The organism is Caballeronia arationis (assembly GCF_001544975.2).
GTDB lineage: Bacteria > Pseudomonadota > Gammaproteobacteria > Burkholderiales > Burkholderiaceae > Caballeronia > Caballeronia arationis.
Genome location: NZ_FCOG02000006.1, coordinates 111,924 through 167,105 on the forward strand (window position 1 = coordinate 111,924; position 55,182 = coordinate 167,105).

A 55,182-nucleotide genomic window follows, 5' to 3' on the forward strand; every position below is an offset into this window, starting at 1 on the left:
CTTCGGATGGCCGTATCAGTCTTGACAAGCAGGTCTTCTTCGATGGTGCGAAGAACATCGATTGCCCCGTCGAGCAACGCTCGCTCGGGCTCGTGTTCCAGTCGTATGCGCTGTGGCCGCACAAGACCGTCGCGGACAACGTCGGCTACGGCCTGAAGCTGCGCAAGGTGTCGGGCGCGGAGCAGAAGCGCCGCGTGCAGAGCGCGCTCGATCAGCTCGGCCTCGGCCATCTCGCCGCGCGCTTTCCGTATCAACTGTCGGGCGGGCAGCAGCAGCGCGTGGCGATTGCGCGCGCGCTCGTCTATAACCCGCCCGTCATCCTGCTCGACGAGCCGCTCTCGAACCTCGATGCCAAGCTGCGCGAAGAAGCGCGTGCATGGCTGCGCGAGCTGATCGTGTCGCTGGGTCTGTCGGCGCTTTGCGTCACGCACGACCAGACCGAAGCGATGGCGATGTCGGACCGCATCCTGCTATTGCGCAACGGACGCATCGAACAGGAAGGCACGCCAGCGGAACTCTACGGTTCGCCGCGTTCGCTTTACACGGCGGAATTCATGGGCAGCAACAACCGCATCGATGCGAAGGTGACGTCGATCGACGGCGAACGGGTGATGCTCGCGGGCGACGGCTTCCAGCTCGAAGCACGTGCACGCGAAGCCTTACAGCCGGGACAGGACGCGCAGGCCGTGATCCGCCTGGAGCGCGTGCAGGTCGCCGACGGCCCCGGCGCGAACCGCGTGCAGGCGATCCTCGTGACATCGATGTATCTCGGCGACCGTTGGGAATACCTGTTCCATTGCGGCGACCTGCGCTTTCGCGCATTCGGCCACACGCCGCGCGACCCGGGCAATCACTGGGTCGAGTTTCCTGCCAACGACTGCTGGGCGTTTGCTCAAGCCAGCTGATGAACCTTCCGGGCCAACCGGCCCGGCTCGCCTGACTCACTGATCCGAAGCGAAGTCCCGCGCGCGCATGCGTGCCGCGCGGGCTTTCGCTCGTGCATCGAAAACAAAAATCACAACGGAGGAAGACGCATGAAACGCAGCACCATCCATCTCGCCACCATCGCATCGTTCGCGGGCATCGCCGCGGCCGAAACGGCGCACGCGCAGTCGAGCGTCACGCTGTACGGCATCGTCGATGCGGGTGTCGAGTATGTGAACCACGCAAGTCCCGACGGCGGCGCCGCGCGTCTCGTGTCGGGCGGCAAGAACACGTCGCGCTTCGGCATGCGGGGCGCCGAGGACCTCGGCGGCGGACTGATAGCTGTGTTCCAGTTGGAAAGCGGCATCAACATCGCGAACGGGCAACTGGATGACGGTCCGAACGCGCTCTTCGACCGCCGCGCCACCGTCGGGCTGAAGCACAAGACCTATGGTCAGGTGATTCTCGGCCGCACTTTCACGACCACCTACGACTTCATGCTGCCGTTCGACCCGATGGCCTACGCGCCGAACTACTCGTGGGCGACCAGTTCGACGGCAACCGGCGGCCGCAAGGACGGTCTCTTTTCGCGCTCGGCCAATGCGGTGCGTTACGACGGCGAGTTCAGCGGCTTCAAGGTCGGCGCGATGTACGGCTTCGGCAATGTGCCGGGCAGCATGAAGACGAGTTCGAAGTACGACTTCGGCCTCGGCTACGAGCGCGGCGCGTTTGCGGTCGTCGCGACCTTCGACCGCCAGAACGGCGCAAGCGACAGCGTCACGCCTGCCGACACGACCAACTACATCCAGGGCGTCCACGCGGGCGCGAGCTACGACTTCGGCGCGGCCAAGGTGATGGCGGGCTATCGCAATTACCGGCGCACGTTCAACACGCTCGCCGAAACGCTGCGCAGCGACATGTACTGGTTCGGCGGCTCGTACGACTTCGCACCGGACTTCACCGTGTACGCGGCCGTCTACCATCAAGACATCAAGGGCGCGACCGACGGCGATCCGACCCTGCTCTCCGTGCGCGCAAACTATTCGCTCTCGAAGCGCACGACGCTCTATCTCTCGGGCGGCTACGCATTCGCGAAGAACGACCAGAACGTGAGTCTCTCGCGCGATCTGGTCGGCGCGGCGGATACGCAGGCCGGCGTGACGGCGGGTATCCAGCATCGTTTCTAGACGTCGAATCTGTATAGACAACCGGCGGGCTCCGCCGCATTAGACGTCAGTGAATTCCCTAATGACCTCTTGTTTATAAGATAAGGGCCGTTTAGACTTGGCTCTAACTTGTATAGACAGGATGAGCCATGATCAAGCTGACGCCCGGTTTTCTGACGCTGCCGCAATTGCGCCGCATCGCACGCGGTTCCGACTCGCTGGAACTCGATCCGGCGAGCTTCGCCGCCATCGACGCGAGCGCGAAGGCCGTCGCCGACATCGCCGCTAAGGGCGAGCCGGCCTACGGCATCAATACGGGCTTCGGGCGGCTCGCGAGCACGCATATTCCCACCGACCAGCTCGAACTGCTGCAACGCAATCTGGTGTTGTCGCACGCGGTGGGTGTCGGCGAGCCGATGTCGCGACCGGTCGTTCGCCTTCTGATCGCACTGAAGCTCTCCAGCCTCGGGCGCGGTCATTCGGGCATCCGCCGCGAGGTCATCGACGCGCTCGTCACGCTCTTCAACGCGGACGTTTTGCCGGTGATCCCGGTCAAGGGTTCGGTCGGTGCGTCGGGCGATCTCGCGCCGCTCGCGCACATGTCGACGGTGCTGCTCGGCATCGGCGAAGTGATGATTCGCGGTGAACGGGCGAGCGCGCTCGACGGGCTGAGCGTCGCGGGTCTCAAGCCGCTGAACCTGCAGGCGAAGGAAGGCCTCGCGCTGCTCAACGGCACGCAGGCCTCGACCGCGCTCGCGCTCTACAACATGTTCGCGATCGAAGACCTGTTTCGCACCGGGCTCGTCGCGGGCGCGCTGTCCGTCGATGCGGCGGCCGGCTCGGTCGTGCCCTTCGACGCGCGCATCCAAGAATTGCGCGGCCATCGCGGACAGATGGACGCAGCCTCCGCCTACCGCACGCTGCTGGAAGGCTCGGGCATCAATCTCTCGCACGCCGATTGCGACAAGGTGCAGGACCCGTACAGCCTGCGCTGCCAGCCGCAGGTGATGGGCGCGTGTCTGGATCAGATGCGCCATGCGGCCGACGTGCTGCTGATCGAATCGAATGCGGTCTCGGATAATCCGCTGATCTTCCCCGATACCGGCGAAGTGCTGTCGGGCGGCAACTTCCACGCGGAGCCCGTCGCGTTCGCCGCCGACAACCTCGCGCTCGCTGCCGCCGAAATCGGTGCGCTGGCGGAACGCCGCATCGCTTTGTTGATCGACGCCACGCTTTCCGGTTTGCCTCCGTTCCTCGTGCGCGATGGCGGCGTCAACTCGGGCTTCATGATCGCGCACGTCACGGCTGCCGCGCTCGCGTCGGAGAACAAGACGCTCGCGCATCCGGCTTCCGTCGATTCGCTGCCGACCTCGGCGAACCAGGAAGACCATGTATCGATGGCGACGTTCGCGGCGCGCAAGCTCGGCGACATCGCCAATAACACAGCCAACATCCTCGCGATCGAATTGCTCGCGGCGGCACAGGGCGTCGACTTGCGCGCGCCGCACGAGACGAGCCCGCTCCTCATCGAAGTGATGAAGACGCTGCGCGCGCAGGTCGCGCACTACGACCTCGACCACTACTTCGCGCCGGACATCGCCGCGATCGCGAGGCTCGTCGAGGGCGGCGAGATCGCGAAGCACAGCCCGTTCGGGTTCGCGTCGGAACAGACTGCATGAATACGCCTGCCTATCAGGAGATCAAGGACTACATCCTGACGCGCATTCATATCGGCGAGTGGCGGGAGGGCGATCAGGTGCCCTCCGAAAACGAACTCGCGCGCGAATTCAAGGTCGCGCGCATGACGGTCAATCGCGCGCTGCGCGAACTGACCGCCGAACAGGTGCTCACGCGCGTGCAGGGCGCGGGCACTTTCGTGGCAACACCGAAGTATGCGTCGACGCTCGTCGAAATCCGCAGCATCTCCGACGAGATCGTCGCGCGCGGCCATACGTATCGCGCGGACGTGCTGCATCTGGGCGCATCGATCGTCGATGAAGTGCTCGCAGATGAAATGCAGCTTTCCGTAGGCAGTCCCGTGTTTCATTCGCGCGTGCTGCACTTCGAGAACGGCGAGCCGGTGCAGATCGAGGAGCGGCACGTGAACCCCGTGCTTGCGCCCGAATACGCGCGGCAGGACTTCACGACGATTACGCCGAACCAGTACCTGATGGCGGCGGCGCCGTTGCAGCGCGTCGAGTACCGCATCGAGGCCGCGATTCCTTCCGACGACACGCGCCGCTCGCTCGCGATGAAAGAGCACGAGCCGTGTCTTTTGCTGCATCGGCGCACGTGGTCGCGCGACGCGGTGGCGTCGGTGGCGAACCTGTGGCATCCCGGCGACCGTTATCAGTTCACCGGACACTTCTGATGAACCTGATCCGCGGCGGATCGCTCGTGCCGGCGCCCTGGAAGAACGGCGGCGGCGTGACGCGCGAAATCGATGCCGAGCCGAGGGGCGCGGCGCTCGACGGGTTCCTCTGGCGCCTGAGCATCGCGAACGTCGATGCAGCGGGCGCGTTCTCGACGTTTGCCGGCATCGACCGCACGCTGGTACTTCTGGAAGGCGCTGGCATGCGGCTGAATGAAGCGAACGGTCGCGTGCATGCGTTGCATGCGCCGCTTGCAATGGCTTCATTCGCGGGCGAAACGCCGATCGACGCGACACTTGTCGACGGCCCGACACGCGACTTCAACGTGATGGTCCGGCGGGATCGCGCGCGAGCGACGGTGCAGGCGCATCGTCGTGAGGCGCGCTTCGTTCCCGCTGACGACGTCACGATCATCTTCTGTGTGCAGGGCGAAATCGCGGTCGCGCTGAATGGCGAAGCGCGCTTCACGCTGCAGCCCGACGACACCCTTCGTCTCGATGCATCGACTGCGCGCGAGTGCGTTGTCACTTGCGTTAAGCCTGAAGCGTCGTGGCTGCAGATCGGTATCGTCATAACGGACTCTTCACGATGACTTCACTTTTCGCGGGTCACGCGCGCCTTTCCGATGGCTGGCAGCGCGACGTGCTGCTCGAATGGAACGACGAGGGCACGCTCGTCGCGGTCACGCCGGACAGCGCGATGCCGCCGGATACGCCGCGCGCCGCGGGACCGGTTATCGCGGGCATGCCGAACCTTCATTCGCACGCGTTCCAGCGCGCGATGGCGGGGCTCACCGAATACCGCGCGAGTGTGACCGATACCTTCTGGAGCTGGCGCGACCTGATGTACCGCTTTGCCGCGAAGATCGATCCGGAGACGCTTGCACCCATCGCCCGCTGGCTTTACATCGAGATGCTCAAGGCGGGCTACACCTCGGTGTGCGAGTTCCACTACGTGCATCACACGAGCGACGGCACGCCTTATGCGAATCGCGCGGAACTGGCGCAATGCGTGGTGGATGCGGCCGAGCACGCGGGCATCGGCATGACGATGCTGCCGGTGCTCTATCAATACAGCGGCTTCAGCAAGAGCGCGCCACGCGACGATCAGCGGCGCTTTCTCAACACGCCAGACCAGTTGCTCGACCTGCTCGACGCATTGCAGCGCGCGCGTCCGGAGAACGGCTCGCGCCGTTATGGCGTGGCGCCACATTCGTTGCGGGCGGTATCGGACGATTCGCTTCGCGTGTTGATCGAAGGACTCGACGCACGGTTCGACCGCGCGCCGGTGCACATCCATATCGCGGAACAGACGGCCGAAGTCGACGCATGCATCGCCGCGAGCGGACAACGTCCGGTGCAATGGCTGCTGGATCGCTTCGACGTCGACGATCGCTGGTGCCTCGTCCATGCGACGCACATGGATGTCGACGAAACCGCACGACTGGCGGCGAGCGGCGCGGTCGCGGGCCTGTGCCTCACGACCGAGGCGAATCTCGGCGACGGCCTTTTTCCGGCGCGCGACTATCTCGCGGCGGGCGGCCGGATCGGCGTGGGTTCGGATAGCCATATCGGGGTCGACTGGCGCTCGGAGTTGCGGCTGCTCGAATACGGCCAGCGTCTTTTGCGGCGCGAGCGTAACGTGCTCGCATCGGCGACGCAGAGCCGTCCCGCAGATCGCCTCTTCGACGCGTCGCTCGACGGCGGCGCGCGTGCCAGCGGCCGCGCGACGGGCGCGCTGATGGTGGGCAAGCGCGCAGACTGGATCGTGCTCGACGCCGATCATCCGGGCATCGCGGGGCACGATCGCGAGACGTGGCTGTCGAGCATCGTCTTCGGCGAGCATGGGGACACGCCGGTACGCGATGTCTATGTGGGCGGGCGTAAAGTGGTCGATAAACGCCGTCATGCGGACGAGGAAGACGCGTTTGCGGGATACCGCGCGGCGCTCGCGTCGCTGTTGCGGTGAGCGTGCCACGAACCTGAGAGACCACGACAATGAACGACTCGACGATTTTCACGCTGGAACGCGGCACCGCGCCGCTCCTGATCTCGATTCCGCACCGGGGCACGCGCATTCCCGAAGCGCTTGCCGCCGACATGACGCCGGAAGCGCTGCGCGTCGACGATTGCGACTGGCATCTGGAACGCCTCTATGCGTTTGCGAAGGGCCTGGGCGCATCGATCCTGCTGCCTGAATACGCGCGCTATGTGATCGACCTGAACCGCCCGCCCGACGACGCGAATCTCTATCCCGGCCGCGACACGACCGGCCTGTGTCCCGTCGATACGTTCGACAAGGAGCCGCTTTACCGGCCGGGGTGCGCGCCCGATCGCGCCCAGATCGACGCGCGGCGCGCGACTTACTGGCAGCCGTATCACGACGCGTTGACGCAGGAACTCGCCGACTTGCGCGCGAAACACGGTCGTGTCCTGCTATGGGAAGCGCATTCGATCCGCTCGGTCGTGCCGCGCTTTTTCGACGGACGTCTGCCGGACTTCAACTTCGGCACTGCCGACGGCGCAACCGCCGTCGCGGGCCTGGCGGACATGCTGGCCGATATCGTGCAGCAGGACGGGCGCTACACGACGATAGCGAACGGTCGTTTCAAAGGCGGCTACATTACGCGACGCTACGGTCAGCCGGCCGACGGCGTGCACTCGGTGCAACTCGAACTGACGCAGGTTACCTACATGCAGGAAACGTTGCCCTTCGCCTACGACGAAGCGCGTGCGTCGCAAGTGCAGCCCTTGCTGGAACGGCTTGTCACGGCCGCGCTGGAGCGCGTCAGCCGCTCATAAAGCTCGTCGATCGCCCCGATAGATGCCGTCGCGATTATTGTCAACCAGACAATAATGTTTAGCGAAAATCGGGGTTTCCCCTAGGTGAACCGACGCCTAAACTTGTTTTCAAGCAAAGCGAATCAGAAACTTATTAAAAGGCTTCCGGTTCCTTGCACTTCTCAAAACAAGATACTGGAGGTTCATCATGTTCAAGGCATTCGTTCCCGCACTCGTTATCGCTTCGGCTCTGGCTGCTCCGACGTTCGCGTTCGCTCAGAACAAGGCGCCCGTCACACGCGCCGAAGTTCGCGCCGAACTGGTTCAACTCGAACGCGCTGGCTACAACCCGTCGACGGATCGCGTGAATTACCCGCAGAACATTCAGGCAGCGCAAGCTCGCGTGAACGCCGAACAAGGCAATGCGGCGACCGGCTACGGTCCTTCGACCGCCGGCACGTCTGCCTCGGGCCTACGCGCTGCACCGACGTCCGGTGCTGACTCGATCTACTTCGGTCACTAAGCCAGAGTAGTTCGACGCGAAGCCCTGGTGGCTTCGCGATGCATCAAGAAAATCGCCTGACGCTTCCAAGCGGCAGGCGATTTTTTTATCTGCGCGCCGCTTCGACGTCCGCCGGCGACACCGCACCGCACGCGCGAATCACGAGCCGCACGACTTCTTCCGTCGCCGTATCGAAAGCCTTTAGTGTCAGCGCGCGCTTGCCCTTGAGCGCGCGGATCTGGGCGTCGAAATCGGCGTAATGCTGCGTGGTCGCCCAGATCATGAACATCAGCGTCTGCGCGTCGATTGGTGCAAGCAATCCGCGCGCGACCCAATGTTCGATCACGCTCACGCGCGAATCGAGCCAGGGCTTCACGCGTTCTCCCAGAATGTCCTGCATGTGCTGCGCGCCGTGGATGATTTCGCTCGCCCACACCTTCGAACCGAGCGGCCGTCGCCTCGACAATTCCATCTTCGCGCGCACATAGCCGCCGATCGCCTCGACCGGATCGTCGCTGCATTCGAACGTATCGGCCGCGCGATGCCAGTCTTCGAAGACGTCTTCGAGCACACGCCGATAGAGCGCGAGCTTCGTCGGAAAGTAGTAATGCAGGTTGGCTTTCGGCAATCCTGCGCGCTCCGCGATCATCGCGGTGCTCGCGCCTTCCAGTCCGCGCTCGGCAAACACCGCTTCCGCACACGCCAGCAGATGGGCTTCGTTCGATTCGCGAATGTGCGCCTTGCGCCGCCGCAAAGGCGTCGCTGCGGTGTCGCTTTCTGCAGTCTCGGCTGCTGCTTCGTCGTGTCTCATCGTTTCGCTTCGCGCGGCTTGCAAGCCGTGTCGCGCCTGGTTCACTTCAATCGGTCCGTCCGCAAAAACAGCTTCATTTCAGCCGACGGGGTTGTCCGGAAAAGCCATGCTGCATCGCAATGGCACGCTTCTCGCTCTGTATTGCAGCACACGAAAGACGTTGATTTGCTTATTTTAATCGGCTACAACCTGTCCAACCGGACAGGATTCGCAAAGCAGCAGAACGCAGCATCAGGATCATCCCTTAGAAAGAAAAAACGTGCACCGGCTACGTGCGGCAGCGCCCCACGATGCTACGCGGATGCACCAGTTTCATGTCCCCTCATTCACGATTGAAGGAGCGAATCGAATGAACGCGGTAACGGATGCAACCACGGATGCGATCGGAGAGGCTGGTCTCGATACATCGATCAAGGTGAACGGTCAGCGCCTGTGGGACAGCCTGATGACGATGGCAAAAATCGGCGCGACGCCAAAGGGTGGTGTCTGCCGTCTCGCGCTCACCGATCTTGACCGCGAGGGCCGCGATCTCATCGTGAGCTGGGCGAAGGAGGCGGGCTGCACGATCAGCGTCGATCAGATGGGCAATGTCTTCATGCGCCGCGCGGGGCGCAACCTCGATGCGCTGCCGGTCGTCACGGGCTCGCATGCGGATTCGCAGCCGACGGGCGGCCGCTTCGACGGCATCTATGGCGTGCTGGGCGGACTCGAAGTGATCCGCACGCTCAACGATCACGCGATCGAAACCGAACATCCGATCGAAGTCGTGATCTGGACCAACGAGGAAGGATCGCGCTTCGCACCGGCGATGGTTGCATCGGGCGTCTTCGCCGGCGTCTTTACGCTGGACTACGGTCTCTCGCGCAAGGACGTGGACGGCAAGACGATCGGCGAGGAACTGAAGCGCATCGGCTATGCGGGCGACGTGCCGTGCGGCGGTCGTCAGTTACATGCGGCTTTCGAGCTTCACATCGAACAGGGGCCGATTCTCGAAGCGGAGAACAAGATGATCGGTGTCGTCACCGATGCGCAGGGCCAGCGCTGGTACGAGATCACGCTGACGGGCCAGGAAGCGCATGCAGGCCCGACGCCGATGCCGCGCCGCAAGGACGCATTGCTCGGCGCATCGCGGGTGGTCGATCTCGTCAACCGCATCGGCCTCGATCATGCGCCGCTCGCGTGCTCGACGGTCGGCATGATGCAGGTCCATCCGAACTCGCGCAACGTGATTCCGGGTCGCGTGTTCTTCACGGTTGACTTCCGCCATCCCGAGGATGCCGTGCTCGCGCAGATGGGTGCCGAGTTGCGCGAAGGTGTCGCGCGCATTGCGGACGGCATCGGCCTTCAGACCGAACTCGAACAGATCTTCTATTACGCGCCCGTCGCGTTCGATGCAGCCTGCGTGAAGTCCGTGCGCGCCGCTGCGGAACGCTTTGGGTATTCGCATCGCGACATGGTGTCGGGTGCGGGACACGACGCGTGCTATCTGTCGCAGGTCGCGCCCACGTCGATGGTCTTCGTGCCTTGCGTGGACGGCATCAGTCACAACGAGATCGAGGACGCATCGCAGGAATGGATCGAGGCGGGCGCCAACGTCCTGCTTCACGCGATGCTCGGACGTGCATCCGAACCGGCTTCGTAACGCCTGACGAATTCTGCTGTTGCAACGCCGTCCCGGCTTCGCGTTTGCGCGAAGCCGGCGGGCACGGCTACGTCTTCACCTTGACGAAGGAACGCGTATGACCATGAAGCAAACCGGCGACATTGCGGCGCATCGCCTCTCGCAGGAACAGCTCGCGTGCGAGTTCTCGGACGTCGCGCCCTTGCTCGACGCGACTGCCGCTGCTGCGGCATCGAGCCGTTGTCACTACTGCTACGACGCGCCTTGCGTGCAGGCTTGCCCGACGTCGATCGACATCCCGAGCTTCATCCGCAAGATCGGCAACGGCAACCTGAAGGGCGCGGCGACCGACATTCTCTCGGCGAATCCGCTCGGCGGCATATGCGCCCGCGTCTGCCCGACCGAGATTCTTTGCGAAGGCGCATGCGTGCGCAATCATCCGGGCGACAAGCCGGTCACGATCGGCGCGCTGCAACGTCATGCCACGGACTGGGCGATGGCGCGCGGCGAGCACCTGTTCAAGCGCGCCGCCGATACGGGACGGCATGTCGCAGTCGTCGGCGCTGGACCGGCGGGGCTTGCGTGCGCACATCGCCTTGCGCTTGCCGGCCATCGCGCCACGATCTTCGATTCGCGCGCGAAGCCGGGCGGTCTCAACGAATACGGCATCGCGGCGTACAAGACTGTCGAGGACTTCGCGCAGCGCGAAGTCGAATGGCTGTATTCGGTCGGCGGCATCGACCTGAAGCCGGGCGTGATGCTCGGCCGCGATGTGACGCTCGACGAACTTCGCAAGCAATACGACGCAGTGTTCCTCGCGATCGGCCTCGGCGGCGTGCGTGCGCTCGCGCTGGATGGCGAAGCGCTCGAAGGCGTGATGAACGCAGTCGATTTCATCGAAGCGGTGCGGCAGGCCGACGATCTCGCGACCGTGCCCGTCGGCCGGCGCGTGGTGGTGATCGGCGGCGGCAACACGGCGGTCGATGCGGCGGTGCAAAGCCGCAAGCTCGGGGCGGCCTCGGTGACGATGGTGTGCCGGCGCGGTGTCGAACACATGAGCGCCACCTGGGCCGAGCGCGAGTTCGCGCAGATGAACGGCGTCACGCTCGTCACGCACGCGCGGCCGGTGCGCATGACGGGCGTCGATGGTTGCGTGTCTGCCGTCGAGTTCGAGTGCGAAGGCGAGCGCTTCACGATCGAAGCCGACATGGTGCTGAAGGCGATCGGCCAGACGCTCGTTTCGGTCGGATTGGACCATGAACTGCTGACGCTCGACGGCAACCGCATCGCCACCGATGAGAACCGCCAGACGACGCTCGCGAAGGTCTGGGCCGGCGGCGACTGCGCCACGCACGAAGGACTCGACCTCACGGTGCAGGCGGTGCAGGACGGCAAGCTCGCGGCTGCATCGATCGATGCCTCGTTCGCGCTGACCGCCATCAAGGCCGCCTGACCGGCAAGACCCCACGAACACTATACGGAGCCAATCGACATGGCCGACCTGCGTTGCACGATTGCCGGCATCAATTCGCCGAATCCCTTCTGGCTTGCTTCCGCGCCGCCCACCGACAAGGCCTACAACGTCAACCGCGCCTTCGAGGCAGGTTGGGGCGGCGTCGTGTGGAAGACGCTCGGACTCGATCCGCATGTGGTGAACGTCAGTTCGCGCTATGGCGCGGTGCAGTGGAACGGCCAGCGCATGGCGGGACTGAACAACATCGAACTGATCACCGACCGGCCGCTCGACGTGAACTTGCGCGAGATCGCGCAAGTGAAGCGCGACTGGCCGGACCGTGCGCTGATCGTCTCGCTGATGGTGCCCTGCAACGAGCACGACTGGAAATGGATCCTGCCGCTCGTCGAGGACACCGGCGCTGATGCGGTCGAACTCAACTTCGGCTGCCCGCATGGCATGAGTGAGCGCGGCATGGGCGCGGCGGTGGGTCAGGTGCCCGAGTATATCGAGATGGTCACGCGCTGGGTCAAGGAGGGAACGAAGCTGCCGTGCCTCGTGAAACTCACGCCGAACATCACCGACATTCGCGTCGGTTCGCGCGCCGCGTACAAGGGCGGCGCGGACGGCGTGTCGCTCATCAACACGATCAACTCGATCGTCGCGGTCGATCTCGACGAGATGGCGCCGATGCCGACCGTCGACGGCAAGGGCACGCACGGCGGCTATTGCGGACCGGCCGTCAAGCCGATCGCGCTCAACATGGTCGCGGAAATTGCACGCGACATCGAAACGCCGAATCTGCCGATCTCGGGCATCGGCGGCATCACGAACTGGCGCGACGCTGCCGAGTTCATCGTGCTCGGCGCGGGCAGCGTGCAGGTTTGCACGGCGGCGATGCACTATGGCTTTCGCATCGTCTCCGATCTCGCGGACGGGCTTTCGAACTGGATGGACGAGAAGGGCTACGCGACGCTCGACGACATCCGCGGCCGCGCGGTGCCCAACGTCACGGACTGGAAGTACCTGAACCTCAAGTACGACATCAAGGCGCGTATCGACCAGGACAAGTGCATCAAGTGCGGCCTGTGCCACATCGCTTGCGAAGACACTTCGCACCAGGCGATCACGCGCGAGAAGGATGGCGTGCGTCATTTCGACGTGGTCGATGCCGAATGCGTCGGGTGCAATTTGTGCATGCATGTCTGCCCGGTCGAGCAATGCATCACGATGGAGCGCGTGGACGCGGGCGAATACGCGAACTGGACCACGCATCCGAACAACCCGGCGCGCGTCGATGCCGAAGAGCCCGCCAAGGCGGCCTGAAGTCCACCTGTCACAACGATTCAAGTGGAGATCCACGATGAAGCAGACTGCGCATACCGTCGATCCGGGCTTCGCGGCCAGCGCGCAAGGCAGCAGCCTCTATAACGACGATCTCGCGCCGACCGGTCCCGCGCAACGCACGTGGAAGTGGTATCACTTCGCCGCGCTGTGGGTCGGGATGGTGATGAACATCGCATCGTACATGCTTGCGGCAGGCCTCACGGAAGAGGGCATGTCGCCGTGGCAGGCGGTCGCGACCGTGCTGCTCGGCAACCTGATCGTGCTCGTGCCGATGCTGCTGATCGGCCATGCAGGCGCCAAGCACGGCATTCCGTATGCGGTGCTTGTGCGGTCTTCGTTCGGCACGCAGGGCGCAAAGCTGCCCGCGATGTTGCGTGCGATCGTCGCGTGCGGCTGGTACGGCATCCAGACCTGGCTCGGCGGCAGCGCGATCTATACGCTCGCCAATATCCTCACGGGCAACGCGTTGCACGGCGCGGCGCTGCCGTTCCTCGACATCTCGATCGGCCAGCTCGCGTGCTTCCTCGTGTTCTGGGCGCTGCAGATCTACTTCATCGTGCATGGCACCGATTCGATCCGCTGGCTTGAAAGCTGGTCCGCGCCGATCAAGGTCGTGATGTGCATCGCGCTCGTCTGGTGGGCCACTTCGAAGGCGGGCGGTATCGGCTCGATGCTCTCGGCGCCTTCGCAGTTCGTCGCAGGCGGCAAGAAGGAGGGCCTCTTCTGGGCCACCTTCTGGCCGGGCCTCACCGCGATGGTCGGCTTCTGGGCCACGCTCGCGCTCAACATCCCCGACTTCACGCGCTTCGCGCGCTCGCAGCGCGATCAGGTGATCGGGCAGTCGATCGGCCTGCCCGGACCGATGGCGCTGCTCTCGGTGATCTCGGTAGTGGTCACGTCGGCGACGGTCGTCATCTACGGCAAGGCCATCTGGGACCCGATCGACCTGACGAGCCGGATGACCGGCATCGGCGTGGGGATCGCGCTCATCATCCTCACGCTCGATACGATGTGCTGCAATCTGGCGGCGAACCTCGTCGGTCCTGCCTATGATTTTTCGAGCCTCTGGCCGAAGGGCATTTCGTATCGCGCGGGCGGCATGATCACAGCGACCATCGCCATCGTGATGATGCCGTGGAAGATTCTCGCGACGACGCAGGGCTATATCTTCACGTGGCTCGTCGGCTATTCGGCGCTGCTCGGGCCGGTCGCGGGCATCCTGATGGTCGACTACTTCCTGATTCGCGGCACGCGGCTCGATCAGCGCGAACTCTTCGACGAGAACGGCGAATACAGTTATACCGGCGGCTGGAACATCGCGGCGGTCGTGGCGCTCGTCGTCGGCGTGCTGCCGAACCTGCCCGGCTTTCTGCATACCGCCTTTCCGGCATCGTTTCCGAACGTGCCGGCGTTCTTCAACATGCTCTACACGTATGCGTGGTTCGTGGGGCTTGCGATTGCGTCGATCGTATATGGCGCATGGATGAAGCTGCGCAAGAGCCCCAGCACGCGCGTGGCGAGCGCATGACCTTCCGAGGAGACAGCAACATGACGATCCTGATTCGCGCCGGCACGGTGATCGATGCCGATCGCACCTACCGCGCCGATGTGCTCTGTGCCGATCCGAAGGACGGCGGCGCGATCCTCGCGATCGGCCTCGATCTCGACGTGCCCGCGGGCACGCAGATCGTCGATGCGGGCGGGCAGTATGTGATGCCGGGCGGCATCGATCCGCATACGCACATGGAACTGCCCTTCATGGGCACGACCGCTAGCGACGATTTCTACACCGGCACGGCGGCGGGGCTTTCAGGTGGCACGACGAGCATCATCGACTTCGTGATCCCGAGCCCGAAGCAACCGCTGATGGACGCGTTCAGGGAATGGCGCGGCTGGGCGGAGAAGGCATCGGCGGATTACGGCTTTCACGTCGCGGTGACGTGGTGGGACGAATCGGTGCATCGCGACATGGGCACGCTCGTGCACGATCACGGTGTGTCGAGCTTCAAGCACTTCATGGCCTACAAGAACGCGATCATGGCCGACGACGAAGTGCTCGTGAACAGCTTCACGCGCTCGCTGGAACTCGGCGCGCTGCCGACCGTGCATGCCGAAAACGGCGAGCTTGTCTTTCAGTTGCAGAAGCAACTACTTGCGCGCGGCTTTACGGGACCCGAAGCGCATCCGCTGTCGCGTCCGCCGGAAGTCGAGGGCGAAGCCGCGAATCGCGCGATTCGCATCGCGCAGGTGCTCGGCGTGCCGATCTATATCGTGCATGTTTCGGCGAAGGATGCCGTCGATGTGATCGCGCGGGCGCGCAATGAAGGACAGCGCGTGTTTGGCGAAGTGCTGCCGGGGCATCTGGTGATCGACGAATCGGTGTATCGCGACCCCGACTGGACGCGTGCCGCCGCCCACGTGATGAGCCCGCCGTTTCGCGCGGCCGAGCATCGCGAGGCGTTATGGCGAGGACTGCAGTCGGGCCAGCTTCATACCACGGCCACCGACCACTGCGTCTTCTGCGCGTCGCAAAAGGCGATGGGCCGCGAGGACTTCACGAAGATCCCGAACGGTTGCGGCGGCGTGGAGGATCGCATGTCGGTGCTCTGGCATCACGGCGTGAACATGGGACGCCTGACGCCGAACGAGTTCGTGCGCGTCACTTCGACCAACGCTGCGCAAATCTTCAATCTCTATCCGCGAAAAGGCGCAGTGCAGGTGGGCGCGGATGCGGACCTGGTCGTATGGGATCCGGCTGCGAGCAAGACGATCTCGGTGAACACGCACCATCAGAAGGTCGATTTCAACGTGTTCGAAGGGATGACGGTGCAGGGTGTGGCAACGCACACGCTCACGCGCGGCGCACTGGCGTGGGCCAACGGCGACCTGCGCGCGATTCGCGGCGCGGGCCAGTACCTGAAGCGCCCGCCGAACCCCGGCTACTTCGAAGCGACCCGCGTCGCCAACAAGCTGAAGGAGCCGCACCCGGTCGAGCGTGCAGGGGACAAGGCGAAAGTCGCCTGAGCCCAACGCTTTGTCTGACAGCAGCCCGCGTTCTCGCGAACGCGGGTTTTTTCATGCGGCCTCGGCGGATTCCTGCCACTCCTGCAGCCACACCTCGAGCTTCGCCGGCGGCAACGGCCGGCTCAGATGAAAGCCCTGCGCGAGGTCGCAGCGCAGGTCCTTCAGGCGCATCAGCATCGCTTCGTTCTCGACACCCTCCGCGACGACCTTCAGCCCCATGTTGTGACCGAGGTCGATGGTCGAGCGCACGATGGTCTCGTCGTCCTTGTGATCGAACATGCCCAGCACGAATGACTTGTCGATCTTCAGTTCGTCGACGGGCATGCGCTTCAGATACGACAGCGACGAATAGCCAGTGCCGAAGTCGTCGATTGACAGCCGAATGCCGAGTGCGTGCAGGTGGTCCAGCGTTTCGATGGCGTGATTCGGATCGTCCATGATCGCGCTCTCCGTGATCTCGATCCAGATCCACTCGGGAGCCACGTGATACTTGCGCAATAGCGCGCTGAACGTGTCGGGCAGCGAGGACTGGATCAGTTCGCGCGCCGACACGTTGACCGAGACTGCCAGTTCGATGCCTTGCGCGTGCCACAGCGAACATTGCTGGATGGCCTTTTCGGCAACCCAGCGCGAGATGCTCTTGATATAACCGGTCTGCTCCGCAAACGGAATGAACTGGTCCGGGGAGACGAAGCCGCGCGTCGGGTGGTCCCAGCGAACCAGCGCCTCCACATACTTCACCTTGTGCGTGCTCAGATCCACCTTCGGCTGATAGTAGAGCGTCAACTGATCGTGCTCGACCGCCTGCCGCAGTTCGCTCATCAGCGAAAGCCGTTCCGCGCTGTTCTGGTCGTGGCGTTCGTCGTAGAGCGAATAACCGGCATTAGCGCGCTTCGCCACATACATCGCGATGTCTGCGCGGCGCAGCAGCACGTTCATGTCCGCGCCGTTATGCGGGCACGTGACAATGCCGATGCTCGCGCCCACATCGACCAGTTGCCCCTCGACCGTGATCGGTTCTTCGAGCGCCTTCAGCATCCGGTTGGCGATCAGCTTCGCGGCGTGGATGTCGTCGGTGGGGAGCAGGACCGCGAACTCGTCGCCGCCCAGACGCGCGACCGTGTCGGTATTGCGCTGAAGGGCGGAACGCAGGCGCTTCGCCACTTCGCACAGCAGCAGGTCGCCGATGGGATGCCCGAGCGTGTCGTTGACATACTTGAAACGGTCGAGGTCCATCATCATCACCGAGAGCGGATGCCCCGCGCGCAGCGCCACGCCGATCGCCTGCTGCAGACGGTCGTTGAAGAGCGCGCGGTTCGGCAGACCCGTCAGGCGATCCATGTAGGCGAGCTCGGTAATACGCCGCTCGCGTTGCGCTATGCCGTGCTGCATCTGGTTGAACGCGTTCGCGAGTTCGCCCATTTCGTCTTGATGCTTCACTTCGATCGGCTCGGCGTAATTGCCCTGGCCGATGCGCCGCGAGAATTGCGTGAGTGCCGCGATCGGCCGCGTGACGCTGCGCGCCGTGAACATGCTGCCGACGATCGACACCAGCACGCCCGCGAGCGTGATGAGCAGGAGCGTGGTCTGCAGGCGCCGGAACGGCGCAAGCGCTTCAGCGAGCGAACGTTGCAGCATGACGGCGACGGGCTCGCCTTCGGACTTGAGCCTGACGAGACGCGTCGCGTAGTTTTCTTCGGAAAGGTGGGAGGGGTCCTGCAGCGCACGGCGCTCCGCCGCGGGCAGCGAACTCGCGAGCGCGGTCCAGCGGCCGTCGGCGCGCTGGTCGATGAACGACACGTCGAGCGAGGTCAGGCTGCTCATCTCGCGCGCCATGTCGTCGTCGATGACGAAGCCCATCGCGACCCACGCAATCGGCAACGGCGCCTTGATCGGCACCGCGACGAGCTGGTACGGGCGGCCGTCAATCACGCCGATGGCCGAGGCGTCGCCGTTGCGCTCCACGGCGTGCAGCAGTTTCGGGAACGGGAAGGGCATGCCCTCGTGCGCGGGCCCGCTGCTGTCGGCGATCAGCTTGCCGTTGAGATCGGCGAGCATCACGATGTCCGCGTGAATGCGGTCGCCGTGGTTCTGGAGCGCCGAGGCCACGGTCTTCTCGTCATGCGAGGCGATGGCCTGCCGAAAGCCGAAGTCCGCCGCGACGACGCTCGCTGCCTGCGTGAGCTTTTCGCTGTTGCTTCGAAGCACCTGCTTGAACACGCGTTCGGCGACCGTCAGCTGTTCGTTCGCGTTGCGGTGCGCGTTCGACGTGATCACCGAATTGATGACGACGAACGCGGCCGCCTGCACGGCCAGCATCAGCAGGACGAAGACCAGCGCAATCCGGGCACGCAGGCTGTGGAGTCGCATCGGCTTGCCTAGTCGGCCTTCGGCTCGGGCTTCAACTGCAACGTAAATTTGGCCGCGTCACCGGCACCCGCGCCGAGCTTCTGCGTGGGCTGCGCGTTCGGATCGCTCATGCGGTGGTGCCATGCGATGACGCGGTAGGCGTCGGCGGGAAGGTTGTCGATGGTGGCCTGGCCGCTCGCATCGGTCCTGGCGAACCATGGCGTATCCACGATCAGCAGATACGCGATCATCGAGTCGTGGATGTTGCAGCCCATTACCACGAGACCGGACTTGTCAAAGACGACCGGGCTCGCGGGGATGCCGTGATACAGGTTCAGCTCGAAGCGCTTCGCGGGCGAGAACGAGTAGACGTCGTGCTCGATGTTGTCCTTGTTGGGGAACGTGACCGCGGCGCCCGTCTGCGCCACGGACACGAGCGGCACGAAGCGGCGCTTCACCTGATCGATGACCGCGCCTGCGGGCTTCGTCGCCGGTATCTTGCCGTTGACGGGCATTGCATAGACGATGGCGTCGGGCACGGCGGCGCCCGCCTGGTCGACGACCTGCACGCGAACGCTCGCGGCATGCGCGCTCATCGCGGCCAGTCCTGCTGCGCAGCACCCTAGGGCTGCCAATAACCGTGTGCTGAATCGCATCTGAATGTTTTCGTTGATTGCTGTGCGCGAAAGAGACGCGCGCTTACGGTGATAACGGCACGCCGGGTGCAAACTTGAGGCGCTTGTTATTCGCGATCCTGGACGTCGCGATACATCGGTGCGAGCTTCGCGAGCAGCTTGTTCTGCGCATGAAAAGGCACGCCGTTCTTGTCCATCGCATCCTGCAGGTCTTCGACGAGCGCATTGAACGCGGCACGATCGATGTTCTGCCCCTCGTGAGTGCGCTTCATCGTGCGGCCCGTGTATTCGCAAGGGCCGCCGAGCAGCACGCAGAATTGCTCGACGAGCTTCTGCTTGATGCGCTTGATCGGTGCGTCTTCGAAGTAAGGCTGCGTGCGCGGATCGGCGAGAAGCTTGTCGTAGAGATCGTCGGTAATCTTGACGAGGCCTGGCTTTTCGCCGAACTCGCGATAGAGCGAATCGTCGGCGCGAGCGTTGACGCTTGCGAGCGCCGCGAGCGCGATGAACGCCGTGGCGGCGAAACGGAAGACGAGCGTCATGATCAGAACCCTGCCTGTAAGGAGAGATATACGCCGCGCTGGTTCTTGATCGTCGCGATGTCGCCCAGTGCGACGTAGGCGGCGGTCAGCGCAACATGCTTGGTCGGCGCCCATGCGACGAACGCGTCGTAGGCGTTCTGCTCGCGGGCGAAGCTCAGGTTGTCCGGCTTGGTGCGGTACTCGGCGCCGATCACGATGCTTCTCGACAGCATGTAAGCCACGGACGACTCGAACTCGGCGTGGTAGTTGTTCGACTTGTCGCCGCCGAATCCGAGAAGGCCGAACTGGTTGGCCTTGGTGAAGCGCAGCGTGCCGTTCAGAAGCAGGCTTTGCGCGAGCAAAAGCTTCGTCGCGGAGAGGTAGAAATCGGTGCCGGAGTTGCTGGCCGCGCCCACCGCCCTGAGGACGTCGCCTTGCTCGTTGTGCTTGAACTGGATGCCGGCTGCGACCTGCGGGAGCCACGTGTCCTGATCGAGCACGGCATCGCCGAAGAGCCGGACCTTCACGCCGAAGATGTTCTGGTTGAACTTGTAGTTCGAACCGAGGCCGAGTTGCGCGCCGACATCGCGGGTATCGAAGACTTGTCGCGCCAGCGAAAACTCGACGCGGTTCGCGACCCCGACCATCACGCCATAGGTCGATAGCGCGTAGTCCTGGGTTCTCACATACGTGCCGTGTCCGTTGCCGCCCAGCTGGCCGGCCGTGCCATAGCCACCGATCACGGCCCAGGGTGTGAGGCCGCCGCCCGCGGCGCCTTCGACTTCGGAGACGCCGCCAGTCAGGAGAAGCTTGCCGCCGGTCGCGGGGACGTCGGCGTGGGTTGCGTTGGAGATCGACATCAGCGCAGCGACGGCGATGCTCAACCGTCGGGTTTTTGTTCTTGCTTGCATTGCGATTGGTGGGTCTGGCGAGACTGAAGGATTGACCGCGGTCCGGGGCGGACGAGCGTGCCTTTCTTTTCGTATACGGCAGGATGCGGGCGGGACTTGAGGCGAGGATGGTGAATGTCCAGGACGGAAGGCATGGACAAAGACAGGCGGATCGTTGCCGCATCCTATTGAGAGCCCTGCACGAAACTCAAAGCGCAGGGATTTCGGTTTTCGTAAGCTGCTTTTTTTGGCTGAAATCAATCCTGCGTTCGATACGGCCGAAATCGGCCGTATCGAACGCACGCGGGGCACCCCCGATTCAAGCCGTCAACGCATCCACCGAAACCGCGCGCGCTTCGCGCGTCGCGCGGACGGATTGCACGACATGCTCCGCATCGCGCGCTATCCCCGAGAACCGTCCCGAGCCCCAGGTATGGAGCCAGGGCAAGCCAACGAAATACAGCCCGGCAAACGGCGTGACCCCGCGATGGTGTGCCGGATAGCCGCGGCCGTTGAACACGGGCGCATCGAGCCAGCTGAAGTCCGGCGTAAAGCCGATGCACCAGACGATCGACCCGATGCCGCTTGCGGCGAGATCGAGCGTCGTGCGCTCCTGCTGCGGCGGACGCCATGGCGCTTCATACACGCCGCCCGAAGGCGCATCGATGCCGTTCTTCCCGATGTACGCATCAATGCCCGCGTTGATGCGGTTATAGACGCCATCGGCGCTATCGAGGTTCTTCGCGAGGTTCGGCGCAAAGCGCATCGCACCGTCCTGCAGGTCGTCGAGGCGTCCGTACAACTCCATGCCCTCGGCCGCGAATCGGCGCAGATCGATGTCGCGTCCGCCGTCGCGGCCGGTGACATAGTGATTCGTGTTGTCGCGCACGCCCTCGCGCAGCGGGTGCTGATCGACGGGCATGTCGTAGTACTTCATGTCGGCGAGCCAGTCGACCACGTCCCGACCGCGATAGAAGCGCGCGCAACGCGGCGCTTCGCCCACCGCGAGAATGACCTTGCGCCCCGCAAGATGCAGGTCCTCCGCGATCTGCGCGCCCGATTGTCCCGACCCGACGACGAGCACCGCGCCTTCAGGCATCGCCTCCGGATTGCGGTATTCCGACGACTGCATCTGCACGATCGAGGCAGGCAGGCGCTCGGCCATGCGCGGCACGATCGGCGTGTGATAACCACCGGACGCCACCACGACCTGATCCGCCGTGAACTTGCCCCGCGAAGTCGTGACGGCAAAGCCGCCGCCGTCCGCGGGCGTCACGCGCTGCACCTGCGCATGGTCGAGAACGGGCGCATCGACCATCGCGATGAAGCCGTCGAGATACGTGATGATTTGATCTTTCTTCATGAAGCCATGCGGATCGTCGCCGCGATAGGGATAGCCCGGCAGCGCGCATTGCCAGTTCGGCGTGACGAGGCAGAACGCATCCCAGCGTTGCGTGCGCCACGTATGCGTGACCGTGTTCTTTTCCAGCACGAGATGATCGATGCCCGCTTCCTTCAGGAAGTAGCTGACGGACAATCCGGCCTGCCCGCCGCCCACGACGATCACGCTGTAATGGTTCGATGTCTGCGACATGATGCATCCTTGCCTTGAAGTTGAATGGCGCGTCAGTTGAATTCGATGACCGTGACCCGCGCATGCGGATCGCTCGCGAAGCGCTCGGCTTCCTGTTCGATGCGTGCGAGCTGGTCCATCGCCGACGAACATGCGAAGCCGTACTTCTCCCTCACGCGTTCCGACGCGATGCCGAGCGCTTCACGCGAGCGCGCGACGAAGTCGTCGAGCGGATAGTCGGCGCCCGGCGTGAAGAACTCACCGACGATGCGCGAGGGCGAATAGCAGTTCGCCTCAGTGCTGTCCGGCCAGCGAATGCGAAAGTGCATGACGGGCATCGTGTTTACCTCTATGTGTGATTCGGGTTCTTGATGAAGGCCTGCCGGTCGAAATCCCAAAGCACGGCGGAATCGCCGCCGCGCTGCAGCATCACCTGTTTCGACGCATTCACGTGGCCGATCGCGGCGCACGCCAGGTCGCGTTCCGTGAAGAGACGCGCGACCTCATCGACGTTCTCTTGCGCAACGGACAGGACGAACCCGAAGCTTGGAAACGCGCTCAGCCAGCGCAGTTCGGGCACACCGGGGGGCATCGGAATGCGGTCGAGGTCGATCGTCGCGCCAGCCTCCGAACATTCCAGCAACATCATTGCGGTGCCGAGCGCGCCCGCCATGCTGATGTCCTTCGCCGCACGGCACAGCCCGCTCTCCGCGATCGAGGGCAGCAGTTCAAGATCGCCGCGCAGGCGCATCGGCGGTGCATCGACGGATGCGTTCCAGAACGGGTACGGGTCCCTGAACGCGCCGCGCATGTCGACGGCCATCATCAGCGTATCGCCGGGCTTTGCATCGAAGCTCGAAAGCAGCTTCTTCGCGCGGCCGAGAATCGCGACGGCGAGTTGCGCCTGATCGCTGCGTGCATTGCTATGACCGCCGACGATCGGCACGCCATAAGCCGCCGATGCCGCTGCCATGCCCGCGAGCACGTCCTCAGCCATGCCGATGCCGTCGCTCCACATCGCATCGACGACGGCAAGCGGCCGGCCGCCCATCGCGTACACATCGCTTACATTGACCAGCACGCTGCTGTAGCCCGCGAACCACGGCATGTCGCGCACGAAGTCGCTGACCATGCCTTCGATTGCGAAGAGCAGATAGCCGTCCTGGTCCGCGATGGCCGCGCAGTCGTCGCCGATGGCCACTGCCTGCGCAAGGTCGCGCGCGCCGTGCGGAAGATGGCGCGCGAGCGTCGACACCACATCGGCGATGTCGGTCTTGTGCAGGAAGCCGCGCGTCTCGCGAAGCGCCGCTGCGAGTGACGCGACGCTCATGCGGCACTCCGCATCGGCGACGCCTTGGTGACGAAGCCGCTATGCGGCGTCGTGCAAGGCGGATAGAAGCCGAGGTCCGCCTGCATCAGATGATGAGGCCGCCCGTGCAGCGATTCTTCCTTGAGCGTGGTCCAGTTGAGCGCGTGAAAGAGCGGCGCGTTCTGGCTCTGGACATGCGCGAGGAACGTCTTGCAGCCGAGCGCGTGGGCGCTCGTGACCGCAAGACGAATCAGCGTTGCACCGAGCTTGCCGTGCCGCCGGAACGCGGCATGGACCGCGAGCCGCGAGCCGAACCAGAGCCCCGGTTCATCCTCGTGGATGCGCACGGTCCCGACCACTTGTTCAGGCATCCCCGCGATGCAACTGAGCGCGACGAGCAACTGCGCGCGCTCGTCGATCTCGTCGCGGTCGTCGCCCATGAAGATGCCTTGCTCGATGCAGAACACGGCGCGGCGCAGCTTGTGGGCTTCACTGGCTTCCCAGGGCAGCGTCGTCCATTTGACGATGTATTCGGCGGGCGCGTAGAGCGCTGCGAGGTCTTCGGTATCGGCGAGCATGGTCAGTCCTCGTAGGATGAAAGCGACGAGCAGGCGCCGCATTTTCCGCAGCCGGCCTTGATGTCGCCGGAACGCATGCCGCCTTCAGAGACCATCGCGCCGAGCGGCTTCAGCACCGACTTCATGAACTCGGGCGAGGGCGCCGGATGATCTTCGAGCGGCGTGCCGCTGATCGGCACAAACGGCACGACGAACGGATACACGCCGATCCGGACCAGCTCGCGCGAGATCGAGAGAATCGCTTCGGCCGTATCGCCGAGTCCCGCGAGAATGTAAGTGCTGACCTGTCCTCGACCGAACACCTTCACGGCTGCGCGGAACGCCTGCATGTAGCGTTCGATCGGCACGCTCGCCTTGCCCGGCATGATCTGCGCGCGAAGCTCCGGCGTGACCACTTCGAGATGCATGCCGAGCGTATCGATGCCGCTCGCCTTCATGCGTTCGAACCAGTGGTCGTCGTCGGGCGGCTCGCATTGCGCCTGAATCGGAAGATCGACGGCGGCCTTGATCGCGAACGCGCTCTCGCACAGGATCTGCGCGCCGCGATCGCTCGTCGGCGGCGTGCCGGTCGTGAGCACCATGTGCTTCACGCCGTCGAGCAGGACCGCCGCACGCGCGACTTCCGCCAGTTGCTCGGGCGTCTTGCGCGCGATCGTACGGCCTGCCGCGAGCGATTGCCCGATCGCGCAGAATTTGCACGTTTTGCGACGGCTCTCGTAGCGGATGCAGGTTTGCAGCACCGTCGTCGCGAGCACGTCGGAGCCGTGCAGCATCGCGATGTGCGAGTAGGGCACGCCGTCGAAGGTCTGTAGCTTGTAGAAGCGCGGCGTCTTCGGAAAGCTGATGCTCGCGATCGGAATCGTGCCGCGCAGCAGTGCGCTTTCGCCCTTGTCGTCCGGCGGACCCGCAACGAACGGCGAGTGCCATGCCGTGTTGGTATGCACGGGCACCATGATCGTCACGCCGTCGATGGTCACGGCCTTGTGATCCGACGGTCCCGCACCGCCGCGGCGGCTCGCGACGCTCGCGCCCGCGGCGGGATCGACGAGACGCAGCCCCGTCGACTGCAATTCAGTCATCAATTGCCGGCTCGCGGCCGACATGCTCGCGTTGGCGTTCAAGATTCAGGCTCCCGTCGGGAAAGGCGGTCATCGGAGAAGATGTGGTGGCCGGGCGGTCGTTGATCGCGAGGCTCAGCAATTCGGGCCGCGCGTAGTGGCCGACCGAGTCCATCATGCGTTTGCGCTTGGTGATCAGCGACATGTCCAGGTCGGCGATCACCATGCCTTCGCCCTCGCGCAAAGGCGGCGCGAGGTGCTGTCCTTCGGGCGACACGATCGCCGTGTTGCAGCCGCCGCGCAGCGCCTTCTGCAGGGCGGGATCGTTCGTCACGGATTCGATCTGCTGCTCGGTGAGCCAGCCGGTCGCGTTGACGACGAAGCAGCCCGATTCCAGTGCGTGATGCCGGATCGTCACTTCGATCTGCTCGGCGAAGATCGGCCCGACGAGCGAGCCGGGGAACTGGCTGCAGTGGATCTCTTCGTGCTGTGTCATGAGTGCGTAGCGTGCGAGCGGGTTGTAGTGCTCCCAGCACGCGAGCGCGCCGACCTTCGCGATACGCGTATCCGCCACCTTCAGGCCGGCCGCGTCGCCCTGGCCCCAGATCATGCGTTCATGAAACGTCGGCGTGATCTTGCGGCGCTTGAGGAGCAGCTCACCATCGGCATCGAAGATGAGCTGCGTGTTGTAGAGGCTGCCGTGATCGCGCTCGTTCACGCCCAGCACGACGACCATGCCGTGCCGCCGCGCGCGCTCGGCTACTGCGTGCGTGACCGGTCCGGGCACGACGACCGCCTGCTCGTAGAGCCGCATGTGATCCGCGCCCGATGCGACCGGCGGCCGCACGAACGAGAAGTACGGGTAATACGGCACGAAGGTCTCAGGGAACACGATGAGCTGCACGCCCTCGCGCGCGGCATCGTCGATGGCTGCGCACACCTTCTCGAGCGTGCCGCCGGGCCGCTCGAAGTCCGGCGCGATCTGCACCGCGGCGGCGCGGACGATTCGTTTGTCGGCCATGGTCGTTTCCTGTCGCGATGAAGCGCTCACACGGTCCACGTATGGATGACGAGCGCGTTGTCCTTGCGATGCAAGAGCTGGATGTCGAGCACGTCGAGCGGGCTGATCGGCTTGATGCCTTCGATCAGCGATGCCTCGCCGTGTCCATAGAGCGCCTGCAGCGCGAAGCGGCACGCGTAGACCTTGCCGCCTTCCTCCATGAACTTCGTCAGCTGCTTGTTGAAGTTGAGATGGCCGGGGAATGCTTCGTCGCCGAGGGTCGGGAAGCCGCGTTGCAGGCCGAGCGTTACGCCCGGGCCATACAGCAGCACGGACGTGTCGAAGCCCTTGCGTTGCAGACGCGTAGCCTGAAGCATGTTGACGAAGCCGATCGAGCCTTCGAACGCCACCGTATGGAATGTGACGAGCGCCTTCTCGCCGGGTTCAGCCTTCACGTCCTCGAAGACTTTTTCTTCGTAATCGACCAGATAATCGCCTTTCTGATGCATCGGTCTATTGACGGCTGGCATTTGTAAATCTCCAATGAATTACGCTGATTTAATCGAATGCGCCTTTAATGTTTTTTGGCGCAAACCGGTGAGTGACGCAGTGCCGTTAATGCAACCGCCATGCCATTGGCGATTAATTAAAATGCGATCAACATGCAATCATTTCGGATTCGAGTGGATCGCCGGTTCGAAAAAAATTTACATGGACGCGAAATCGGCGCTGCCCGGCGAGCCCCGTCCAGCGGAGCGTCGCACCAAGGTGGCGATGCCTTTAAGGTGCGAACGCTCGTGCGTGGTGCGGTGCGCGCGATTTTCGTGCATTACGGCTTTCGTCTGCTTCAGGGATGCAATCAGCAGATGCGATCACTTTTTATTTTTCGTGCTATTGTTTTTCTCACGCATTTTTATTTTGCCGCTCGTTTGAGTGGAACGGAAAATCATGGCGAGCGTCACGCATCACTGGATTAAAAAGCTGGCTGAAAGCCGCAAGCCGGCTTATTTGCTGATTCCCGAATTGATCGAAGACGATCTGGCGAACGGGCGGCTCAGGCCGCGCGATCGATTACCGGGCTTGCGCGATCTCGCCGAGGAGTTGCAACTCAATTACACGACGGTCGCGCGCGCGTACGCGGAAGCGCGCAAACGCGGTCTGCTCGATTCGCATGCGGGCAGCGGCACGTTCGTGAGAGGACGCACGGCCACGTTGCCGCTCGCGGGCGGCAGCAGCGTCGAGATGACGATGAACATGCCGCCCGAGCCCGCCGAATTCGCCGCGCGTCTGCGCGAGTCGTCGGCGCGGCTGATGGCGTCGAGCGATCCCTATCGGCTTTTGCGCTATCAGGACTTCGGCGGCAGCAGCGAGGACCGCGCGGCGGCCTCGCTCTGGCTCAAGCGCCGCTTTGCCGCCTGCGAAGAGGACAAGGTGCTCGTCTGCCCGGGCATCCACGGGGCGCTTGTCGCGCTGGTATCGCAACTGGCGCGGCCGGGCGGCACGATCTGTCTCGACACGCTCGCGTATCCCGGCATCAAGGCGATCGCCGCGCAACTCGGCGTGCGCCTGCAGGCACTCGCACGCGACGACGAAGGCCCGCTCGCGCACGCCTTCGAGGCGCTGTGCCGCGCGGAAAAGCCGAGTGCGTTCTATATCAACCCGACGATCCAGAATCCGAGCACGCTGACGCTTTCGACCAAGTGTCGCGAGGCGCTCGCCGATGTCGCGCTGCGCTATAGCGTGCCGATCATCGAGGACGACGCCTACGGCATGCTGCCCGAAGAAGCGCCCGCCGCGTTCGCTACGCTCGCGCCGGACCTCACGTACTACGTGACGGGTCTCTCCAAGACCTTCGGCGCAGGCTTGCGGGTCGCGTATATCCGGGCGCCGAACGCGCGGCGCGCGCAGCATCTGGCGGGCGCGCTGCGCGCGACCACCGTGATGGCCAGCCCTTTCACCGTGCTGCTCGCGACGCAATGGGTGCTCGACGGCACCGCATCCGACATGCTCGCGGCAATTCGCGCGGAGTCGAATGCGCGGCAGGCGATGGCGTCGCGCGTGCTTGCGGGCTGGCACTTCGACGCGGACCGCGACGGCTTCCATCTCTGGCTGCCGCTCGCGCGCGACTCGGACTGGCAGGCGTCCGAACTCGCGATGCAACTGCGCACGCGCGGCATCGGCGCGGTGTCGGCGGCGGCGTTCGCGACCGATGGCAATCCGCCGGAAGCGGTGCGCGTGTGTCTGGGCGGCCCGAAAAGCCTCGATGAATGCGAGGACGCGCTGCGCATGATCGCCGATACGCTCGAACATCCGCATCATTTGCATTCGCCGGTGATGTGATCTGCAAAGGCCGTCACAAAACGCGGCTACGATGCAAGTCGCCATGATCAATCGACCGACTTCGCTCGCCGCGCTCTTCGTCTCCATTGCGCTCGCCTGCGCCGCGCCCTGCGCGCGCGCTCATAATCCCAACGCGCTCTGGGAGATCGTCCACGATTCCTGCGTTCCGGCGGCCGAAGGCGCCGACGTCGCGCGGAAATGCATCGACGTGAATCTCGCGGGCGGGTACGCGGTGCTGAAGGATATCGTCGGCGTCGCGCAATATCTGCTGATTCCGACCGCGCGCATCGGCGGCATCGAAAGCTCCGATCTGCTCGTGCCCGGAACGCCCAACTACTTTCGGGCGGCGTGGGAGGCGCGACGCTACGTCGAAGAGGCGCTGCATCGCGACATGCGGCGCGACACGCTCTCGCTTGCGATCAACTCGGCGTACGGGCGCACGCAGAATCAGCTGCACATCCATATCGACTGCCTCGCGCCGGATGTCGTCACGGCGCTGCGCGAATATGGGCCGCGCGTCGGCAGCGACTGGTCGCCGTTTCCGGTTCTGCTGCGCGGTCATGCGTATCGCATCCGCCGCATCGACGACGCTGGTCTCGTTCACACCGATCCGTTCAAGCTGCTTGCGCCGGACGTCGCGCGAGAAGGCCAGGTGATGGCCGAGCAGACGCTGCTGCTCGCGGGTACCACCTTGCGCGACGGCACGCCGGCGTTCTACCTGCTCAACGATCACGTCAAGCCGGGCGACTGGGCTTCGTCGGAGGAGTTGCAGGATCACACGTGCGCGGTGGCGAAAGAGCAGGATCGCAGCGACAGAAAGTGACAACGGGCGGCGAGGTCGATCGGCAAGAGAGTGTCCGGTCTGCGGCCGGCATGCGGCGCCGTGACGCTCCCCAAGACCGCTTGCGAAACCACTTTTCTGTAACTACAATAATGCACATCGAAATCATCTTCGATCCTGCGAAGGACGAAGCGAACCGGAGGCGCCACGGAGTGTCGCTCGAAATCGCGCGCGAAATCGACTGGTTGGGCGTCATGTCGTACGCCGACGATCGCCGCGACTATGGCGAAGTGCGTGAGATCGGTTATGCGCCGATCGGCGAGCGACTATATTGCGTCATATTTACACAGCGAAATGCTGCAATGCGCGTCATCAGCCTGCGCAAAGCCAACTACAGGGAGCTTGACCGGTATGTCCAGCAAATTGAAGCTTATGAGGCATTCACCCGAAGAAGAAGCCGAGATCCAGCGGGGGATCGACGCGGACCCGGACACGTTCGTCCCTTCCGACGAGCAGTTCGCGAAGATGAGACCTCTGGGCCGGCCACGTCTTGAGTCGCCGAAAGTGCAGTTGACGGTGCGCTACGACGCCGACATCGTCGAGGCGTTCAAGGCGACGGGCGAAGGCTGGCAGACGCGCATGAACGACGCGCTGCGCGAGTGGCTGAAGACGCATCGGGCTGCGTGAACACCCCTGCCGTTGATCCTTCCACGAAAGCCGCTGAGCGAGAAGCCAGCGGCTTTCTTACATCTCCATTTTTCGCGCCCTAGTCGATGCCGTGAAACACCGCATCGTCCGGACCGACATAGGCGGGCGAGCGCCACGCGGCGTCGCGCATCGAATGCTGCACCTGATGCTCCACGCCGAGGAGCATCGCAAAGATCGCCATGCGCACCGGAATGCCGTTGTCGGTCTGGCGAAAGATCGCAAGCCGCGCATCGTGGTTCAGGTCCGTGCTCAGATCGTTGGCGCCCGGGCGGCCGTCGCGCGGCAGCGGGTGCATGATGAGCGTGTCGGGGCCGCACACCGCGTTCACCAGCGCCTGGTTGATCTGGAAGTCCGGCGTATAGCCCTCGATTGACTCGTCCGCGAAACGCTCCTTCTGGATGCGCGTCGCGTAGACCACGTCGGCGCCTTTCAGCCCGGCGCGCAGGTCGGCCGTCTGCTCGATCGCGTGATCGCCGCGAGCGATCTGCTCGACGATGTAGTCGGGCATTTCCAGCGAACGCGGCGACACCAGCGTAAATTTCAATCCCCGATAGAGCGCGAGCAGCTTCGCGAGCGAATGCACGGTGCGGCCGTACTTGAGATCGCCGACCATCGCGATATGCGCGCCGTCGACGATCTTCCCGATGCGCGAGAACTCGCGCTGGATCGTGTAGAGATCGAGCAGCGCCTGGCTCGGATGCTCGCCGGGGCCGTCACCGGCGTTGATCACGGGAATGTTGGTCGCGCGCGCGAATTCCGCCACCGAACCCTGCTCGGGATGCCGCACGACGAGCGCATCGGCGTAGCCGCTGATCACGCGGCTCGTGTCGTAGATCGATTCGCCCTTCGCCATCGACGAAAACGTGAAGCCGGTCGTGTCGCACACCGAGCCGCCGAGCCGGCAGAACGCCGCGCCGAAGCTCACGCGGGTGCGCGTGCTGGCTTCGAAGAACAGGTTCGCGAGCACCGCGCCTTCGAGCACGCGCGTGATTTTCTGGCGGCGCGCGATGGGCTGCATGACGTCGGCGACGCGAAAGAGCGCCTCCACGGAATCGCGCGAAAACTGGTCGACGGAAAGCAGATGCGCGCGGCCTTCGAATGCGATCGACGGATATACGCTTTGCGTATATTCCCCGCCGTTACCGCTCGGTGCGCGTTCGAGAATTTCCGTGACATAGCGGCCGGCGATCTCCGGCATCGCACGCGATTCGGGCGAACCGTCGGGCAACAGCCACGTGTCGAGCGCCCGCCGGGTCACGCCGATACGGCTTGCGAACGCGTCGCGGGTCATGTTGAGGCGGCGCATTGCATCGCGCAGGACGGTTTGCTGCTGAACGGCTGCCATGCTTCGCTCCGGGAATAATGTACGCGGAGCGTATAGTAGGTCACTCGCCGATCAGATGCAAGACAATTTCCCGCCGGTGCGCCGCGCGCCGGTGTTCGAACAGATAAATGCCTTGCCAAGTGCCGAGCAACATGCGCCCGGCTTCCACCGGAACCGACAGTTGCACGGTCGTGAGCGCGGTGCGCAGGTGCGCGGGCATGTCGTCGGGGCCTTCGGCGTCGTGCACGTAGCGATCCGGCGACTCGGGCGCGATCGTCTCGAAGAATCGTTCGAGGTCGGTGCGCACATCGGGATCGGCGTTCTCCTGAATCAGCAGCGACGCCGACGTGTGCCGGCAGAACACCGTCAGAAGCCCGGTTCGGATGTCCTGGCGATCGATCCAGGTATCGATCTCGGCGGTGAATTCGTGCAGGCCGCGCGTGCGCGTCGCGACCGTCAGATGATGCAGTGCCTGTTTCATGTCGGTATCTCCCGCTCAAGCGCGGTCATCGGGCCGGTGCTTCAAGTGTATCGGCTGCAAAGCGTTTGGACAGGGCGCGGCTCGCGACTATGCTTGGGCTGTCTTTCGGGTTTTCCGGTCTGCCACCATGTCCTTCGCAAGACGCGTGTTCCTGTCGTTCCTATGGCTGCCCGCCGTGCTCGCGCTCGCCGACGAACCGCGCACCAACCGCGGCGACGATCCTTTCATGCACATTTCGTCGGCGATCGCCGGGTGCCCGACGCCGCCCGGGCCCTTCGAAACGCTGCAGGAATGGAACGACGAAGCGCACTACCGCATCGAGCGCGGCAACAGCTGCTGGATCGCCGGGCGCTGCCGGCTGTCGAACAGCTATCTCTACGACAAGGAAATCGCCGAGAGCGTGACACGGCGCCTCGCCTCGCTGAACGCATCGATCCCGTGGCGCGAGAAAACCAGCCTGTGGCTCACGCTGCAGCGCAGGTTCATCTACGTTGACGGCTGCGTCGCGCGCGATTTCGACCGTGCGCGCTTCTTGTCCGGACTCGGCGAAACGGCGGACGTCGACAAGGTGATCGACCGGACCGTCGTGCGGCCGTGAGCGTGACGGTTTCGGGCAAGCGTGCGAATTTGGCCTAAGCTTGAGGTGAGACCCGCATTGTTGGACAGCAAACGCGAGGAACCGGGGCAACGGGCTCACGACGCTCGCGCGCCGCCGGTTTTCATCGATGAAAACGAATCCGTTTGGCCTGCTTTGCCGTTGCGCCGGGCGTGCGCGGCGCGCGTGGATATTCTTGCTGCTGGCATTCGGCATGGCGCCGGTTGCGGGTGCGGCCGGCGCGGCGAATGGTGCGAGCGCGCCGGTCGTCGTGATCGCGGTTGCGGGGGCGATCGGGCCGGCAAGCGCGGACTTCATCGTCCGGTCGCTCGCGCGCGCCGTCGACGACCGCGCGCAGGTCGCCATCCTCGAACTCGATACGCCGGGCGGTCTCGACCTTTCGATGCGCTCGATCATCAAGGCGATCCTCGCGTCGCCGGTGCCGGTCGTGTCGTTCATTGCGCCGGGCGGCGCGCGGGCGGCGAGCGCGGGCACCTATATCGTCTACGCGAGCCACGTCGCTGCGATGGCGCCGGGCACCAATCTCGGCGCCGCGACGCCGATCCAGATCGGCACGGGCGGCGGTCCGAAGCCGGAGGCGAGTGCCTCGGCGGCTTCGGGGACTCAAGCAGGCGAATCGACCGAAACCCGCAAGCAGGTCCACGACGCCGCCGCCTACATCCGCGGCCTCGCGCAACTGCGCGGCCGCAACGCCGAATGGGCCGAGCGCGCGGTGCGCGAAGCGGTCAGCCTGTCGGCGAGCGAGGCGCTCGCGCAGCACGTGATCGACCTCACCGCCGCCGACATCCCCGATCTCCTCGCGAAACTCGATGGCCGGCACGTGCGCACGCTCGCGGGCGAGCACGTCCTCGCGACGAAAGGCGCGCCGGTCATCACCTTGCTGCCCGACTGGCGCAGCCGCTTCCTCGCGACGATCACCGATCCGAGCGTCGCGCTGATTCTCGTGATGATCGGCATGTACGGGCTCTTCTTCGAATTCTCGAATCCCGGCTTCATGCTGCCGGGCGTCGCGGGCGCGATTTGCCTGCTCGTCGGCCTGTTCGCGCTGCAGTTGCTGCCGATCAGCTTCGTGGGCCTCGGGCTGATCCTGCTCGGCATCGGCTTTCTCGTCGCGGAAATGTTCCTGCCGACCTTCGGGACGCTCGGCATCGGCGGGATCATCGCGTTTTCGATCGGCGCGCTGATGCTCATCGATACCGACGTGCCCGGCTTCGGCATACCGGTCGGCGTGGTGGCGGGGCTTGCCATCGTGACCGCGCTGTTCATCTTTTCGGTGTCGGCGGTTGCGCTGAAGGCGCGCCGGCGGCCGGTCGTGAGCGGGTCGGAGGCGATGCTCGGCAGCGTCGGCGTGATGCTGGGCGATGAAACGAGCGGCACGGGAGCGAGCGGCTGGGCTACCGTGCGCGGCGAACGCTGGCGCGTGCAAGGCGCCGGTGACCACGCGCTGCCCGCGCGCGGCGCGCGAGTTCGCGTAACCGCGCGCCACGGCCTCACGCTGACGGTCGAGGCAATGAACGAAGCCAAAGAGCAACAGGTTGCATGGGATCAGAGCAAGCGCTGAAGCGCTGATTCTGACCAACAAGGAGAGCGGCAATGATGGGTGTCACATTCGGTTTCAGCGGCGTGCTGGTCGCGCTGATCGTCCTCGTGCTTTTTTCGGCGATCCGCATCTTTCGCGAATACGAGCGCGGCGTCGTGTTCATGCTCGGGCGTTTCTGGAAGGTGAAGGGGCCGGGCCTCGTGCTGATCATCCCGGCCGTGCAGCAGGTCGTGCGCATGGACCTGCGCACGGTCGTGTTCGACGTGCCGCCGCAGGACGTCATTACGCGCGACAACGTGTCGGTGAAGGTGAATGCGGTCGTGTACTTTCGGGTCGTGGACCCGGAAAAGGCCGTGATCCAGGTCGCGCGCTTTCTGGATGCGACGAGCCAGCTTTCGCAGACGACCCTGCGCGCGATCCTCGGCAAGCACGAACTCGACGAACTGCTCGCCGAGCGCGAGCGCCTGAATGCCGACATCCAGCGCGTGCTCGACGCGCAGACCGACGCCTGGGGCATCAAGGTATCGAACGTGGAAATCAAGGACGTCGACATCAACGAGACGATGATCCGCGCGATCGCCCGTCAGGCCGAAGCCGAGCGCGAGCGGCGCGCGAAGATCATTCATGCCGAAGGCGAGTTGCAGGCCTCCGAAAAGCTGCTGCAGGCGGCGCAGATGCTCGCGCAGGCGCCGCAGGCGATGCAGTTGCGCTACCTGCAGACGCTGACCTCCATCGCCGGCGACAAGAACTCGACCATCATCTTTCCGATGCCGATCGACCTGATTACGTCGCTGCTCGACCGGCTGAAGAAAGACTAGCTCAATCGACGGCCGGAAAGTCGAGGTCGGTATCGTTCACGCGGTTCAGCAGGTTCGTGAAATTGATGACGCTGACCGCGAACAGTGCGTCGACCACTTGCGCTTCGCTGTAGCCCGCCGCGCGCACGTCGTCCAGACGCGACCGCTCGAGCGTGCCCGAGTTCGACACGACATGGCGCACGAAGCTTACGAGCGCGTCGCGCTTCGCGTTGCCGGTCGGGATGCCGGCGCGAACCTGCTTCGTTTCTTCGAGCGACAATCCCACCATCTTGCCGACCGCGGTATGCGCGGCGACACAATAGTCACAACCCGCGATTTCGCTGACGGCGAGCTTGATCGCTTCGACGTCGCGCTTGTCGAGGCTGCCTTTTGCGAGCACGGCGTCGCCGTTTAGCGCGGCGGCGAGCACGGCCGGGTTGTGAGTGCCGACGGTCGCGTACGCGTTCGGCACGCGGCCCATGGCCCGCTTGATGTTGGCGAACAGGTCGGCGGCGGCGCCGGTTGCTTCGTTGACGTTGATTTTCGAAAGACGTGACATGGTGAGCTCCTGGGTTGTTTGAACAGCCATCCGTGTGGCGTGAGTGAACTTTATGGCAACGCGATGAGCGTGTTAATGCCGTAAAGGCTCTCAAACATGCTCGATCGGCTCACGATGCCGCTCGTCCCAAAAACCGAAGGAAACCGATGGACTATCTGACGACCCTGAAGGTGTTCTGCACGGTGGTGGAAGCGAAGAGCTTCACGCGCGCGGCCGATATTCTCGGCGTGACGCCGCCCGTCGTCTCGCGCGCGATTTCGACGCTGGAGCAGCGGCTCGGCAGTCGGCTTTTCAACCGCACGACGCGCCAGATTTCGCTGACCGAGACCGCCGAGCATTTCTTCGCGGGCTGTTCGCGGCTGCTCGACGAACTCGAAGCGCTTGAAGCAAGCGCTTCGACGAATGCCAGCGAGGCGACCGGCGTCTTGCGACTCGTCGCGCACACGACGGCGACCGTCAACCGTCTGGTGCCGCTGATCGCGTCGTTCAGGCGGCGGCACCGCCAAGTCCGGCTCGACGTGACGCTGACCGAGCGCCCGGTGGATCTCGTCGCCGAGGGTTACGACCTCGGGCTGGTCCTGCCCTTCATGTTGACGAGCGACACGGTCATCACGCGCCTCATCGAGCGGATTCCGCTCGTGCTCGTCGCGACGCCCGGCTATCTCGCGACGCGCCCGGCGCCGCGTCATCCGTCGGAACTCGTCGATCACGAATTCGTGCCGATGTCCGCCTCGATCCGCAAGCCCGAGCTGACGTTTCGCATCGGCGGCGAGGAGGAAACGGTGCCGATGCGCTTCGACATCGCGTCGAACAGCGCCGATTTCAATCGTCAGATGGTGCTGGAGGGCTGCGGCATCGGCGTATTGCCAGTCGGACTGGTGCAGAGGGAGATCGAATCGGGGCAACTGGTGACGCTGCTCGAGCGCTTCGAACTCGTCAGCGGGGCGATCGAAATCCGCCTCGCGTACAGCACGCGCGCGCTGCTCCCGGCAAAAGTGCGCGCATTCGTCGATCACGCAGCGCAATTCTTCGGCGACGGCGCGGCCGCGTGATCCGCGCATAGGGCCGCCCGGCAAGCCTCCCGGCCGATTGTTGCTGAGCGCGTTATTCACTCATGTGTGCGATGCGCCTTGACTTGGTGCATATGCACATTTAGGCTTTCGCTTAATCAAGGTGCCTTTCGGGGCACTTTCTCCAATCTCTACGGTGCATATGCACTTTAAACGACAATGTCCAGTCCTTCTACCGATGTTTCCCCTGCCGTTGCACCCGCGCTGCAAAAGCCGGCGCGGCGCATTCCGTGGATGCTGCTCGCGCTCGGTCTGGTCGGCGCGGTCGTGATCGCCGCGGTCGCATATTGGGCTCTGGTGCTGCGTTTCATACAGTCGACCGACGATGCCTACGTGGGCGGCAACGTGACCGTGATGGCGCCTAAGGTGAATGGCTTCGTCACCGAGTTGCTCGTGCAGGACAACCAGCGCGTGACAGCCGGCCAGGTGCTCGTGCAGCTCGATTCGCGCGATTACGACGCCCGTCTCGCGCAGTCGAGCGCCGAAGTGGCGAGCGCGCGCGCGGCCGTCGTCGAATTGCAGGCGAAGCGCGACTTGCAGGCCGCCGTGATCAACCAGCAGCAGGCGGAAGTGCGCGCGTCGTCGGCGGAAATGACGCGCAGCGCGCAGGATCGCTCGCGCTATCGCGAACTCGTGAAGGACGACGCCGTGTCGAGCCAGATCGTCGAGCGCGCCGACGCCGACTACACCAAGGCGAGCGCGGCGGTGGACCGAAGCGGCGCGTCGCTCGTCGCGGCGAAGCGCGAACTCGCCGTGATCGAGGCGCAGATTGCCGATGCGAGCGCGCGTGTCGCGACGGCGGAAGCCGCGCGGCGCGTCGCTGAGCTGAACGTCGAATACACGACGATCCGCTCGCCAGTCGATGGCTATGTCGGCAACCGGACGGCGCGCCTCGGGATGCTCGCTAACACGGGCGTGTCGCTGCTGACGATCGTGCCGTCGTCGGGCCTTTGGATCGACGCCAACTTCAAGGAAGACCAGCTGAAGAAGATGCGTGTCGGCGATGAAGTCGATATCGACCTGGACGCGTCGAGCGTGCCGATCCACGGCCGGGTCGAGAGTCTCGCGCCGGCGACGGGCGCGACCTTCAGCGTGCTGCCAGCGGAAAACGCGACCGGCAACTTCACGAAGATCGTGCAGCGCGTGCCGGTGCGCGTGCGGCTCGACATTCCGAAGCAGATGCAGGCGGTGCTGCGCCCGGGGCTGTCGGCGACGGTCAAGGTCCATCTCGGCGGCGCGAACTGACATGACCGCCACCCTTCCACTCGACCCGGCCAGCCAGCCGGTGAAGCAGCGCGTCTTCGCGTTCGCGCTGATGTGTCTCGGCTTCTTCATGGCGACGCTCGACATTCAGATTGTCGCTTCATCGCTGAAGGATATCGGCGGCGGATTGTCGGCGAGCCAGGACGAGCTGTCGTGGGTGCAGACGTCATATCTGATCGCGGAAATCATCGTGATCCCGATGTCCGGCTGGCTCTCGAAGGTGTTCTCGACGCGCTGGCTCTTCGTCGCGTCGGCGGTCGGCTTCACGGTGACGAGCATGCTGTGCGGCATGGCGTGGGACATCAATTCGATGATCCTCTTTCGCGGCCTGCAGGGCGCGCTTGGCGCCGCGATGATCCCGACCGTCTTCACGACTGCCTTCGTGTTGTTTCCTGGCAAGCAGCGCCTGATTGCCTCGACGACGATCGGCGCGCTCGCGTCGCTCGCGCCCGCCGTCGGACCGGTGATCGGCGGCTGGATCACGTCGCAGTGGTCGTGGCACTGGCTGTTCTATCTGAACGTGGTGCCGGGCATCGCGGTCGCGGCGCTGGTGCCGAAGTACGTCCATATCGACGAACCCGATCTCAAGCTGCTCAAAAAGGGCGATTACCTCGGCATCCTGCTGATGTCGGGCTTTCTCGGCTGCCTGGAATACGTGCTCGAAGAGGGGCCGCGCAAGAACTGGTTCGGCGACGACGTAATCGTTTTTTGCGCATGGATTTCCGGCATCTGCGGTTTTCTCTTTCTCGTGCACGCGTTCACGGCGAAGGACCCGGTCGTCGACCTGAGGGCGCTCGTCGTGCGCAACTTCGCGATCGGCAGCCTGCTGTCTTTCGTGACGGGGATCGGCATTTTCGTGTCGGTGTTCCTCACGCCGGTGTTCCTGAGCCGCGTGCGGGGCTTCGATTCGCTGGAGATCGGCATCGCGCTGCTGTCGGTGGGCTGTTTCCAGCTGCTCGCGCTCGTCGTGTACGGCTTTGCGACGAGGTTCGTCGACATGCGCATCCTGCTCGTCTTCGGTCTCGTCTGCTTCGGCGCCGGCTGTTATTTCTACACGCCGCTCACGCACGACTGGGGCTGGCAGGAACTGCTGCTGCCGCAGGCGCTGCGCGGCATTGGCCAGCAGTTCGCCGTGCCGCCGATCGTCACGATGGCGCTCGGCTCGCTGCCGCAGTCGCGCCTCAAGTCGGCGAGCGGGCTTTTCAACCTGATGCGAAATCTCGGCGGAGCGATCGGCATCGCCGTCAGCGCGACGATGCTCAACGACCGCCTGAATCTCCACTATCTGCGGCTCAACGAGACCGTGACAGTCGGGCGTCCCGAAGTGCAGGGCCTGCTCGCGCGCAGTTCGGACCATCTGGCGTCGGTCGCGGGCGATGCGCTCAACGCTTCGCGGGCGGGTCTCGCGAACCTGCACGCGCTCGTGATGCGCGAGGCGCTGGTGCTGACCTTCGCCGACTGCTTCTACGTGCTGGCGCTGTGTTTCCTCGTGGGCATCGTCAGCGTGATTTTCTCGCGGCCGATCGCGAGCGCGCCGCCCTCATCCGATGCGCACTGAGTCCTTCGAGCCTGGACCCGATCATGAAAAAGCTTCTCGTTGAAATCCTGGCGTGTCTGTCGCTCGCCGCGTGCGCGGTGCAGCCGGCGACGCACGCCGATCTGCCCGCCACCGTCGCGACGACCGCGCCCGCTGACTGGAGCGTCGACGTGCCGCGCGATCCCGCCGATCCGGCCGCGTGGTGGAACCAGTTCGGTGACCCGGTGCTGCACGAACTCGTGGCGTCGGTGCTGAACGACAACCTCGACCTGCAGGCCGCCGTCGAGCGCGTGAAGCAGGCGCAGGCGCTGACGACACAGCGTCGCGCGGCGCTTCTGCCGCAACTCGACGCGAACGCCGTCGCATCGGATGCGCGCCAGAATACGCCGCCGCCGCTCGGCTATGTGCGGCAGGCGGGCATAGGGTTGTCGCTCAGCTGGACGCCCGATGTGTTCGGCGGCGAGCGGCTGGAACTGCTGGCGGCGCAGGCGCAACTCGTCGGCCGTGAACATGCCGCCGACCAGCTGCGCCTTGCGCTGGCAGCCGATACGGCTTCCGCGTATGTCGACCTGCGCTGGGCCCAGTCGGAACTCAAGATCCTGCAGGACAACGTCGCGATCCGCGAGCGCGCGTTGCGTCTCACGCAACGGCGCCTGCAATACGGACTTTCGACGCAACTCGACGTTTCGCGCGCGCAGAACCAGCTGAGCGACCTGCAGGCGCGGATTCCGCGCGCGCAGTCGACGATCCAGCATCAGTTGAGCCTGATCGCGGTGTATTCGGGGCGCACGCCGGAATCCGTCGACCGGCTGATGCTCGCGAATGCGGGCGACGCGCCCGTGATCCCCGCGCCGACGAGCGCCGTGCCGCAGATGCTGCCGTCCGACGCGCTGCTGCGCCGCCCCGACGTGCTCGCGGCGTACGCGGGCGTGCAGCAGCGTGCGGCGGAAGTGGGGGTATCGAGGGCGGAGCGCTATCCGAAGTTCTCGCTGCGGCTGACGGACGGCTTGCTGGCGTCGTCGTATCTCGGACTGCCGACGCTGACCGACAACCTCTTCAGTGCCGCGCTCAACGCGACCAGCCCGATTTTCAACGCCGGTCGCATCACCGCCGGCATCGAACAGAGCGAAAGCCGGATGCGGGAATCGGAACTGAATCTGCGGCAGACGATGCTCCAGGCGCTGAAGGAAGTGGAGGACACGCGCAGCGATCTCGTCAGCACGACGGAATCGGCCGCGCGCCTGACCGATGCGCTCGCCGCATCCGACAAGTCGCTCACGCTCTCGACGCAGTTGTACAAGGGCGGCGCGGCGAGCTTCCTGGATGTGCTCGCGGCGCAGGAGTCGTTTCTGCAGGACGCGGATTCGCTGAATCTGGCGAAACGCGAGCACGCGCTGGCGGCGGTGGCGTTGTACCGGTCGCTCGGCGGCGGCTGGAGCCAGACGCCGGCAAGCGACGACATCGCCGTGAACAGCACGCCCACGCTCGCCCAAGCGGTGCGCAAGAGCGCAGCGTCATCGAACTAAGGAGACACGAAAAGATGAGCATGATCGAAGAAACCGCGGCGGGGCTGGACGGCCTGTCGCAACTGCGCGCGCTGATCGCGTCGGGTCGTAGGCCAGGGATTCTGGTATCGCTGGATTTCGACTTCGTGGAGGTGGAAGCGGGCAGGGCGGTGTTCGCAGGCATCGCGGGCGACCACGCGTACAACCCGATCGGAACCGTGCACGGCGGCTACGCGGCCACGCTGCTCGATTCGGCGTGCGGCTGCGCAGTCCACTCGTGCCTGACCGCCAGCCAGGCGTACACGACGCTCGAATTGAAAGTGGCGTATCACAAGGCCGTCACGCGTGACTCCGGGCTCTTGCGTGCGGAAGGCCGCGTGCTTTCGATCGGCCGGCGCGCCGCGTTCGCGGAAGCGACGCTCAAGGACGCGAGCGGCCGCCTGCACGCCTCGGCGACATCGACGCTGCTCGTGATCGAGCGCTGAACCGTAACCGGCGACGGGATTGCGCGCGCCCGTCCGCCGCGATTGTCACGCCGCTTCGCGCGGCGAAATGGTCCGCGCGATTTCTTCCGCGTGCTCCTGTTCCGCGATCTTCAGGTCGTACGTCATCTGCAGATTGAGCCAGGTCTGCGCGTCGCCGCCGAAATAGCGGGCGAGCCTGAGCGCCGTCTCGGGTGTCACCCCGCGACGCTCCAGCACGATGTCGTTGATACGGTTCGCGGTGACGTCGAGCGCGCGGGCGAGCGCATTCGCGGTCATGCCGAGCGGCTCGAGATAGTCCTCCCGCAGAATCTCGCCCGGGTGCACAGGACGCATGCCGTTCGTAAATTTGCCCATTCGTGGCCTCGTTCAGTGATAGTCGATGATCCGCACTTCTGCGGGTCCGTCCGGCGTCCATGAAAAGCACAGCCGCCACTGATTGTTCACGCGGATGCTGTAAGTATCCGAGAGTTCGCCCCGCAATATTTCCAGCCTGTTCCCCGGAGGAGTCCGCAACGCGCTCAGCGTGGCGGCTTCGTCAAGCAGCGTGAGCTTGCCTTCTGCCGCGCCGAGGATATTCGCGAAGCGCCGGGACCGGCCGGTTTCAAACAGCGCCCTCGTCTCGGCGCATGCGAAAGACACAATCATTGGAATTCATTATATGCCGTTTGCCGACAAACGGCAAACTATTTTTGCGGACCCCCGGGCGGATGCGGAACGGCATCTGCTGCACAGCCGGGCACTCGTGCTTTTTGCGACAAACACTGTATGAGTGTACAGTGGCGTGCTTGTCGGCAAGAGTCATGCGGATGGCATAGGCCATCGCGTGTCGCACGTGGCTCAGATGCTCTCCAACCCATTGAACCGGTTAGCAAAAGTGGCATCGAACAACGCAATCCGCATCCGCGGCGCCCGTCAGCACAACCTCAAGAATCTCGACCTCGACCTGCATACGGGCCAGATGACGGTCGTCACCGGGCCGTCCGGTTCGGGCAAATCGAGCCTCGTTTTCGACACGCTTTACGCCGAAGGCCAGCGCCGCTACGTCGAAACGTTCAGCGCGTACGCGCGCCAGTTTCTCGACCGCATGGACCGGCCGCAGGTGGATCGTGTGGACGGCGTGCCGCCCGCCATCGCCATCGACCAGACCAATCCGGTGCGCAGTTCGCGCTCGACGGTCGGCACGATGACCGAGCTCAACGACCACCTGAAGCTCTTTTACGCGCGCGCAGCCGAGCTGTTCGACCGTAAGACGTCGCATCAGGTACGCCACGACACGCCCGAGACGATCTACGCCGAGCTTCTGGAACGCACGCGCGCGGCCGATCCACGCATCGCGATCACGTTTCCGGTCGAACTGCCCGACACCGCCAGCGACGACGAAGTCACGCAATGGCTCTCCGCGAGCGGCTACACGCGCGTGCAGGCAAAGCGCCGCGTCGAGACCGAAAGCGGGCCGCGTCAGTTGCTCGATGTCGTCGCGGACCGCTTTCGCCTGCAGAACACGGAGCGCTCGCGCGCGCTCGAGGCGATCGAAAGCGCGCTCTTGCGCGGCACGGGCCGCGTGAACGTCTACGTGCTCGCGGACGAAGGCGAGCCCGAGATCTGGCGTTTTTCCACCGGCCTGCACAGTCCGGAAAGCGACATCCGCTACGCCGATCCGCAGCCCGCGCTGTTCTCGTTCAACTCGGCGTACGGCGCGTGCGAAACGTGCCGTGGCTTTGGCCGGGTGATCGGCGTGGACCTGGGCCTCGTGATCCCTGACGAGCGCAAGACGCTCAAGGAGGGCGCGATCAAGACGCTGCAGACGCCCGCGTGGCGCGAGAATCATGACGACCTGATCCGCTACGGCGCGAAGGCGGGCATTCGCCTCGGCATTCCGTGGAGCGAACTCACGCAGAAGGAGCGCGACTGGGTCATCAAGGGCTCGCCGGACTGGACGGGCAAGTGGGGCAAACAATGGTACGGCGTGCAGCGCTTTTTCGATTACCTGGAGTCGAAGGCGTACAAGATGCACATTCGCGTGCTGCTGTCGAAATATCGCAGCTACACGAAGTGCCCCGCGTGCGACGGCGCGCGCCTCAAGACCGAAGCGCTCCTGTGGCGCCTCGGCACGAAGGAACAGGCCGACGCGGTACTTGGCCCCGCCGACCGCTTCATGCCGACCGGCGTCGACTGGACGCGTCCGCAGCTCGGCGCGCTGCCCGGCCTCACGCTGCACGACCTGATGCTGATGCCGATCGAGCGCATCCGCCGCTTCTTCGATTCGCTGACGCTGCCGAGCACGCTTCTCGATGAAGCCCTGAAGCTGCTGCACGCCGAAGTGCGCACGCGCCTGAAATATCTCTGCGACGTCGGCCTCGGCTACCTGACGCTCGATCGCCAGAGCCGCACGCTGTCGGGCGGCGAAGTGCAGCGCATCAACCTGACGACCGCGCTCGGCACCTCGCTCGTCAACACGCTTTTCGTGCTCGACGAGCCCAGTATTGGCCTGCATCCGCGCGACCTGAACCGCATCGTCGAGGCGATGCACCGGCTGCGCGACGCGGGCAATACGCTCGTCGTGGTGGAGCACGATCCGTCCGTGATGCTCGCCGCCGATCGCCTGATCGACATGGGGCCGGGCCCCGGCGAGCGCGGCGGCGACATCGTCTACGACGGCACGCCGAACGACATCCAGTCGAGCGATACGCTCACCGGCGCCTATCTCGGCGGCCGCAAGCACGTCGCGCATGCGTCGAACTGGCTGCGACGCGTCGTCGACAAGAGCACGCCGCGCCTCGTGCTCGAAGGCGCGAGCGAACACAACCTGCGCGACGTGACGGTCGAGATTCCGTTGCAGCGGCTCGTCTGCGTGACGGGCGTTTCGGGTTCCGGCAAATCGACGCTGATCCAGGACGTGCTCGCCCCCGCGCTCGCCCGCCACTTCGGCAAGGCGACGGAAACGCCGGGTACGTTCCGCGCGCTCAAAGGCGCGGATCAACTGAGCGACGTGATCTTTGTCGACCAGTCGCCGATCGGGCGCACGGCGCGCTCGAATCCGGCGAGCTACGTCGGCGCGTTCGACGAAATCCGCAAGCTGTTCGCAAAAGCGCCGCTCGCGCTGCAGCGCGGCTACAGCGCGAGCATGTTCAGCTTCAATTCGGGCGACGGCCGCTGCCCGACCTGCGGCGGCTCGGGCTTCGAGCACGTCGAAATGCAGTTCCTGAGCGATGTCTATCTGCGCTGCCCGGATTGCGACGGCCGGCGTTATCGCGCGGAAATCCTCGAAGTGAAGATCGAGCGCGGCTCGCGCAACCTGAGCGTCGCGGACGTGCTCGAACTGACGGTGAGCGAAGCCGTCGCGCTGTTCGCCAACGACGCGGAAGTGCTGCGTGTGCTGCAACCGATCGTCGAAGTCGGGCTGGAATACGTGAAACTCGGCCAGCCGGTGCCGACGCTCTCGGGCGGCGAGGCGCAGCGTCTGAAACTGGCGGGCTTTCTTGCAGAAACGTCTCAGGCGAAGGGCGCGAAACACGGACGCCTCTTCATGTTCGACGAACCAACCACCGGCCTTCATTTCGACGATATCGCCAAGCTCATGCAGGCGCTCCGGCGCCTCCTGGAGCGTGGCCATTCGCTGATCGTGATCGAGCACAACCTGGACGTGATCCGCGCCGCCGACTGGATCATCGATCTCGGCCCCGAAGGCGGCGACGGCGGCGGGCAGGTCGTGTGCGTCGGCACACCGGACGACGTCGCCGCGTGCGAGCAGTCGCACACGGGCCGCGCGCTCCTCGACTACGAGGAAACGATGGCGCCGGGCGCCGCCGAGAAGCGGGCCACGGGCGTGCCGCTGCAACTCGCCGCGGAAGTCGCGAGCGCGCGCCGCGCGTTGCAGGGCGAGGACGTGGTGCGCATCGTGAACGCGCGCGAGCACAATCTGAAGTCGCTCGACGTCGACATTCCGCACGGCAAGTTCAATGTCATCACGGGCGTGTCCGGCTCGGGCAAGTCGACGCTCGCGTTCGACATCCTGTTCCATGAGGGCCAGCGGCGCTATCTGGAGTCGTTGAACGCGTATGCGCGCTCGATCGTGCAGCCGGCCGGGAGGCCGGAAGTCGATGCGGTCTACGGCATTCCGCCGACCGTTGCCATCGAGCAGCGCCTGTCGCGCGGCGGCCGCAAGAGCACGGTCGCGACGACGTCCGAAGTCTGGCACTTCCTGCGCCTGCTTTACGTGAAGCTCGGCATCCAGCATTGCGTCCACGACGGCGCGCCGGTTGAGGCCCAGAGCACCGAATCGATCGCCGCGCAGATCATGCGCGACTACAAGGGTCAGCATGTCGGCCTGCTGGCGCCGCTCGTCGTGAACCGAAAGGGCGTCTACACCGATATCGCGAAATGGGCGAAGGCACGCGGCAACACGCACTTGCGCGTCGACGGCGAATTCCTGCCGGTGAGTCCGTGGCCGAAGCTCGACCGCTTTCGCGAACACACGATCGAACTGCCGGTCGGCGACCTGATCGTGTCGGCGGACGGCGAAGGCGAATTGCGCAGGCTTCTCGACGAGACGCTCGAAGCCGGCAAGGGCGTGATGCACCTGCTCGCGCCGCTCGACGGCCTGCACGGCGCGCTGTCCAACGGACATCGGCGCGGCAAGGAAGAAACGCGCGTCTTTTCGACGAAACGCGCGTGTCCGGTCTGCGGCACGAGCTATCCGGAACTCGATCCGCGCATGTTCTCGTACAACAGCAAGCACGGCTGGTGCAACACCTGCGTCGGCACGGGCCTGAAACTCACGCGCGAGCAGCGCGCCGTCTACGACGACACGATCCTCGCCGGCGACGACCGCGGCCGCGAACAGACCATCGGTTCGGTCGAGCAGGAACCGGACGACGTGGTCGACGTGCCGTGTCCCGACTGCGAGGGCACACGCCTGAACGAAGTTGCGCGTGCGGTGACGTTCGGCAACTACCCGATCACGGAAGTCGGCCGCTGGACCGTCAGCGACACGCGCGAGTGGGTGTCGACCCTTGCGCTGAAAGGCCGAGGCGCCGATATCGCACGCGACGTCGTCAGCGAAATCGAAGGGCGCCTGCAGTTTCTGGAGGAAGTGGGGCTCGGTTATCTGAGCCTCGACCGCGCCGCGCCGACGCTTTCCGGCGGCGAAGCGCAGCGCATCCGGCTCGCGGCGCAGCTCGGCAGCAACCTGCAGGGCGTCTGCTACGTGCTCGACGAGCCGACGATCGGCCTGCATCCGCGCGACAACCAGATTCTGCTCGACGCGCTCAAGAAACTCGGCGACAAGGGCAATACGCTCGTGGTCGTCGAGCACGACGAAGACACGATTCGCCGCGCCGATCACATCATCGACATCGGGCCGGGTGCCGGCAAGCGCGGCGGGACGGTGGTGGCGCAGGGCGGCGTCGGCGATCTGGCGGCGCACAAGGAATCGCTGACGGGCCAGTTTCTCGCGAACCCGATCGTGCATCCGCTCAAGACGCGCCGCGACGTGCGCGCGGCCACGGCGAAACGCGCGGCGACACCCGAGCAGTGGCTGACGGTCGAGGGCGCCACGCTGCACAACCTGCGCAACGTGACGGCGAGCCTGCCGCTCGGACGGCTCGTCGCGATCACGGGTGTCTCCGGCTCCGGCAAGTCGACGCTCGCGCGCGACGTGCTGATGACCAATCTGCTCGACGCGGTGGGCCGGTCGGTGCTGTCGTCGCCGGCGACGCGCCGCGCCCGCCGTGCGGCACAGGCCGACGCGCCTGCGCGCAACCGCGCGAGCGTGCTGTCACGCGAGGCGCCGCGTCCGAAGTTCGACGTCGCGCACAACTGGCAGGGCTGCTCGGGTGTGACGGGCTGGGAGTCGATCGATCGCGTGCTGGAAGTCGACCAGACGCCGATCGGCAAGACGCCGCGCTCGTGCCCGGCGACTTACATCGGCATGTGGGACACGATCCGCAAGCTGTTCGCCGACACCCTCGAAGCCCGCGCGCGCGGCTACACGCCGTCGCGGTTTTCGTTCAATACCGGCGACGGCCGTTGCCCGGCGTGCGAAGGTCAGGGCGTTCGCACCATCGCGATGAGTTTCCTGCCGGACGTGAAGGTGCCGTGCGACGTCTGTCACGGCCAGCGCTTCAATCCGGAAACGCTCGCGGTGACGTGGCGCGGCAAGAACATCGGCGAAGTGCTGACGATGGAGATCGACGAAGCGGTCGAATTTTTCGGCTCGATGACGAGCATTGCGCATCCGCTCCAGTTGATGAAGGATGTCGGGCTCGGTTATCTGACGCTCGGACAGCCTTCGCCGACGCTTTCCGGCGGCGAGGCGCAGCGGATCAAGCTGGTGACGGAACTGTCGAAGGTTCGCGACGACGTGACGCGGCGCGGGCAGAAGGTTCCGCATACGCTCTACGTACTCGACGAACCAACGGTCGGGCTGCACATGGCCGACGTCGCGAAGCTGATTCGCGTGCTGCATCGGCTGGTCGATGGCGGGCATAGCGTGGTGGTGATCGAGCACGATCTCGATGTGATCGCCGAAGCCGACTGGGTGATCGATCTTGGCCCCGAAGGCGGTGTCAACGGCGGGATGATAGTCGCGGCTGCCGATCCGGAGACGCTCGCAAGGAACACGCGCAGTCATACGGGCGCGGCGCTGGTGCCGGTTCTGGCGCGGGTGGCGGTGGAAGTGGACGCGGCCTGATCGCTCGCGCCCGAGTGCCAGCGAAACCCAACCCGCGGTATGCTTGCCTCCTCGATCAATCAGGACCAGAACAAAAGCCACGATGGAAACGCAGGATAAAGCGGCAGCATTGAACAGGATGAAGTGGTTCGCGGCGGGTCTGCTCGTCGCGGCGGGGGCATTGTTCGCCCTCGCGAAGAGCCAGCACGACACGGGCCTGTGGGCGTGGGTCGCGGCATTCGCGGAAGCCGCCATGGTCGGCGCGCTCGCCGACTGGTTCGCCGTCGTCGCGCTCTTTCGACACCCGCTCGGCGTGCCGATCCCGCACACGGCCATCCTGCCGGCCAACAAGGCGCGCGTCGCCGACAACCTCGCCGCGTTCGTGCGCGACCGCTTTCTCAGCACCGACGCGCTCGTCGATCGCGTGAGCGCATTCGATCCGGCCAGCCGGCTTTCGATGTGGCTCGCCGAGCCGAAGAACGCCGAGTTGCTCGGCAAGAAGGCGGTGGCGTCCGCGAGCCAGTTGCTGAGCTTCATCGACGACGAGCGCATCAAGACGATGCTCTACGACGCGTTGCGCCGTCGCGCCGACAAGTTCGACCTCGCGGGCGCGGCGGGCGGGCTGCTGTCGACACTCACCGCCGACCAGCGTCATCAGTTGCTGCTCGACGAAGGCCTGCGTGAACTCGCGCAATGGCTCGACCGCGGCGAAGTGCAGCAGATGCTCGCCGACAAGATCATCCAGGTAGCGGGCGAAGAGTATCCGAAGCTCGTCGGCGCGCTCGGTTTCATCGGCCTGAACGCCGAAGAACTGGGCAGCAAGTTCGCCGCCGGCCTCGTGCGCGGTGCGAACACGTGGCTGCACGACATCAGCAGCGATCCGGAACACGAGCGCCGCAAGGCGTTCGACCGCGCGGTGCAAGCGTTTGTCGAGCGGCTCAAGTCCGATCCGGCGTTCAAGGCGCGTATCGACGAACACAAGCGACAATGGCTCGAACGCCCGGAACTGCGTGCCTATATCAGTGGTCTGTGGGATGAGTTCACCGCTTGGCTGCACGCCGACCTCGTCAAGCCGGATTCGACGCTGCATGCGAAGGTAGTCAGCATTGCGGCGACGTTCGCGCAGGCGCTCGGCGGCGATCCTGCGTTGCGCGACTCCATCAACGAGCACATGCGCGACGCGCTGAAGGCGATGGCGCCGGAACTGCGCGAAGGCATCGCGAAGCACATCGCGACGACCGTGCGCCAGTGGGACGACGCAACGCTCGTGCGTGACGTCGAGCTGAACATCGGGCGCGACCTGCAGTTCATCCGCGTGAACGGTACGCTAGTGGGTGGCGCGGTCGGCCTGCTGATCCACGCGGTGACGATCATGTCCGTGTGAAGTGTGCATCGATGCATCGGCCGTCGATAAACGCCGTTCGCGGGACGATTTCGGAGTTGTTTTCAGAAGCCTCACTTGACGAGCTAAAGAAACATGGCCAATCCGAACGCCGAACTGATCGAGCGCTTTTACCGGGCGTTCCAGGATGTCGACGCCGAGGCGATGGCCGCGTGCTACGCGCGTGACATCCGCTTCGAAGACCCTGTGTTCGGCGTGCTGCACGGGCGCGAAGCGGGCGACATGTGGCGCATGCTGCTGGCCCGCGCAGCGGACTTTTCCCTTAGCTACAGCGACATCAAGGCGACCGGTCAGACGGTGACCGCAAACTGCGTCGCGACGTATCAGTTTTCCCGCACGGGACGCAAGGTGGTGAACGAGATTCGCTCGAAGTTCGCCATTCGCGACGGCGAGATCGTCGAACAGACCGATACCTTCGATCTCTGGCGCTGGAGCCGGCAGGCACTCGGCCTGAAAGGCTGGCTGCTGGGCGGGACATCGATCGTGCAGAGCAGGATTCGCGAGGAAGCGCGCAAGGGACTCGCGGAGTTTCGCCGGAAGTCCGCATCGTGACGCGCGTCGAACCGCCTTTTGGGCGGCAGCGCCTCGAAAACGAATGGCTCGAAGCCGACGGCTTCGGCGGCTTCGCGTCGGGCACGGTCGGCACGATGCGCACGCGGCGTTATCACGCGCTGCTGCTCACGGCGACGCAACCGCCGGCGGGACGCGTCGTGCTCGTGAACGGCGTCGAGGCGTGGCTCGACCTGGACGGCACCCGCCACCCGCTGACGATGCAGCACTACGCGCCGGATGTGCTGTATCTGGACGCATCGGCGAACCTGCTTTCCTTCGACACCGCGCCGTGGCCGACCTGGCGCTATCGCATTGGCGAGCGTGAGGTGCTGATCGCCGAGGTGTTTGTCGCGAAGGAGAGCCGGGAGACGGTCCTTTGCTGGCGATTCGAAGGCCGCGACGCGCCCCGCACTGCGACGCTGAGCGTGCGTCCGCTGCTCTCGGGCCGCGACTATCACGCGCTGCATCACGAGAATCCGGCGCTGGATTTCGCCGCGCGTATCGACGGCGAGCGCGTGAGTTGGCAGCCTTATGGCGATTTGCCGGCGATCGTCGCCGCGACGAACGGCGTCTACGAGCACGCGCCCGACTGGTATCGCAATTTCTGCTACGCGCGCGAACGCGAGCGCGGCCTCGATTTCACCGAAGACCTCGCCACGCCGGGCGTCTTTTCCTTCGACCTCGCGCACCATGAGGCGGTAATGATCCTGAGCGCGGGCGCGGACTCGTCGGTGACGCCGATGCCCGTGCCCGAGCGCGCCGCCGCGCTCGCCGCTATCGAACGACAGCGCCGCACGGCGCTCGGCTCGCGGCTCCAGCGTTCCGCTGACGCGTACGTGATCGCGCGTCGCGACGGCCACACCGTCCTCGCAGGCTTCCCGTGGTTTACCGACTGGGGACGCGACACGTTTATTTCGATGCGCGGCCTGCTGATCGCGCAAGGGCGGCTTCAGTACGCCGAGTCGATCCTTCTGGAATGGGCCGACATGCTGTCCGAAGGGATGCTGCCGAACCGTTTTCCCGATCGCGGCGGCATACCGGAGTACAACGCCGTCGACGCCTCGCTCTGGTTTGCCGTTGCAGCGCACGACTATCTCGCGACCGGTCACGCGCTCGTCGCGACGAGAAGCCGGCTGCAGCGCGCAGTCGATGCGGTTCTCGAAGGCTACTCGCAAGGCACGCGGTTCGGCATAGCAGTCGACGAAGACGGCCTCGTTCGTGCCGGTGTGCCGGGCGTCCAGTTGACGTGGATGGACGCCAAGGTCGGCGACTTCGTGGTCACGCCACGCACCGGCAAGCCGGTGGAAGTGCAGGCGCTGTGGATCAACGCGCTTCATATTGCGGCCGAATGGAATCCGCGCTGGGCCGAAGTTGAAGCGCGTGCACGCCAATCGTTCCTGCAACGCTTCGTCGATCCTTCGACGGGCGCGCTGTTCGATCTCGTCGACGCCGATCACGAACCGGGCAAGATCGACCGCTCCATCCGGCCGAACCAGATCTTCGCTGTCGGCGGGCTGCCGTTTGCACTGCTGGAAGGCGCGTCGGCCGAGGCGGTTGTAACGCAGGTCGAGGCGCATCTTCTGACACCGCTCGGCCTGCGCACGCTCGCGCCTTCCGATCCGGCTTATCGCGGGGCATACGCAGGCGGTATTTTCGATCGCGACTCGGCGTATCACCAGGGCACCGTGTGGCCCTGGCTGATCGGACCGTTCATTCAGGCGTGGGTGCGCCTCCACGGCGCAGAAGGCGTGCGGGAGCGCTTCCTCGCGCCGCTGTACGCGCATCTGGATCATGGCGGGCTCGACCACATTTGTGAAGTGGCCGACGGCGACGCGCCCCATGCGCCGGGCGGAACGCCCTGTCAGGCGTGGTCGCTCGGCGAGTTGCTGCGCATCGAAAAGCTGCTCGGCGAGCATGGCGGCTGATGCGCCCGCCACGCTCAACGTTCAACGCTATCTTCCCGGTTGCGGGCATAACGATCCATCTGCCTCCGTCAATCGATGAATCGATGTTAGCAATACCGAGCTTTTGCCTGTCCAGTGATTTTTCATCGTTGGCCATTCGGCCGGGTTGCGGCAGGGCAGTGGCATCGATAGGCTTCGCTTAAATGGCGGCCAAACACAGCGTCCGCCAAAACGCGCTAAATTGTGGGTCGTTCCGCCGGCGGGAAATGTCGGAAGTTCAGCAAGAGGAGAAAGTCATGCCGCCCCTGCGCGCCACCAATGTGCTCGAGACCATCGAGGGAGCCCGGCTCCATTCTTCCGAATGCGGCCGCTGGCAGCGCTGGGGCCCGTATCTCAGCGAGCGTCAGTGGGGTACCGTGCGCGAGGATTACAGCGAGAACGGCACCGCCTGGGACTATTTCCCGCACGATCACGCGCGCAGCCGGGCATACCGTTGGGGCGAGGACGGCATCGCCGGCTTCGGCGACGACAAGCTCAACTGGTGCGTCTCGCTCGCGCTCTGGAACGGCCGCGACCCGATCCTCAAGGAGCGCCTCTTCGGCCTCACGAACGAGCAGGGCAATCACGGCGAGGATGTGAAGGAACTGTACTTCTACCTCGACGGCACGCCCACGCATTCCTATATGCGCATGCTGTACAAGTATCCGCAGGCCGCCTATCCGTACGACGACCTGGTCCGCGAAAACGCGGCGCGCGGCCCGGACCTGCCGGAGTATGAAGTCCTCGATACTGGCGTGTTCGACGACAACCGTTACTTCGACGTTCAGGTGGAGTACGCGAAGCACACCGCCGACGACATCGTGATGCGTGTGACGGTTGAGAACCGCGCACCGGAGCCGGCCGCGCTCGACGTCCTGCCGCTATTCTGGGCGCGCAACACGTGGTCGTGGAAGCCGGCGCAGAAGAAGCCGTCGCTTACGCTCGCAACAAGCTCCGGCGAGCCGCACGTCGTCGCGCGCCATGACGGTCACGAGCCGATGGTCGTCACCGCGTCGGCGCAAGGCGCGAAGCTCGACTGGCTTTTCTGCGAAAACGAGACCAACGTCAGGCGCATGTTCGACATGGAGGGCCGCGGCCCGTTCAAGGACGGTTTCGACGACTACATCGTGCATCGCGATGAAAAGGCCGTCAGCCGCGAGTCGGGCACGCGCGCGGCGCCACACGTGCATCTCGAGATGGAAGCCAACGGCCGTGCGGTTGTCGTGATGCGCTGGCGGCCCGAGTCGGCGCCGGACGTCGTGCCGCTCGACATCGATGCGCTGTTTGCGCGCCGCATCGCCGAAGCCGACGCGTTCTACGCCGCGCTGCAAGGCGACATCGAGAGCGCCGACGCGCGGCTCGTGCAGCGGCAGGCGCTCGCGGGCATGCTGTGGTCGAAGCAGTACTACCAGTTCGACGTCACGCGCTGGATGGATGGCGATCCCGCGCAGCCGAAGCCGCCGAAGGGTCGCCGGCATGGCCGGAACGCCGACTGGCGGCATCTGTGCAACGCGGACATCGTCTCGATGCCGGACAAGTGGGAATACCCGTGGTACGCGTCGTGGGACCTCGCGTTCCATGCGGCGGCCTTTGCACTGATCGATCCGGCGTTCGCGAAGCGCCAGTTGCTGCTGCTCGTGAAGGACCGCTACCAGCATCCGAACGGCCAGTTGCCCGCGTACGAATGGGCTTTCGGCGACGCCAATCCGCCGGTGCACGCGTGGGCGACGTGGCGCGTCTACGAGATCGACCGCGCGATCACCGGCAAGGGCGATCGCGACTTTCTCGAACTCGTGTTCCACAAGCTGCTGCTGAATTTTTCGTGGTGGGTGAACCGCAAGGACGCCGACGGCCACAATATTTTCCAGGGCGGCTTTCTCGGATTGGACAACGTCGGCATCTTCGACCGCTCGTCTGCGCTGCCCACCGGCGGCCACATCGACCAGGCCGACGGCACCGCGTGGATGGCCGCGTACGCGCTCGACCTGATGCGCATCGCGCTGGAACTGGCGTACGCGAATCACGTGTTCGTCGACATCGCGGTGAAATTTTTCGAGCACTTCCTGTACATCGCGGAGGCCGTCAGTTGCGAGGACGGCTGCGACACGGGCCTCTGGGACACCCCGGACGAATTCTTCTACGACAAGTTGCGCCTGCCCGACGGCACCAACGTGCCAATGCGCATCCGCTCGATCGTCGGGCTGATTCCGCTCTTTGCGGTACACGTGCTGGAGCAGAGCGTGCACGGCGACCTGCCGGGTCTGCGGGACCGGCTCGTGTGGTTCCTCGAACATCGGCCGGATCTGGCGCGGCTGGTGTCGCGCTGGAACGAGCCGGGCAAAGGCAATAGCCTGCTGCTGTCGCTTCTGCGCGGCCACCGGATGAAAGCGCTTCTCAGGCGAATGCTCGACGAATCCGAGTTTCTTTCCGATCACGGGGTAAGGGCGCTGTCGCGCGTGCATCGCGACGAGCCGTTCGTGTTCCATCACAACGGCGACAGTTTTTGCGTGCGGTACTTGCCGGCGGAATCGAATTCGCGGGTATTCGGCGGCAATTCGAACTGGCGCGGGCCCGTGTGGATGCCGGTCAACTATCTGCTGATCGAATCGCTGTACGAGTTTCATCGCTATTACGGCGACGAATTTCGCGTGGAGTATCCGACAGGGTCGGGCCGGTGTTTGTCGCTGGCGGAGATCGCGGACGAGCTTGCGCGCCGCGTGACCACGCTGTTTCTTCTCGACAGGAATGGCGAGCGGCCCGCGATGGCGGCGTATCCGCTGCTCCAGGCTGATCCGAGGTCGCGCGATCTCGTGCTGTTTCACGAGTATTTTCATGGCGACAACGGACGCGGAGTGGGTGCGTCGCATCAGACGGGATGGACAGGACTCGTCGCGCTGCTGCTACAGCCGCGGGCGATGGGACCATCGGGGGTCGTGCCGGTGGCCGGCGATGCGGTAGAGGAAGAGCTTGTCGCAGTCAAGTGATTTCGCTGGCGTTCGGGCATGTTTGAACCCTGTCACTTGTCGCAGACAGCGTATTAGTCATTTTATTCAGTGGAAGTGCCCATTGAGAAACTGCGTGCTGGCGTGCTAAAACGTCAAGACGATGATGCCCATGCGGGCGTACTCGTTTAAGTCTTATTCAGCGTGATTCGTTATTTGATGAGGCATAGCAAGAATGGCAACAGGTACGGTGAAATGGTTCAATGATGCAAAGGGATTTGGCTTCATTACGCCAGATGGCGGTGGAGAAGATCTGTTTGCGCATTTTTCCGAGATTCAGGGCAGCGGCTTCAAATCGCTGCAGGAAAACCAGAAGGTGAGCTTCGAGATCAAGCAGGGACCGAAGGGAAAGCAGGCGTCGACAATTCAGCCGCTGTAAGCGGTTGAAGTCGGCAACCGATAAGAGCGGCCCCGCGGGGCCGCTTTTTTGTTTCTGTCGAGGACGCGCTTTTACATTGACTTGCCGAAAACCGTAATCGGCTGCTTGGTTGTCCGCGCGGCTGCCCTGATCGACTGGCCGAGGCTGGTAGTATCGCGTCCCTAGTTCGTGACTACCTCGAGAGTGCCGAGTTCTTGCGCCTTTCTCACGGTCTCATCTTGGCGTTCGTGAGCGCCGATCCAGTTCTCGGTAATCCGATCCGGCTCGCTTAGTTGGCTTCGCGCGCCAGTCTCATTTTCAGGCGACTGTGCTCAA

48 protein-coding genes and 1 pseudogene (1 of these 49 cut by a window edge) are annotated in these 55,182 nt (G+C 64.6%); 32 read left to right on the plus strand and 17 right to left on the minus strand.

The annotated features are described in order from the left end of the window. From AWB81_RS05570 to AWB81_RS05605, 8 genes are all read left to right on the plus strand, one after another. Positions 1–905: the 3' portion of an ABC transporter ATP-binding protein gene (locus tag AWB81_RS05570; RefSeq protein ID WP_062633052.1), read on the plus strand. The gene continues 163 nt to the left of window position 1, outside the view; only the last 905 of its 1,068 coding nucleotides appear in the window; its start codon lies beyond the left edge, outside the window; it ends in the stop codon at positions 903–905. A gap of 129 nt (positions 906–1,034) precedes the next feature. After that, positions 1,035–2,111 carry a porin gene (locus AWB81_RS05575; RefSeq protein WP_062633054.1) on the plus strand — a complete coding sequence of 359 codons (1,077 nt, stop codon included), beginning with the start codon at positions 1,035–1,037 and terminating at the stop codon, positions 2,109–2,111. Positions 2,112–2,239: 128 nt separating this feature from the next. Then, positions 2,240–3,769, plus strand: a complete 1,530-nt coding sequence (hutH, locus tag AWB81_RS05580) for a histidine ammonia-lyase (RefSeq protein WP_062633056.1) — start codon at positions 2,240–2,242, stop codon at positions 3,767–3,769. After that, positions 3,766–4,461, plus strand: a complete 696-nt coding sequence (gene hutC, locus AWB81_RS05585) for a histidine utilization transcriptional repressor HutC (RefSeq protein ID WP_062633058.1) — start codon at positions 3,766–3,768, stop codon at positions 4,459–4,461. The genes hutH and hutC overlap by 4 nt, the downstream gene beginning before the upstream one ends. Then, positions 4,461–5,054, plus strand: coding sequence for a HutD/Ves family protein (locus tag AWB81_RS05590; RefSeq protein ID WP_062633060.1), 594 nt, complete (start codon positions 4,461–4,463; stop codon positions 5,052–5,054). Before hutC ends, AWB81_RS05590 begins: the two co-directional genes overlap by 1 nt. Beyond that, the gene (locus tag AWB81_RS05595) at positions 5,051–6,430 is read left to right on the plus strand and encodes a formimidoylglutamate deiminase (protein ID WP_062633062.1); all 1,380 of its coding nucleotides are present in this window, start codon (positions 5,051–5,053) and stop codon (positions 6,428–6,430) included. Before AWB81_RS05590 ends, AWB81_RS05595 begins: the two co-directional genes overlap by 4 nt. Before the next feature lie 29 nt (positions 6,431–6,459). Next, positions 6,460–7,263 carry an N-formylglutamate deformylase gene (hutG, locus tag AWB81_RS05600; protein WP_062633064.1) on the plus strand — a complete coding sequence of 268 codons (804 nt, stop codon included), beginning with the start codon at positions 6,460–6,462 and terminating at the stop codon, positions 7,261–7,263. A 187-nt stretch (positions 7,264–7,450) separates the two neighbouring features. Next, positions 7,451–7,765 carry a DUF4148 domain-containing protein gene (locus tag AWB81_RS05605; protein ID WP_062633066.1) on the plus strand — a complete coding sequence of 105 codons (315 nt, stop codon included), beginning with the start codon at positions 7,451–7,453 and terminating at the stop codon, positions 7,763–7,765. Between the two features lie 85 nt (positions 7,766–7,850). On the opposite strand, the gene AWB81_RS05610 is transcribed toward AWB81_RS05605, so the two are convergent. Next, on the minus strand, positions 7,851–8,555 hold the full coding sequence (locus AWB81_RS05610; protein WP_062633145.1) for a TetR/AcrR family transcriptional regulator: 705 nt from the start codon (positions 8,553–8,555) through the stop codon (positions 7,851–7,853). A 349-nt stretch (positions 8,556–8,904) separates the two neighbouring features. On the opposite strand from AWB81_RS05610, the gene AWB81_RS05615 reads away from it, so the two are divergent. The 5 genes from AWB81_RS05615 to hydA all read left to right on the plus strand — a co-directional run bounded on the left by AWB81_RS05615 (position 8,905) and on the right by hydA (position 16,000). Continuing rightward, entirely contained in the window at positions 8,905–10,197 is a 1,293-nt protein-coding gene (locus tag AWB81_RS05615; RefSeq protein WP_062633067.1) for a Zn-dependent hydrolase, read from the plus strand. 97 nt (positions 10,198–10,294) lie between these two features. Then, positions 10,295–11,629 carry an NAD(P)-dependent oxidoreductase gene (locus AWB81_RS05620; protein ID WP_062633068.1) on the plus strand — a complete coding sequence of 445 codons (1,335 nt, stop codon included), beginning with the start codon at positions 10,295–10,297 and terminating at the stop codon, positions 11,627–11,629. 39 nt (positions 11,630–11,668) lie between these two features. Beyond that, positions 11,669–12,955, plus strand: a complete 1,287-nt coding sequence (gene preA / locus AWB81_RS05625) for an NAD-dependent dihydropyrimidine dehydrogenase subunit PreA (protein WP_062633069.1) — start codon at positions 11,669–11,671, stop codon at positions 12,953–12,955. 37 nt (positions 12,956–12,992) lie between these two features. Continuing rightward, positions 12,993–14,504, plus strand: coding sequence for an NCS1 family nucleobase:cation symporter-1 (locus AWB81_RS05630; protein ID WP_062633070.1), 1,512 nt, complete (start codon positions 12,993–12,995; stop codon positions 14,502–14,504). Positions 14,505–14,524: 20 nt separating this feature from the next. After that, positions 14,525–16,000, plus strand: coding sequence for a dihydropyrimidinase (gene hydA, locus AWB81_RS05635; protein ID WP_062633071.1), 1,476 nt, complete (start codon positions 14,525–14,527; stop codon positions 15,998–16,000). Between the two features lie 51 nt (positions 16,001–16,051). On the opposite strand, the gene AWB81_RS05640 is transcribed toward hydA, so the two are convergent. From AWB81_RS05640 to AWB81_RS05690, 11 genes are all read right to left on the minus strand, one after another. Next, positions 16,052–18,370, minus strand: a complete 2,319-nt coding sequence (locus tag AWB81_RS05640) for a putative bifunctional diguanylate cyclase/phosphodiesterase (RefSeq protein ID WP_062633072.1) — start codon at positions 18,368–18,370, stop codon at positions 16,052–16,054. Positions 18,371–18,378: 8 nt separating this feature from the next. Then, complete coding sequence (locus AWB81_RS05645) at positions 18,379–18,945, minus strand: methylamine utilization protein (RefSeq protein ID WP_087134814.1); 567 nt, start codon at positions 18,943–18,945, stop codon at positions 18,379–18,381. 146 nt (positions 18,946–19,091) lie between these two features. Next, positions 19,092–19,526, minus strand: coding sequence for a group I truncated hemoglobin (locus tag AWB81_RS05650; protein ID WP_062633074.1), 435 nt, complete (start codon positions 19,524–19,526; stop codon positions 19,092–19,094). Between the two features lie 2 nt (positions 19,527–19,528). Further along, on the minus strand, positions 19,529–20,365 hold the full coding sequence (locus tag AWB81_RS05655) for a DUF3034 family protein (RefSeq protein WP_235025725.1): 837 nt from the start codon (positions 20,363–20,365) through the stop codon (positions 19,529–19,531). 349 nt (positions 20,366–20,714) lie between these two features. Next, positions 20,715–21,989, minus strand: coding sequence for an MSMEG_0569 family flavin-dependent oxidoreductase (locus AWB81_RS05660; protein ID WP_062633076.1), 1,275 nt, complete (start codon positions 21,987–21,989; stop codon positions 20,715–20,717). Positions 21,990–22,021: 32 nt separating this feature from the next. Continuing rightward, positions 22,022–22,306 (minus strand): MSMEG_0570 family nitrogen starvation response protein, encoded by a 285-nt coding sequence (locus tag AWB81_RS05665; protein ID WP_062633077.1) that lies wholly within the window; start codon positions 22,304–22,306, stop codon positions 22,022–22,024. A gap of 11 nt (positions 22,307–22,317) precedes the next feature. Next, positions 22,318–23,298, minus strand: coding sequence for a sll0787 family AIR synthase-like protein (locus AWB81_RS05670; protein WP_062633078.1), 981 nt, complete (start codon positions 23,296–23,298; stop codon positions 22,318–22,320). After that, complete coding sequence (locus tag AWB81_RS05675) at positions 23,295–23,855, minus strand: MSMEG_0567/Sll0786 family nitrogen starvation N-acetyltransferase (protein WP_062633079.1); 561 nt, start codon at positions 23,853–23,855, stop codon at positions 23,295–23,297. The genes AWB81_RS05670 and AWB81_RS05675 overlap by 4 nt, the downstream gene beginning before the upstream one ends. A gap of 2 nt (positions 23,856–23,857) precedes the next feature. Continuing rightward, positions 23,858–24,958: an MSMEG_0568 family radical SAM protein gene (locus tag AWB81_RS05680; protein WP_087134816.1), complete on the minus strand. Its 1,101-nt coding sequence runs from the start codon at positions 24,956–24,958 to the stop codon at positions 23,858–23,860. Continuing rightward, a complete protein-coding gene (locus AWB81_RS05685; protein WP_062633082.1) occupies positions 24,927–25,934 on the minus strand; it encodes a Nit6803 family nitrilase in 1,008 nt (335 codons plus the stop codon). The genes AWB81_RS05680 and AWB81_RS05685 overlap by 32 nt, the downstream gene beginning before the upstream one ends. Before the next feature lie 26 nt (positions 25,935–25,960). Further along, entirely contained in the window at positions 25,961–26,443 is a 483-nt protein-coding gene (locus AWB81_RS05690) for an MSMEG_0572/Sll0783 family nitrogen starvation response protein (protein ID WP_062633084.1), read from the minus strand. Positions 26,444–26,575: 132 nt separating this feature from the next. On the opposite strand from AWB81_RS05690, the gene AWB81_RS44555 reads away from it, so the two are divergent. The 5 genes and pseudogenes from AWB81_RS44555 (at position 26,576) to AWB81_RS05710 (ending at position 29,721) form a co-directional block, all read left to right on the plus strand. Then, positions 26,576–26,890 (plus strand): hypothetical protein, encoded by a 315-nt coding sequence (locus tag AWB81_RS44555; protein ID WP_143753575.1) that lies wholly within the window; start codon positions 26,576–26,578, stop codon positions 26,888–26,890. Next, positions 26,862–28,253 (plus strand): aminotransferase-like domain-containing protein, encoded by a 1,392-nt coding sequence (locus tag AWB81_RS05695; protein ID WP_062633087.1) that lies wholly within the window; start codon positions 26,862–26,864, stop codon positions 28,251–28,253. Before AWB81_RS44555 ends, AWB81_RS05695 begins: the two co-directional genes overlap by 29 nt. Before the next feature lie 31 nt (positions 28,254–28,284). Further along, entirely contained in the window at positions 28,285–29,076 is a 792-nt protein-coding gene (locus AWB81_RS05700) for a CDP-diacylglycerol diphosphatase (RefSeq protein ID WP_235025722.1), read from the plus strand. A 116-nt stretch (positions 29,077–29,192) separates the two neighbouring features. Continuing rightward, positions 29,193–29,456: pseudogene (locus tag AWB81_RS05705) on the plus strand (BrnT family toxin); the annotation flags it as partial. Further along, positions 29,446–29,721 carry a BrnA antitoxin family protein gene (locus AWB81_RS05710; RefSeq protein ID WP_062633089.1) on the plus strand — a complete coding sequence of 92 codons (276 nt, stop codon included), beginning with the start codon at positions 29,446–29,448 and terminating at the stop codon, positions 29,719–29,721. The pseudogene AWB81_RS05705 and the gene AWB81_RS05710, both read left to right, overlap by 11 nt. Positions 29,722–29,800: 79 nt before the next feature. On the opposite strand, the gene AWB81_RS05715 is transcribed toward AWB81_RS05710, so the two are convergent. Next, positions 29,801–31,087, minus strand: coding sequence for an aspartate carbamoyltransferase (locus AWB81_RS05715; protein WP_062633091.1), 1,287 nt, complete (start codon positions 31,085–31,087; stop codon positions 29,801–29,803). Between the two features lie 40 nt (positions 31,088–31,127). After that, entirely contained in the window at positions 31,128–31,547 is a 420-nt protein-coding gene (locus AWB81_RS05720; protein ID WP_062633093.1) for a secondary thiamine-phosphate synthase enzyme YjbQ, read from the minus strand. 127 nt (positions 31,548–31,674) lie between these two features. On the opposite strand from AWB81_RS05720, the gene AWB81_RS05725 reads away from it, so the two are divergent. The 3 genes from AWB81_RS05725 (at position 31,675) to AWB81_RS05735 (ending at position 34,521) form a co-directional block, all read left to right on the plus strand. Further along, positions 31,675–32,145, plus strand: coding sequence for a hypothetical protein (locus AWB81_RS05725; RefSeq protein WP_062633095.1), 471 nt, complete (start codon positions 31,675–31,677; stop codon positions 32,143–32,145). A 127-nt stretch (positions 32,146–32,272) separates the two neighbouring features. After that, complete coding sequence (locus AWB81_RS05730) at positions 32,273–33,724, plus strand: NfeD family protein (RefSeq protein ID WP_062633096.1); 1,452 nt, start codon at positions 32,273–32,275, stop codon at positions 33,722–33,724. Positions 33,725–33,756: 32 nt separating this feature from the next. Then, positions 33,757–34,521, plus strand: a complete 765-nt coding sequence (locus tag AWB81_RS05735; RefSeq protein WP_062633098.1) for a slipin family protein — start codon at positions 33,757–33,759, stop codon at positions 34,519–34,521. Position 34,522: 1 nt separating this feature from the next. On the opposite strand, the gene AWB81_RS05740 is transcribed toward AWB81_RS05735, so the two are convergent. Next, positions 34,523–35,059, minus strand: a complete 537-nt coding sequence (locus AWB81_RS05740; protein ID WP_062633100.1) for a carboxymuconolactone decarboxylase family protein — start codon at positions 35,057–35,059, stop codon at positions 34,523–34,525. Positions 35,060–35,205: 146 nt separating this feature from the next. Between AWB81_RS05740 and AWB81_RS05745 the strand changes: the two genes are divergently transcribed. The 5 genes from AWB81_RS05745 to AWB81_RS05765 all read left to right on the plus strand — a co-directional run bounded on the left by AWB81_RS05745 (position 35,206) and on the right by AWB81_RS05765 (position 40,919). Next, positions 35,206–36,111, plus strand: a complete 906-nt coding sequence (locus tag AWB81_RS05745; RefSeq protein WP_062633102.1) for a LysR family transcriptional regulator — start codon at positions 35,206–35,208, stop codon at positions 36,109–36,111. A 177-nt stretch (positions 36,112–36,288) separates the two neighbouring features. Further along, entirely contained in the window at positions 36,289–37,374 is a 1,086-nt protein-coding gene (locus AWB81_RS05750; protein WP_062633104.1) for an HlyD family secretion protein, read from the plus strand. 1 nt (position 37,375) lies between these two features. Next, complete coding sequence (locus tag AWB81_RS05755) at positions 37,376–38,950, plus strand: DHA2 family efflux MFS transporter permease subunit (protein ID WP_062633106.1); 1,575 nt, start codon at positions 37,376–37,378, stop codon at positions 38,948–38,950. A 23-nt stretch (positions 38,951–38,973) separates the two neighbouring features. Next, positions 38,974–40,455, plus strand: a complete 1,482-nt coding sequence (locus AWB81_RS05760; protein WP_062633108.1) for an efflux transporter outer membrane subunit — start codon at positions 38,974–38,976, stop codon at positions 40,453–40,455. Positions 40,456–40,469: 14 nt separating this feature from the next. Next, the gene (locus AWB81_RS05765) at positions 40,470–40,919 is read left to right on the plus strand and encodes a PaaI family thioesterase (RefSeq protein ID WP_062633110.1); all 450 of its coding nucleotides are present in this window, start codon (positions 40,470–40,472) and stop codon (positions 40,917–40,919) included. A gap of 45 nt (positions 40,920–40,964) precedes the next feature. Here AWB81_RS05765 and AWB81_RS05770 read toward each other — a convergent pair whose 3' ends face one another. Both AWB81_RS05770 and AWB81_RS05775 read right to left on the minus strand, forming a co-directional pair. Continuing rightward, positions 40,965–41,273 (minus strand): HigA family addiction module antitoxin, encoded by a 309-nt coding sequence (locus tag AWB81_RS05770; RefSeq protein WP_062633112.1) that lies wholly within the window; start codon positions 41,271–41,273, stop codon positions 40,965–40,967. Positions 41,274–41,285: 12 nt separating this feature from the next. Continuing rightward, positions 41,286–41,564 carry a type II toxin-antitoxin system RelE/ParE family toxin gene (locus AWB81_RS05775; protein WP_062633114.1) on the minus strand — a complete coding sequence of 93 codons (279 nt, stop codon included), beginning with the start codon at positions 41,562–41,564 and terminating at the stop codon, positions 41,286–41,288. A 196-nt stretch (positions 41,565–41,760) separates the two neighbouring features. Between AWB81_RS05775 and uvrA the strand changes: the two genes are divergently transcribed. The 6 genes from uvrA to AWB81_RS05805 all read left to right on the plus strand — a co-directional run bounded on the left by uvrA (position 41,761) and on the right by AWB81_RS05805 (position 54,867). Then, positions 41,761–47,610 (plus strand): excinuclease ABC subunit UvrA, encoded by a 5,850-nt coding sequence (uvrA, locus tag AWB81_RS05780; protein WP_062633149.1) that lies wholly within the window; start codon positions 41,761–41,763, stop codon positions 47,608–47,610. Between the two features lie 82 nt (positions 47,611–47,692). Beyond that, entirely contained in the window at positions 47,693–48,973 is a 1,281-nt protein-coding gene (locus tag AWB81_RS05785; protein WP_062633115.1) for a DUF445 domain-containing protein, read from the plus strand. 93 nt (positions 48,974–49,066) lie between these two features. After that, positions 49,067–49,543, plus strand: coding sequence for a nuclear transport factor 2 family protein (locus tag AWB81_RS05790; protein WP_062633117.1), 477 nt, complete (start codon positions 49,067–49,069; stop codon positions 49,541–49,543). Then, on the plus strand, positions 49,540–51,468 hold the full coding sequence (locus tag AWB81_RS05795) for an amylo-alpha-1,6-glucosidase (protein ID WP_062633118.1): 1,929 nt from the start codon (positions 49,540–49,542) through the stop codon (positions 51,466–51,468). Before AWB81_RS05790 ends, AWB81_RS05795 begins: the two co-directional genes overlap by 4 nt. A 275-nt stretch (positions 51,469–51,743) precedes the next feature. After that, positions 51,744–54,470, plus strand: a complete 2,727-nt coding sequence (locus AWB81_RS05800) for an MGH1-like glycoside hydrolase domain-containing protein (RefSeq protein WP_062633119.1) — start codon at positions 51,744–51,746, stop codon at positions 54,468–54,470. A 193-nt stretch (positions 54,471–54,663) separates the two neighbouring features. After that, positions 54,664–54,867 carry a cold-shock protein gene (locus AWB81_RS05805; protein WP_062633121.1) on the plus strand — a complete coding sequence of 68 codons (204 nt, stop codon included), beginning with the start codon at positions 54,664–54,666 and terminating at the stop codon, positions 54,865–54,867. Positions 54,868–55,182: the final 315 nt, after the last annotated feature.

What these genes read in the sequence shown, in the direction of transcription:
- AWB81_RS05740 (WP_062633100.1), bottom strand. Translation starts at nt 35,059, where the DNA reads ATGTCACGTCTTTCGAAAATCAACGTCAACGAAGCAACCGGCGCCGCC.
- hutC (WP_062633058.1), top strand. Translation starts at nt 3,766, where the DNA reads ATGAATACGCCTGCCTATCAGGAGATCAAGGACTACATCCTGACGCGC.
- AWB81_RS05785 (WP_062633115.1), top strand. Translation starts at nt 47,693, where the DNA reads ATGGAAACGCAGGATAAAGCGGCAGCATTGAACAGGATGAAGTGGTTC.
- hydA (WP_062633071.1), top strand. Translation starts at nt 14,525, where the DNA reads ATGACGATCCTGATTCGCGCCGGCACGGTGATCGATGCCGATCGCACC.
- AWB81_RS05800 (WP_062633119.1), top strand. Translation starts at nt 51,744, where the DNA reads ATGCCGCCCCTGCGCGCCACCAATGTGCTCGAGACCATCGAGGGAGCC.
- hutH (WP_062633056.1), top strand. Translation starts at nt 2,240, where the DNA reads ATGATCAAGCTGACGCCCGGTTTTCTGACGCTGCCGCAATTGCGCCGC.
- AWB81_RS05695 (WP_062633087.1), top strand. Translation starts at nt 26,862, where the DNA reads ATGGCGAGCGTCACGCATCACTGGATTAAAAAGCTGGCTGAAAGCCGC.
- AWB81_RS05755 (WP_062633106.1), top strand. Translation starts at nt 37,376, where the DNA reads ATGACCGCCACCCTTCCACTCGACCCGGCCAGCCAGCCGGTGAAGCAG.
- AWB81_RS05630 (WP_062633070.1), top strand. Translation starts at nt 12,993, where the DNA reads ATGAAGCAGACTGCGCATACCGTCGATCCGGGCTTCGCGGCCAGCGCG.
- AWB81_RS05765 (WP_062633110.1), top strand. Translation starts at nt 40,470, where the DNA reads ATGAGCATGATCGAAGAAACCGCGGCGGGGCTGGACGGCCTGTCGCAA.
- AWB81_RS05605 (WP_062633066.1), top strand. Translation starts at nt 7,451, where the DNA reads ATGTTCAAGGCATTCGTTCCCGCACTCGTTATCGCTTCGGCTCTGGCT.
- AWB81_RS05805 (WP_062633121.1), top strand. Translation starts at nt 54,664, where the DNA reads ATGGCAACAGGTACGGTGAAATGGTTCAATGATGCAAAGGGATTTGGC.
- AWB81_RS05725 (WP_062633095.1), top strand. Translation starts at nt 31,675, where the DNA reads ATGTCCTTCGCAAGACGCGTGTTCCTGTCGTTCCTATGGCTGCCCGCC.
- AWB81_RS05790 (WP_062633117.1), top strand. Translation starts at nt 49,067, where the DNA reads ATGGCCAATCCGAACGCCGAACTGATCGAGCGCTTTTACCGGGCGTTC.
- AWB81_RS05655 (WP_235025725.1), bottom strand. Translation starts at nt 20,365, where the DNA reads ATGTCGATCTCCAACGCAACCCACGCCGACGTCCCCGCGACCGGCGGC.
- AWB81_RS05645 (WP_087134814.1), bottom strand. Translation starts at nt 18,945, where the DNA reads ATGAGCGCGCATGCCGCGAGCGTTCGCGTGCAGGTCGTCGACCAGGCG.
- AWB81_RS05720 (WP_062633093.1), bottom strand. Translation starts at nt 31,547, where the DNA reads ATGAAACAGGCACTGCATCATCTGACGGTCGCGACGCGCACGCGCGGC.
- AWB81_RS44555 (WP_143753575.1), top strand. Translation starts at nt 26,576, where the DNA reads ATGCAATCATTTCGGATTCGAGTGGATCGCCGGTTCGAAAAAAATTTA.
- AWB81_RS05675 (WP_062633079.1), bottom strand. Translation starts at nt 23,855, where the DNA reads ATGCTCGCCGATACCGAAGACCTCGCAGCGCTCTACGCGCCCGCCGAA.
- AWB81_RS05715 (WP_062633091.1), bottom strand. Translation starts at nt 31,087, where the DNA reads ATGGCAGCCGTTCAGCAGCAAACCGTCCTGCGCGATGCAATGCGCCGC.
- AWB81_RS05595 (WP_062633062.1), top strand. Translation starts at nt 5,051, where the DNA reads ATGACTTCACTTTTCGCGGGTCACGCGCGCCTTTCCGATGGCTGGCAG.
- AWB81_RS05665 (WP_062633077.1), bottom strand. Translation starts at nt 22,306, where the DNA reads ATGCCCGTCATGCACTTTCGCATTCGCTGGCCGGACAGCACTGAGGCG.
- AWB81_RS05685 (WP_062633082.1), bottom strand. Translation starts at nt 25,934, where the DNA reads ATGGCCGACAAACGAATCGTCCGCGCCGCCGCGGTGCAGATCGCGCCG.
- AWB81_RS05710 (WP_062633089.1), top strand. Translation starts at nt 29,446, where the DNA reads ATGTCCAGCAAATTGAAGCTTATGAGGCATTCACCCGAAGAAGAAGCC.
- AWB81_RS05650 (WP_062633074.1), bottom strand. Translation starts at nt 19,526, where the DNA reads ATGACGCTCGTCTTCCGTTTCGCCGCCACGGCGTTCATCGCGCTCGCG.
- AWB81_RS05615 (WP_062633067.1), top strand. Translation starts at nt 8,905, where the DNA reads ATGAACGCGGTAACGGATGCAACCACGGATGCGATCGGAGAGGCTGGT.
- AWB81_RS05670 (WP_062633078.1), bottom strand. Translation starts at nt 23,298, where the DNA reads ATGAGCGTCGCGTCACTCGCAGCGGCGCTTCGCGAGACGCGCGGCTTC.
- AWB81_RS05575 (WP_062633054.1), top strand. Translation starts at nt 1,035, where the DNA reads ATGAAACGCAGCACCATCCATCTCGCCACCATCGCATCGTTCGCGGGC.
- AWB81_RS05610 (WP_062633145.1), bottom strand. Translation starts at nt 8,555, where the DNA reads ATGAGACACGACGAAGCAGCAGCCGAGACTGCAGAAAGCGACACCGCA.
- AWB81_RS05640 (WP_062633072.1), bottom strand. Translation starts at nt 18,370, where the DNA reads ATGCGACTCCACAGCCTGCGTGCCCGGATTGCGCTGGTCTTCGTCCTG.
- AWB81_RS05590 (WP_062633060.1), top strand. Translation starts at nt 4,461, where the DNA reads ATGAACCTGATCCGCGGCGGATCGCTCGTGCCGGCGCCCTGGAAGAAC.
- AWB81_RS05750 (WP_062633104.1), top strand. Translation starts at nt 36,289, where the DNA reads ATGTCCAGTCCTTCTACCGATGTTTCCCCTGCCGTTGCACCCGCGCTG.
- preA (WP_062633069.1), top strand. Translation starts at nt 11,669, where the DNA reads ATGGCCGACCTGCGTTGCACGATTGCCGGCATCAATTCGCCGAATCCC.
- AWB81_RS05620 (WP_062633068.1), top strand. Translation starts at nt 10,295, where the DNA reads ATGACCATGAAGCAAACCGGCGACATTGCGGCGCATCGCCTCTCGCAG.
- hutG (WP_062633064.1), top strand. Translation starts at nt 6,460, where the DNA reads ATGAACGACTCGACGATTTTCACGCTGGAACGCGGCACCGCGCCGCTC.
- AWB81_RS05700 (WP_235025722.1), top strand. Translation starts at nt 28,285, where the DNA reads ATGCAAGTCGCCATGATCAATCGACCGACTTCGCTCGCCGCGCTCTTC.
- AWB81_RS05690 (WP_062633084.1), bottom strand. Translation starts at nt 26,443, where the DNA reads ATGCCAGCCGTCAATAGACCGATGCATCAGAAAGGCGATTATCTGGTC.
- AWB81_RS05735 (WP_062633098.1), top strand. Translation starts at nt 33,757, where the DNA reads ATGATGGGTGTCACATTCGGTTTCAGCGGCGTGCTGGTCGCGCTGATC.
- AWB81_RS05760 (WP_062633108.1), top strand. Translation starts at nt 38,974, where the DNA reads ATGAAAAAGCTTCTCGTTGAAATCCTGGCGTGTCTGTCGCTCGCCGCG.
- AWB81_RS05770 (WP_062633112.1), bottom strand. Translation starts at nt 41,273, where the DNA reads ATGGGCAAATTTACGAACGGCATGCGTCCTGTGCACCCGGGCGAGATT.
- AWB81_RS05660 (WP_062633076.1), bottom strand. Translation starts at nt 21,989, where the DNA reads ATGTCGCAGACATCGAACCATTACAGCGTGATCGTCGTGGGCGGCGGG.
- AWB81_RS05680 (WP_087134816.1), bottom strand. Translation starts at nt 24,958, where the DNA reads ATGTCGGCCGCGAGCCGGCAATTGATGACTGAATTGCAGTCGACGGGG.
- AWB81_RS05745 (WP_062633102.1), top strand. Translation starts at nt 35,206, where the DNA reads ATGGACTATCTGACGACCCTGAAGGTGTTCTGCACGGTGGTGGAAGCG.
- AWB81_RS05775 (WP_062633114.1), bottom strand. Translation starts at nt 41,564, where the DNA reads ATGATTGTGTCTTTCGCATGCGCCGAGACGAGGGCGCTGTTTGAAACC.
- uvrA (WP_062633149.1), top strand. Translation starts at nt 41,761, where the DNA reads ATGCTCTCCAACCCATTGAACCGGTTAGCAAAAGTGGCATCGAACAAC.
- AWB81_RS05730 (WP_062633096.1), top strand. Translation starts at nt 32,273, where the DNA reads ATGAAAACGAATCCGTTTGGCCTGCTTTGCCGTTGCGCCGGGCGTGCG.